49 protein-coding genes (1 of these 49 cut by a window edge) are annotated in these 57,671 nt (G+C 53.6%); 37 read left to right on the forward strand and 12 right to left on the reverse strand.

From position 1 onward, the window contains the following. The 5 genes from ACTH3S_RS03630 to ACTH3S_RS03650 form a co-directional block, all read left to right on the forward strand. On the forward strand, positions 1 to 386 hold a 386-nt coding region (locus ACTH3S_RS03630), incomplete at its 5' end, for an SPOR domain-containing protein (RefSeq protein ID WP_441807660.1). A gap of 220 nt (positions 387 to 606) precedes the next feature. After that, positions 607 to 5,055 carry a glutamate synthase large subunit gene (gene gltB / locus ACTH3S_RS03635; RefSeq protein ID WP_441807661.1) on the forward strand — a complete coding sequence of 1,483 codons (4,449 nt, stop codon included), beginning with the start codon at positions 607 to 609 and terminating at the stop codon, positions 5,053 to 5,055. 90 nt (positions 5,056 to 5,145) lie between these two features. Continuing rightward, a complete protein-coding gene (locus ACTH3S_RS03640) occupies positions 5,146 to 6,564 on the forward strand; it encodes an FAD-dependent oxidoreductase (protein WP_441807662.1) in 1,419 nt (472 codons plus the stop codon). Positions 6,565 to 6,692: 128 nt separating this feature from the next. Beyond that, positions 6,693 to 7,757, forward strand: coding sequence for a uroporphyrinogen decarboxylase (hemE, locus tag ACTH3S_RS03645; protein WP_441807663.1), 1,065 nt, complete (start codon positions 6,693 to 6,695; stop codon positions 7,755 to 7,757). Positions 7,758 to 7,911: 154 nt separating this feature from the next. Continuing rightward, positions 7,912 to 8,280, forward strand: a complete 369-nt coding sequence (locus tag ACTH3S_RS03650; protein WP_441807664.1) for a PilZ domain-containing protein — start codon at positions 7,912 to 7,914, stop codon at positions 8,278 to 8,280. Between the two features lie 52 nt (positions 8,281 to 8,332). Here ACTH3S_RS03650 and radA read toward each other — a convergent pair whose 3' ends face one another. Continuing rightward, complete coding sequence (gene radA / locus ACTH3S_RS03655; protein WP_441807665.1) at positions 8,333 to 9,709, reverse strand: DNA repair protein RadA; 1,377 nt, start codon at positions 9,707 to 9,709, stop codon at positions 8,333 to 8,335. Next, positions 9,709 to 11,370 (reverse strand): energy-dependent translational throttle protein EttA, encoded by a 1,662-nt coding sequence (gene ettA / locus ACTH3S_RS03660; protein WP_441807666.1) that lies wholly within the window; start codon positions 11,368 to 11,370, stop codon positions 9,709 to 9,711. The genes radA and ettA overlap by 1 nt, the downstream gene beginning before the upstream one ends. 296 nt (positions 11,371 to 11,666) lie before the next feature. Here ettA and glyA point away from each other — a divergent pair, with 296 nt between their 5' ends. From glyA to ACTH3S_RS03700, 8 genes are all read left to right on the forward strand, one after another. Next, positions 11,667 to 12,920, forward strand: a complete 1,254-nt coding sequence (glyA, locus tag ACTH3S_RS03665) for a serine hydroxymethyltransferase (protein WP_441807667.1) — start codon at positions 11,667 to 11,669, stop codon at positions 12,918 to 12,920. Between the two features lie 24 nt (positions 12,921 to 12,944). Continuing rightward, the gene (gene nrdR / locus ACTH3S_RS03670; protein ID WP_441807668.1) at positions 12,945 to 13,463 is read left to right on the forward strand and encodes a transcriptional regulator NrdR; all 519 of its coding nucleotides are present in this window, start codon (positions 12,945 to 12,947) and stop codon (positions 13,461 to 13,463) included. Next, the gene (gene ribD, locus ACTH3S_RS03675; protein WP_441807669.1) at positions 13,460 to 14,575 is read left to right on the forward strand and encodes a bifunctional diaminohydroxyphosphoribosylaminopyrimidine deaminase/5-amino-6-(5-phosphoribosylamino)uracil reductase RibD; all 1,116 of its coding nucleotides are present in this window, start codon (positions 13,460 to 13,462) and stop codon (positions 14,573 to 14,575) included. Before nrdR ends, ribD begins: the two co-directional genes overlap by 4 nt. A gap of 75 nt (positions 14,576 to 14,650) precedes the next feature. Beyond that, on the forward strand, positions 14,651 to 15,766 hold the full coding sequence (gene ribBA, locus ACTH3S_RS03680; protein WP_441807670.1) for a bifunctional 3,4-dihydroxy-2-butanone-4-phosphate synthase/GTP cyclohydrolase II: 1,116 nt from the start codon (positions 14,651 to 14,653) through the stop codon (positions 15,764 to 15,766). 47 nt (positions 15,767 to 15,813) lie between these two features. After that, positions 15,814 to 16,290, forward strand: coding sequence for a 6,7-dimethyl-8-ribityllumazine synthase (ribH, locus tag ACTH3S_RS03685; RefSeq protein WP_441807671.1), 477 nt, complete (start codon positions 15,814 to 15,816; stop codon positions 16,288 to 16,290). Beyond that, positions 16,290 to 16,766: a transcription antitermination factor NusB gene (nusB, locus tag ACTH3S_RS03690; RefSeq protein ID WP_441807672.1), complete on the forward strand. Its 477-nt coding sequence runs from the start codon at positions 16,290 to 16,292 to the stop codon at positions 16,764 to 16,766. The genes ribH and nusB overlap by 1 nt, the downstream gene beginning before the upstream one ends. A gap of 3 nt (positions 16,767 to 16,769) precedes the next feature. Next, on the forward strand, positions 16,770 to 17,720 hold the full coding sequence (gene thiL, locus ACTH3S_RS03695) for a thiamine-phosphate kinase (RefSeq protein WP_441807673.1): 951 nt from the start codon (positions 16,770 to 16,772) through the stop codon (positions 17,718 to 17,720). A 2-nt stretch (positions 17,721 to 17,722) separates the two neighbouring features. Continuing rightward, the gene (locus ACTH3S_RS03700; RefSeq protein WP_441807674.1) at positions 17,723 to 18,250 is read left to right on the forward strand and encodes a phosphatidylglycerophosphatase A family protein; all 528 of its coding nucleotides are present in this window, start codon (positions 17,723 to 17,725) and stop codon (positions 18,248 to 18,250) included. Positions 18,251 to 18,287: 37 nt separating this feature from the next. Here ACTH3S_RS03700 and ACTH3S_RS03705 read toward each other — a convergent pair whose 3' ends face one another. Beyond that, the gene (locus ACTH3S_RS03705) at positions 18,288 to 18,662 is read right to left on the reverse strand and encodes a DUF6316 family protein (protein WP_441807675.1); all 375 of its coding nucleotides are present in this window, start codon (positions 18,660 to 18,662) and stop codon (positions 18,288 to 18,290) included. Between the two features lie 78 nt (positions 18,663 to 18,740). On the opposite strand from ACTH3S_RS03705, the gene ACTH3S_RS03710 reads away from it, so the two are divergent. Further along, positions 18,741 to 19,454, forward strand: a complete 714-nt coding sequence (locus ACTH3S_RS03710) for a DUF2057 family protein (RefSeq protein ID WP_441807676.1) — start codon at positions 18,741 to 18,743, stop codon at positions 19,452 to 19,454. Positions 19,455 to 19,475: 21 nt separating this feature from the next. On the opposite strand, the gene ACTH3S_RS03715 is transcribed toward ACTH3S_RS03710, so the two are convergent. Then, positions 19,476 to 21,005: a WS/DGAT/MGAT family O-acyltransferase gene (locus ACTH3S_RS03715; RefSeq protein WP_441807677.1), complete on the reverse strand. Its 1,530-nt coding sequence runs from the start codon at positions 21,003 to 21,005 to the stop codon at positions 19,476 to 19,478. Between the two features lie 125 nt (positions 21,006 to 21,130). Next, positions 21,131 to 22,042 (reverse strand): LysR substrate-binding domain-containing protein, encoded by a 912-nt coding sequence (locus tag ACTH3S_RS03720; protein WP_441807678.1) that lies wholly within the window; start codon positions 22,040 to 22,042, stop codon positions 21,131 to 21,133. Between the two features lie 103 nt (positions 22,043 to 22,145). Between ACTH3S_RS03720 and ACTH3S_RS03725 the strand changes: the two genes are divergently transcribed. Then, the gene (locus tag ACTH3S_RS03725) at positions 22,146 to 23,132 is read left to right on the forward strand and encodes a glutathione S-transferase family protein (protein ID WP_441807679.1); all 987 of its coding nucleotides are present in this window, start codon (positions 22,146 to 22,148) and stop codon (positions 23,130 to 23,132) included. On the opposite strand, the gene ispB is transcribed toward ACTH3S_RS03725, so the two are convergent. Next, positions 23,125 to 24,093, reverse strand: a complete 969-nt coding sequence (gene ispB, locus ACTH3S_RS03730) for an octaprenyl diphosphate synthase (RefSeq protein WP_441807680.1) — start codon at positions 24,091 to 24,093, stop codon at positions 23,125 to 23,127. The two genes, ACTH3S_RS03725 and ispB, sit on opposite strands and share 8 nt — an antisense overlap. 249 nt (positions 24,094 to 24,342) lie before the next feature. On the opposite strand from ispB, the gene rplU reads away from it, so the two are divergent. From rplU to proB, 4 genes are all read left to right on the forward strand, one after another. Further along, positions 24,343 to 24,654, forward strand: a complete 312-nt coding sequence (gene rplU, locus ACTH3S_RS03735; protein WP_441807681.1) for a 50S ribosomal protein L21 — start codon at positions 24,343 to 24,345, stop codon at positions 24,652 to 24,654. Between the two features lie 48 nt (positions 24,655 to 24,702). Then, on the forward strand, positions 24,703 to 24,966 hold the full coding sequence (rpmA, locus tag ACTH3S_RS03740) for a 50S ribosomal protein L27 (RefSeq protein ID WP_441807682.1): 264 nt from the start codon (positions 24,703 to 24,705) through the stop codon (positions 24,964 to 24,966). A 147-nt stretch (positions 24,967 to 25,113) separates the two neighbouring features. Continuing rightward, positions 25,114 to 26,304 (forward strand): Obg family GTPase CgtA, encoded by a 1,191-nt coding sequence (gene cgtA, locus ACTH3S_RS03745; protein ID WP_441807683.1) that lies wholly within the window; start codon positions 25,114 to 25,116, stop codon positions 26,302 to 26,304. A 15-nt stretch (positions 26,305 to 26,319) separates the two neighbouring features. Further along, a complete protein-coding gene (gene proB / locus ACTH3S_RS03750; protein ID WP_441807684.1) occupies positions 26,320 to 27,444 on the forward strand; it encodes a glutamate 5-kinase in 1,125 nt (374 codons plus the stop codon). An 85-nt stretch (positions 27,445 to 27,529) separates the two neighbouring features. Here proB and rpsT read toward each other — a convergent pair whose 3' ends face one another. Next, positions 27,530 to 27,799, reverse strand: a complete 270-nt coding sequence (gene rpsT, locus ACTH3S_RS03755; protein ID WP_441807685.1) for a 30S ribosomal protein S20 — start codon at positions 27,797 to 27,799, stop codon at positions 27,530 to 27,532. A gap of 298 nt (positions 27,800 to 28,097) precedes the next feature. Between rpsT and murJ the strand changes: the two genes are divergently transcribed. From murJ to ACTH3S_RS03815, 12 genes are all read left to right on the forward strand, one after another. Further along, a complete protein-coding gene (murJ, locus tag ACTH3S_RS03760; protein WP_441807686.1) occupies positions 28,098 to 29,678 on the forward strand; it encodes a murein biosynthesis integral membrane protein MurJ in 1,581 nt (526 codons plus the stop codon). An 83-nt stretch (positions 29,679 to 29,761) separates the two neighbouring features. Beyond that, complete coding sequence (gene ribF, locus ACTH3S_RS03765) at positions 29,762 to 30,715, forward strand: bifunctional riboflavin kinase/FAD synthetase (RefSeq protein ID WP_441807687.1); 954 nt, start codon at positions 29,762 to 29,764, stop codon at positions 30,713 to 30,715. A gap of 60 nt (positions 30,716 to 30,775) precedes the next feature. Beyond that, positions 30,776 to 33,595, forward strand: coding sequence for an isoleucine--tRNA ligase (ileS, locus tag ACTH3S_RS03770; RefSeq protein WP_441807688.1), 2,820 nt, complete (start codon positions 30,776 to 30,778; stop codon positions 33,593 to 33,595). Then, entirely contained in the window at positions 33,595 to 34,122 is a 528-nt protein-coding gene (gene lspA, locus ACTH3S_RS03775; protein ID WP_441807689.1) for a signal peptidase II, read from the forward strand. Before ileS ends, lspA begins: the two co-directional genes overlap by 1 nt. Positions 34,123 to 34,126: 4 nt before the next feature. Next, on the forward strand, positions 34,127 to 34,579 hold the full coding sequence (fkpB, locus tag ACTH3S_RS03780) for an FKBP-type peptidyl-prolyl cis-trans isomerase (protein WP_441807690.1): 453 nt from the start codon (positions 34,127 to 34,129) through the stop codon (positions 34,577 to 34,579). Positions 34,580 to 34,581: 2 nt separating this feature from the next. Next, positions 34,582 to 35,535 (forward strand): 4-hydroxy-3-methylbut-2-enyl diphosphate reductase, encoded by a 954-nt coding sequence (gene ispH / locus ACTH3S_RS03785; protein ID WP_441807691.1) that lies wholly within the window; start codon positions 34,582 to 34,584, stop codon positions 35,533 to 35,535. A 168-nt stretch (positions 35,536 to 35,703) separates the two neighbouring features. Further along, positions 35,704 to 36,252 carry a GspH/FimT family pseudopilin gene (locus ACTH3S_RS03790; protein ID WP_441807692.1) on the forward strand — a complete coding sequence of 183 codons (549 nt, stop codon included), beginning with the start codon at positions 35,704 to 35,706 and terminating at the stop codon, positions 36,250 to 36,252. Beyond that, a complete protein-coding gene (pilV, locus tag ACTH3S_RS03795; protein WP_441807693.1) occupies positions 36,249 to 36,770 on the forward strand; it encodes a type IV pilus modification protein PilV in 522 nt (173 codons plus the stop codon). Before ACTH3S_RS03790 ends, pilV begins: the two co-directional genes overlap by 4 nt. Before the next feature lie 5 nt (positions 36,771 to 36,775). Beyond that, the gene (locus ACTH3S_RS03800; RefSeq protein WP_441807694.1) at positions 36,776 to 37,561 is read left to right on the forward strand and encodes a PilW family protein; all 786 of its coding nucleotides are present in this window, start codon (positions 36,776 to 36,778) and stop codon (positions 37,559 to 37,561) included. A 5-nt stretch (positions 37,562 to 37,566) separates the two neighbouring features. Continuing rightward, positions 37,567 to 38,136: a pilus assembly PilX family protein gene (locus ACTH3S_RS03805; RefSeq protein WP_441807695.1), complete on the forward strand. Its 570-nt coding sequence runs from the start codon at positions 37,567 to 37,569 to the stop codon at positions 38,134 to 38,136. 34 nt (positions 38,137 to 38,170) lie between these two features. Further along, positions 38,171 to 43,297, forward strand: a complete 5,127-nt coding sequence (locus ACTH3S_RS03810) for a pilus assembly protein (protein ID WP_441807696.1) — start codon at positions 38,171 to 38,173, stop codon at positions 43,295 to 43,297. Next, positions 43,297 to 43,749: a type IV pilin protein gene (locus tag ACTH3S_RS03815; RefSeq protein ID WP_441807697.1), complete on the forward strand. Its 453-nt coding sequence runs from the start codon at positions 43,297 to 43,299 to the stop codon at positions 43,747 to 43,749. Before ACTH3S_RS03810 ends, ACTH3S_RS03815 begins: the two co-directional genes overlap by 1 nt. A gap of 5 nt (positions 43,750 to 43,754) precedes the next feature. On the opposite strand, the gene ACTH3S_RS03820 is transcribed toward ACTH3S_RS03815, so the two are convergent. From ACTH3S_RS03820 to ACTH3S_RS03830, 3 genes are all read right to left on the reverse strand, one after another. Further along, positions 43,755 to 44,315, reverse strand: a complete 561-nt coding sequence (locus tag ACTH3S_RS03820; RefSeq protein ID WP_441807698.1) for a GspH/FimT family pseudopilin — start codon at positions 44,313 to 44,315, stop codon at positions 43,755 to 43,757. A 68-nt stretch (positions 44,316 to 44,383) separates the two neighbouring features. Then, on the reverse strand, positions 44,384 to 45,760 hold the full coding sequence (locus ACTH3S_RS03825; RefSeq protein WP_441807699.1) for a sigma-54-dependent transcriptional regulator: 1,377 nt from the start codon (positions 45,758 to 45,760) through the stop codon (positions 44,384 to 44,386). A 32-nt stretch (positions 45,761 to 45,792) separates the two neighbouring features. Further along, positions 45,793 to 47,433, reverse strand: a complete 1,641-nt coding sequence (locus tag ACTH3S_RS03830) for a sensor histidine kinase (protein ID WP_441807700.1) — start codon at positions 47,431 to 47,433, stop codon at positions 45,793 to 45,795. 93 nt (positions 47,434 to 47,526) lie between these two features. On the opposite strand from ACTH3S_RS03830, the gene ACTH3S_RS03835 reads away from it, so the two are divergent. Continuing rightward, positions 47,527 to 49,191 (forward strand): NAD+ synthase, encoded by a 1,665-nt coding sequence (locus ACTH3S_RS03835; RefSeq protein WP_441807701.1) that lies wholly within the window; start codon positions 47,527 to 47,529, stop codon positions 49,189 to 49,191. A gap of 11 nt (positions 49,192 to 49,202) precedes the next feature. On the opposite strand, the gene ACTH3S_RS03840 is transcribed toward ACTH3S_RS03835, so the two are convergent. Then, positions 49,203 to 50,036, reverse strand: a complete 834-nt coding sequence (locus ACTH3S_RS03840; protein ID WP_441807702.1) for an outer membrane protein assembly factor BamD — start codon at positions 50,034 to 50,036, stop codon at positions 49,203 to 49,205. Between the two features lie 69 nt (positions 50,037 to 50,105). Between ACTH3S_RS03840 and rluD the strand changes: the two genes are divergently transcribed. The 3 genes from rluD (at position 50,106) to clpB (ending at position 54,552) form a co-directional block, all read left to right on the forward strand. Continuing rightward, entirely contained in the window at positions 50,106 to 51,083 is a 978-nt protein-coding gene (gene rluD, locus ACTH3S_RS03845) for a 23S rRNA pseudouridine(1911/1915/1917) synthase RluD (protein ID WP_441807703.1), read from the forward strand. Beyond that, complete coding sequence (pgeF, locus tag ACTH3S_RS03850) at positions 51,073 to 51,840, forward strand: peptidoglycan editing factor PgeF (RefSeq protein ID WP_441807704.1); 768 nt, start codon at positions 51,073 to 51,075, stop codon at positions 51,838 to 51,840. Before rluD ends, pgeF begins: the two co-directional genes overlap by 11 nt. A gap of 135 nt (positions 51,841 to 51,975) precedes the next feature. Continuing rightward, positions 51,976 to 54,552 carry an ATP-dependent chaperone ClpB gene (gene clpB / locus ACTH3S_RS03855; RefSeq protein ID WP_441807705.1) on the forward strand — a complete coding sequence of 859 codons (2,577 nt, stop codon included), beginning with the start codon at positions 51,976 to 51,978 and terminating at the stop codon, positions 54,550 to 54,552. A gap of 62 nt (positions 54,553 to 54,614) precedes the next feature. On the opposite strand, the gene ACTH3S_RS03860 is transcribed toward clpB, so the two are convergent. Further along, complete coding sequence (locus tag ACTH3S_RS03860) at positions 54,615 to 55,076, reverse strand: DUF4124 domain-containing protein (RefSeq protein WP_441807706.1); 462 nt, start codon at positions 55,074 to 55,076, stop codon at positions 54,615 to 54,617. Positions 55,077 to 55,572: 496 nt separating this feature from the next. On the opposite strand from ACTH3S_RS03860, the gene ACTH3S_RS03865 reads away from it, so the two are divergent. Both ACTH3S_RS03865 and ilvN read left to right on the forward strand, forming a co-directional pair. Further along, on the forward strand, positions 55,573 to 57,291 hold the full coding sequence (locus ACTH3S_RS03865; protein WP_441807707.1) for an acetolactate synthase 3 large subunit: 1,719 nt from the start codon (positions 55,573 to 55,575) through the stop codon (positions 57,289 to 57,291). 2 nt (positions 57,292 to 57,293) lie between these two features. Further along, on the forward strand, positions 57,294 to 57,671 hold the 5' portion of the coding sequence (gene ilvN, locus ACTH3S_RS03870) for an acetolactate synthase small subunit (RefSeq protein ID WP_441807708.1). 114 nt of this gene lie beyond the right edge of the window; the window shows 378 of its 492 coding nt (coding positions 1-378); it begins with the start codon at positions 57,294 to 57,296; the stop codon falls past the right edge of the window.

Here is a 57,671-nt window from a genome sequence, read left to right on the forward strand (position 1 = left end):
CTGAGCCTGAGCCTGAGCCTGAGCCTGAGCCTGAGCCTGAGCCTGAGCCTGAGCCTGAGCCTGAGCCTGAGCCTGAGCCTGAGCCGAGCTTCATTCCAAAAAATGCCAGCAAGTACGTGGGCGTTGAGCAGTTACGCAGCCGCAGCCAAGGCTGGACGATTCAGTTGGTAGCCGGAAACCTGGAGCAGACAGCGCTGAACGTTATTTCCGGCTACCCGTCATTGGGTGAAATGGTTTACACCATGGGAACGCGTAAGGGCGAACCCTGGTTTATGGTGTTTTATGGGGACTATTCCTCTAAGGAAGAAGCCCAAAAAGCAGCGTCCCGCCTTCCTGATGCACTGGTTTCGCGCACGCCCTGGGTGCGTACAACAGAAGCCTTGTGATCAGATAGAAAAACAGTAAATGCGTGGTAACTCCCTGTTTCGTATCGAGCAGGGTTTTCTTCCGTGGAACCCTCCCCAAAAATTATTGTCAAATCTAATTGAGTGCGTATTTATACGTGTGTATAGTCATTCGCCCATTTTTTTAATGCCGGTTGGTTTTTCGCACTGTTTTGGTGCGTAGGCTGTTGGTAAAAATGCATTTATATGCAAGAGGGCGCTTATGAAATCAGGTCTGTATCATCCCGACGAATTCAAAGACAATTGCGGATTTGGATTAATCGCCCACATGAAGGGCGAGGTCAGCCACAAGTTGCTAAAGACTGCTATCGAGTCGCTCACCTGCATGACTCACCGTGGCGGCATTGCTGCAGATGGGAAAACCGGTGACGGTTGCGGTCTGCTGGTTCAAAGCCCTGACGCCTTCCTGAAAAAAGCGGCAAAAGCCGCGTTTGGCCAAGAGCCTGGTGAGTTGTTTGCTGTCGGCCAAGTGTTCCTCAACCCGGACCCAAGCAACGCTGCTCACGGGCGGGCCGCGCTTGAAAACCGACTGGCTGAGCAGGGCCTCGACGTTATGGGTTGGCGTGCAGTGCCGGTTGATGACAGCTGCCTAGGGCCTATAGCTTTAGACAGTGTGCCGCTTATAGAGCAGGTGTTCGTAACGCCCGCCACCAAGACCGAGCAAGAGTTTGCTATCAGCCTGTTTATTGGGCGCCGCCATGCCGAGCGGGATATGGCGGATGATCCTGAGTTTTATATTTGCAGCCTTTCCCATCGCACGCTCGCCTATAAAGGCTTGATGATGCCGGCGGATCTGGCAAACTTTTATAAGGATTTGGGCGACCCGAATTTCGCAACTGCCATCTGCGTATTCCATCAACGCTTCTCCACCAACACTATGCCACGCTGGCCGTTGGCTCAGCCGTTTCGTTATTTGGCTCATAACGGCGAAATAAACACCATTGACGGCAACCGTAACTGGGCCATAGCACGGGCGGCCAAATTCAGCTCCCCGAACCTGCCGGATCTGCAAACGTTGCAGCCGTTGGTTAACCTGGCGGGTTCCGACTCTTCCAGTATGGATAACATGCTGGAAATCCTGCTGGCAGGGGGTGTGGATTTGTTTCGCGCTGCGCGAATGATGATCCCACCGGCTTGGCAGAATGTCGACACCATGGACTCTGACCTCCGGGCATTCTACGAATATAACTCCATGCACATGGAGCCCTGGGATGGCCCTGCAGGATTGGTTATGTCAGATGGTCGTTACGCTGTTTGCATGCTGGACCGCAATGGCCTGAGACCCGCTCGCTGGGTGGTTACCAAAGATGATTTTATTACCCTGGCGTCGGAAATTGGCACATACAGTTATCAGTCAGCAGATGTGGTCGCGAAAGGCCGTGTTGGGCCCGGGCAGATGCTGGCTATTGATACCGAAACGGGTGAGGTGTTGCACACTCGGGATATCGATCAACGGCTTAAAACCTCAAAACCCTACAAGCGCTGGCTGCGTGAAAACGCGCTGCGAGTGGAAACAACCCTGAACCAGGAAACGCCCGATTTCCGGCTGATGGATGCAGATGAGCTTTTGGTGCACCAGAAGATGTTCCTGGTGTCCTACGAAGAGCGTGATCAGATTTTGCGCCCGCTGGCAGAAGATGGCCAAGAGGCTGTTGGCTCCATGGGGGACGACACGCCCATGGCGGTGTTGTCCAGCAAAGTGCGCCATGTTGCGGATTATTTTCGCCAGAAATTTGCCCAAGTAACCAACCCGGCAATTGATCCTCTGCGCGAAGCGATCGTGATGTCGCTGGAAACATGCTTGGGCGCAGAGCGCAACGTTTTTGAGGAAACTGCCGAGCACGCAGACAGGATTATCCTGACCACGCCGGTACTGTCGCCGGCCAAATTTCTCCGGATTGCTAACAACGAGCGCCCGGGTTTTTCGGTTGCCAGGGTTTCCATGGGTTACCTTCCGGAGGAGGGGCTTGAACAGGCCATTCGTCGTGTTTGCGATGAGGCTGAACAAGCGGTTCGCAGCGGCAAAGTATTGCTAGTCCTCTCAGATAAGGATTTAAAACAGGGCGAACTGCCCGTGAGTTCTTTGATGGCAACCGGAGCGGTTCACCATCACCTATCAGAAAAACGTTTGCGGTGTGATTCCAATATCATCGTCGAGACAGGCTGGGCCAGGGATCCCCATCATTTTGCGGTGCTGTTCGGCTTCGGGGCCACGGCGGTCTACCCGTATTTGGCCTATCAGGTGTTGAACGATTTAATTCGTACCGGCGAATTGTCGATGAATCCCATCGAGGCGAAGAATAATTACCGCAAAGGCATCAATAAGGGGCTGCTGAAGATTCTATCCAAGATGGGTATCTCCACCATCACTTCTTACCGCGGGGCCCAGCTATTCGAAGCGATTGGCCTTGCGGACGACGTTGCCAATCTGTGCTTCAAGGGCGTGCCCTGTCGCGTTCAGGGCGCCGGGTTTGTGGACTTTCAGCAGGATCAGGAACAGCTGGCGGCTGTTGCCTGGAAGCCGCGTAAACCCATTGCTCTGGGCGGTTTGCTGAAATATATGCACGGGCAGGAATACCACGCGTTTAATCCCGATGTGGTAGGCAAGTTGCAAGATGCGGTGACCTCAGGGGATTACGGTCATTACAAAGAGTACGCGGCTTTAGTGAACGAGCGCCCGGTAGCCACGCTGAGGGATTTGTTCGGCTTTCGCGACGGTATCAGCGCAATTGATGTTTCTGAGGTTGAGCCGGTGGAGCAGATTTTTCCTCGGTTCGACTCTGCTGCCATGTCGTTGGGGGCTCTATCACCGGAGGCTCACGAGGCACTTGCCGTTGCCATGAACACGCTGGGGGGGCGTTCCAACTCAGGTGAGGGCGGTGAAGACCCAGCCCGCCATGGCACCGTAAAGCGGTCCAAAATCAAGCAGGTAGCATCCGGTCGCTTTGGTGTCACGGCGGAATATCTGCGCAGTGCCGATGTGATGCAAATCAAGGTGGCTCAGGGTGCCAAGCCCGGCGAGGGCGGTCAGTTGCCAGGCAGCAAGGTGAATACCCTGATTGCACGCCTGCGTTACTCGGTGCCTGGCGTCACCCTGATTTCTCCGCCGCCGCACCACGATATCTACTCCATTGAAGATCTGGCCCAGCTGATTTTTGATCTCAAACAGGTCAACCCGAAAGCTCTGGTATCGGTAAAGCTGGTCTCTGAGCCCGGCGTCGGCACGATTGCGGCGGGTGTCGCAAAGGCGTATGCGGATTTGATTACCATCTCTGGCTACGATGGGGGCACGGCGGCAAGCCCGTTGGCATCTATTCGCTATGCGGGTTCGCCGTGGGAGCTCGGGCTAACCGAAACCCAACAGGCGTTACGTGCCAATGACTTACGTGGAAAGATACGCCTGCAAACCGATGGCGGCATCAAAACCGGATTGGATGTTGTGAAAGCCGCCATTTTGGGCGCGGAGAGCTTTGGTTTTGGTACCACACCGATGGTATCGCTGGGCTGCAAGTTCTTGCGTATCTGCCATCTGAACAACTGTGCGACGGGTGTGGCGACTCAAAACGAGCACCTCCGTGAAGAATACTTCACAGGCACGGCAGTAAAGGCCATGAATTTTTTCCGCTTTGTGGCGGAGGAAACCCGAGAGTGGATGGCCGTGTTGGGCGTTCGCACCCTGGAAGAGCTTGTCGGGCGTGTTGATCTTCTTGTGCGCCTGCCAGGCGATACAGAACGACAGAAAAAGCTGGATCTGACGCGGCTGCTATCCAACGATCATATTCCTGCGGACAAGCCTCAAACCTGCCAGGTTGAACGTAACCTGCCGTTCGACCAGGGCAGGCTGGCGGAAGACATGCTCACGGTGATCTCGCCTGCCATCGAGGGCAAGACTGGGGGCGCCTGGAATTACCGGGTGACTAATTGCGATCGCTCAATTGGTGCCCGCCTTTCTGGCGAAATTGCTGCGAAGCACGGAAACCAAGGCATGGCAGATGCACCTATCACATTGGATCTTGTGGGCACTGCCGGCCAGAGCTTTGGCGTGTGGAACGTTGGTGGGCTTAACCTGATTCTTGAGGGTGACGCCAACGATTATGTGGGTAAAGGCATGACCGGCGGCAAGCTCGTGGTTAAGCCGCCCCGTGGCAGTGCTTTTAACACCCAGGAAACGGCAATTGTTGGCAACACCTGTCTGTACGGCGCCACTGGCGGCAAACTATTTGCGGCGGGCACTGCGGGCGAACGCTTCGCTGTTCGCAACTCTGGCGCCCACTCTGTGGTTGAGGGCGCGGGCGATCACTGCTGTGAGTATATGACTGGCGGGCTGGTAACGGTGCTTGGGGCCACCGGAGCCAACTTTGGTGCCGGTATGACCGGTGGGTTTGCCTATGTGCTGGATATGGACAACACGTTTGTTGATAAATACAACCACGAATTGGTGGAGATTCAGCGTATTTCCCGAGAAGAAATGGAAGCGTACCGCAACCATCTGCGCAGTGTGATTCGAGAGCATATCTCGGAAACCAGCAGCGCCTGGGCTGAGCGTATCCTTGAAGATTTCGACGACTATATTGGTCGATTTTGGCTGGTAAAACCCAAAGCTGCGAGCTTGGGCAGTCTATTGGCAAGTACTCGTGCGCGCCCTGAATAAGCTCAGTGCGTTGAGTTTGATTACTTGCGAGGGTTCAGGGTTGCCGGTAGACGCAGCCCTTGTCGAAATTGAGATGATGAGAGCGTCAACATGAAAGAACGACTTAGTAACGATTTTCAGTTTGTGGAAGTAGGGCGGGTAGATCCGAAGAAGGTTCCCGCGAAGAAGCGTAAGAAAGAGTTTGGAGAAATCTATCACCCATATACCGCCGATAACGCCGCGTCCCAGTCCCACCGCTGTCTGGAGTGTGGCAACCCCTATTGTGAATGGAAATGCCCGGTACACAACTACATCCCCAACTGGCTGAAGCTGGTTGCTGAAGGCAACATAATGAAAGCCGTCGAGTTGTGCCACCAGACCAACTCGCTGCCTGAAGTGTGTGGCCGAGTTTGCCCGCAGGATCGTTTATGCGAGGGCGCCTGCACCCTAAACGATGGCTTCGGGGCGGTTACCATTGGCTCTGTGGAGAAGTACATCACTGATACGGCTTTCGCCTTGGGCTGGAAACCGGATGTGTCGCAGGTTAAATGGACAGATAAGAAAGTAGCGGTGATCGGCGCCGGCCCGGCGGGCCTTGGTTGCGCCGATGTGCTAGTGCGCAACGGCGTGAAGCCGGTGGTGTTTGATATTTATCCGGAAATTGGCGGCTTGCTTACCTTCGGCATTCCTGAATTCAAGCTGGAAAAGTCCGTGATGACCCGGCGGCGGGAAGTTTTCGAGGAAATGGGCGTCGAGTTTCGCCTGTCCACCGAAGTAGGTAAGGACGTTCAGCTACAGGACATGCTCGACGAATACGATGCCGTGTTCATGGGCATGGGCACTTACACCTATATGAAGGGCGGTTTTCCGGGTGAAGACCTGCCAGGTGTTCACGATGCCCTGCCGTTCCTGGTGTCTAACGTAAACCGCCGGCTTGGCTTTGAAAAAGACGCGTCTGATTTCATTGATCTGAAAGGTAAGCGTGTAGTGGTGCTGGGTGGCGGTGATACCGCTATGGACTGCAACCGTACTTCAATTCGCCAGCAGGCCCAGAGCGTGACCTGCGCTTATCGCCGCGACGAGGCCAATATGCCCGGCTCCCGCCGTGAGGTGTCGAACGCAAAGGAGGAGGGGGTGACATTCCTCTTCAATCGCCAGCCTATCGCGATTGTTGGTGAAAGCCAGGTTGAAGGGATAAAGGTGGTCTCGACCGAGCTTGGTGAGCCGGATGAGAACGGCCGTCGTCGCCCCGAGGTAATTCCAGGCAGCGAGGAAGTGATACCTGCAGATGCTGTGCTGGTTGCCTTCGGCTTTCGCCCGAGCCCGGCCGAGTGGTTTGAAGAACTTGCGATCACCACCGACGATTCTGGTCGAGTGACAGCCCCGGAGTCATCGGAATACGGTTTCCAGACCAGCAATCCCAAGATCTTTGCGGGCGGTGATATGGTGCGTGGCTCGGATCTTGTGGTAACCGCAATTTGGGAAGGTCGTCAGGCGGCCGAAGGTATCCTGGATTATCTAGATATCTGACAAACCTATTCATTCCGGGCAGCGGGCCGGTTTACTAGGGGTAAGCCGGCCTTTTTTATTGTGGCAAACGGGGTATCATTGCTCCCATTCATTGAAGACCATCTGAAAGAGACGAGACTGGAAGCCCTATGACCGAGCTGAAGAATGACCGCCTCCTGCGCGCCCTTATGCGCCAGCCTGTTGATCGTACCCCGGTATGGATGATGCGCCAGGCCGGCCGTTATCTGCCTGAGTATCGCGCTACCCGTGAAAAGGCCGGCGACTTTCTTAGCTTGTGTAAAAACACACCACTGGCGTGTGAGGTAACCCTTCAGCCCCTCGAGCGTTTTCCGCTGGATGCCGCAATTCTGTTCTCGGATATTTTAACTATTCCAGATGCGCTGGGTCTTGGGCTTTATTTTGAAACCGGTGAAGGCCCCAAGTTTAAGCACACCATTCGCTCCAAGGCGGATGTGGATGCACTGCCGAAGATTAAGGCAGAAGTTGATCTCGATTATGTGATGAACGCGGTTTCCACCATCCGTGGTGCACTCAACGGTAGCGTGCCCCTGATTGGTTTCTCTGGCAGCCCCTGGACGTTGGCAACCTATATGGTTGAAGGCAGCGGCTCCAAAGACTTCCGCGAAGCCAAAAAGTTGATGTACAGCGAGCCCGAGGTTATGCATCAGTTGTTGGACCACCTTGCGGATGCGATCATTGATTATCTCAACGGGCAAATTAAAGCAGGTGCCCAGGCGGTTCAGATTTTTGATACCTGGGGCGGAGTGCTGAGCAGTTGGGCGTATGAAGAGTTTTCACTGCGCTACATGCGCAAGATTGTAGATAACCTGATCCGTGAGAACGACGGGCGCCGTGTACCGGTGATTCTGTTCACCAAAAACGGCGGTCAGTGGCTGGAGTCTATCGCTGATACGGGTGCAGATGCCGTTGGTTTGGACTGGACCACAGACATTGGCGATGCCCGCGCTCGAGTAGGCGATCGTGTGGCTCTACAGGGTAATATGGACCCCACCATGCTATACGCGCCACCGGCCCGGATTCGCCAGGAAGTGGGTGATATTCTGCGTCGCTACGGCTCAGGCCCGGGTCATATCTTCAACCTCGGGCACGGTATTACTCCGGAAGTGAAGCCTGATAACGCCAAGGCGTTCATTGAGGCTGTTGTTGAATTGAGTCCGGAGTACCACCGTTAGGATTTGCTATCCTCGTTTCCTGGCCTATTAGCGCCGGGAAGCGGGGGTTGAGCCTTCTCGTAATCCCTCCCCTTTAGCAGAACTACTCTGGAACGGCACCTCCTCAGGGTCTATAGTCATGTTAGATGATGCCGACGATAAAAGGAGCCGCCCCTTGTCCACCAAAACCTCAGAAAAGCGACAGTTTCATCGCATAAGCTTCGACGCCCCATGCGAGTTGCACGCCCTTGAGCGTGTGTGGATAACTGAGGTGTTGGATATTTCTCTGAAAGGTGTTCTGGTCAAACGACCGAAGGGGTGGGATGTGCCTTTGAGCCAGCCTTGTGAGGTGATCATTCACCTTGATGAAGGGCAGGCCGGTATTGTTATGGCTGTTGAGTTAAAGCACATAGAAGCGCACAGGCTGGGCTTTAAATGCGAATATATCGATCTGGACAGCGCTACGCATCTGAAGCGTTTAGTGGAGTTAAACCTGGGGGATCAGGTGCTTCTTGAGCGGGAGTTCGCGCACCTAATTGGCTAGTCGGTTTGAGAGTGTCTTAGATGAGGGCAAATTGTGAACTCGCGGGCAGCGTTTAAAGCTCCTCCAAAGCCGTAATAGCCTCACTAAGCTTGGTTACCGGAACAACTTTCATCCCCGCAGTAGTCTTACGTGGTGCATTGGCTTTGGGAACCAGAGCGCGAGTAAATCCATGCTTTGCGGCCTCGTTAATCCGTTCCTGACCATTAGGCACAGGCCGAATCTCCCCCGATAGCCCGACTTCCCCGAAAATCACCAAATCCTGGGGCAGGGCACGATCACGAAACGACGACACAATGGCAGCCAGCAACGCCAAATCAGCGCTGGTCTCGTTAACCTTTACGCCACCCACCACATTCACAAACACATCCTGATCCGACACATGCAAACCGCCGTGCCGGTGCAACACCGCCAGAAGCATGGCTAAGCGGTTCTGATCAAGACCAACCGCCACGCGTCGAGGGTATCCGCCCTGGGCCATGTCCACCAGCGCCTGAATCTCCACCAGCATGGGGCGGGTGCCTTCCCAGACCACCATAACCACACTGCCCGGAGCCGCTTCTTCGCCACGGTTCAGGAAGATGGCACTGGGGTTTTTCACTTCTTTCAGGCCCTGTTCCAGCATGGCGAATACGCCCAGCTCATTCACTGCGCCAAAGCGGTTCTTGATGCCTCGCAGGGTGCGGTAACGGCTGTCGCTGGAGCCTTCGAGTAGAATAGAGCAGTCGATCATGTGCTCCAGCACCTTGGGGCCGGCGAGGCTGCCGTCCTTGGTGACATGGCCCACCAGAAACAAAATAGTGCCCGTTTGCTTGGCGAAGCGGGTCAGATACGCCGCGCTTTCGCGAACCTGGGAAACCGAGCCGGGAGCGGATTCTGTGTCCGCCACGTGCATCACCTGAATACTGTCCACCACCAAAATTCGTGGCTTTTCCGCTTCTGCGACCTGTATGAGCCGCTCAACACTGGTCTCGGAGAGCATTTTCAGGTCTTTGGTAGGTAATCCCAAGCGTTTGGCGCGCATGGCAACCTGCTGCAGGGATTCCTCACCGGTTACATACAGCGCGGGAACGCTGGCGGCCAAGTGGCAAACCGCTTGAAGTAGCAGAGTGCTCTTGCCAGCACCTGGGTGGCCCCCCATCAGTACGGCGGAACCTTCCACGAGACCGCCACCAAGAACCCGGTCAAACTCCTGCATGCCGGTGCTAATGCGTTCTTGCTCAGCAAGGCTTACGTCGTCCAGACTTTGCACCGCGGACAAACTGCCAGCAAAGCCTTCAAAACGCACGCCTCGGGCGCCTTTCGTATTGCTGCTAACGCCTCTTACTTCGCTGACGGTATTCCAGCTTTGGCAGGCGGTGCATTGCCCTTGCCATTTGGAATAGTCTGCACCGCACTCGGTGCAGACGTATGCAGTTTTGGCTTTTGCCATTACGCCAGCTTCTTGTACTTCATGCGCTTGGGTACCATGGCGGAATCCCCTTTGCGCTTCTTGTGGTCTTCGTCGTAGTCGCTGAAGTTGCCTTCGTAGTAGATCACCTCGCCATCATCCTCAAATGCCAGGATGTGAGTGGCTACACGGTCAAGGAACCAGCGGTCGTGGGAGATAACCATGGCGGAGCCGGGGAAGTTCAGTAGAGCTTCTTCCAGAGCGCGCAGTGTTTCTACGTCTAAGTCGTTGGTTGGTTCGTCCAGCAGCAACACGTTGCCGCCTTCTTTTAACAGTGCAGCCAAGTGCAAGCGGTTGCGTTCACCGCCAGACAAATCGCCTACACGTTTTTGCTGATCCGAACCTTTGAAGTTATAGCGACCTGCATAGGCTCTCGATGGAGTTTCGTAGTTGCCCACCTTAATGATGTCCTGGCCATCGCTGAGCAGTTCCCAAACGGTTTTGGACCCGTCCAGATCACGGCTCTGATCCACGTAAGCCAGTTTCACGGTCTCGCCAACGGTGATGGTGCCGGAGTTAGGCTGGTCTTGGCCGGCGATCATGCGGAACAGCGTGGATTTACCCGCGCCGTTACCACCAATGATGCCAACGATCGCACCCGGCGGTACGCTGAAGGAGACGTTTTCATAAAGCAATTGCTCGCCAAACGCTTTGCTGATGCCTTCCACTTCGATAACTTTATCGCCCAGGCGCGGGCCGGGTGGAATATACAGCTCGTTGGTTTCGTTGCGCTTCTGAAACTCCTGGGAACTCATTTCCTCGAAGCGGGCGAGGCGGGCCTTGCTCTTGGATTGGCGGCCTTTGGCGTTGCTGCGCACCCACTCCAGTTCCTGCTTGATGGTTTTCTGGTGTGAGGCTTCCTGTTTGGCTTCGGTGGCCAGGCGCTGCTCTTTGTTTTCCAGCCACTGGCTGTAGTTGCCCTCAAACGGGATGCCTTGGCCGCGGTCCAGTTCCAGAATCCAGCCTGCCACGTTGTCGAGGAAGTAACGGTCGTGGGTAATGGCAACCACGGTGCCGTTGTAATCGTGCAGGAAGCGCTCTAGCCAGGCCACGGATTCTGCGTCCAAATGGTTGGTAGGCTCGTCCAGCAGTAGCATGTCTGGGCCAGAAAGCAGCAGGCGGCAAAGGGCTACCCGGCGGCGCTCACCACCAGAAAGGTTCTTCACTGGCTGATCCCAGGCGGGTAGGCGCAGGGCGTCGGCTGCAACTTCCATTTTGCGCTCTATGTCGTGGCCATCAGTGGCCTGAATCAGCGCTTCGAGTTTGCCTTGTTTTTTGGCCAAGGCGTCAAAGTCTGCATCTGGTTCAGCGTAATCAGCGTAAACCTGATCCAGTTCAGCCAAGGCGTTGTGAACGTCGGCAACGGCCTCGTCCACCACTTCCTTCACAGTTTTGCTGTCGTCCAGCTCCGGCTCCTGGGGCAGGTAACCTACGTTGATGCCTGGCTGGGGCCGGGCTTCACCGATGTAATCCTGATCCACGCCAGCCATAATGCGTAAGAGTGTGGATTTACCCGAGCCGTTAAGGCCGAGCACGCCGATTTTAGCGCCTGGAAAGAAGCTCAAAGAAATATCCTTGAGGATTTCACGCTTGGGCGGAACCACCTTGCCTAGGCGGTCCATGCTGTATACGTACTGAGCCATAAAGATATTACCTTCTTTAAAAACGGAATGTGGTCGGGTTTCGGAGGCGGTTTTTGCTGTCGCCTCGTCGAACGCGATAATTGGGTTTGATAGTTGGGTTTGTAAGGTATCTAAACCCGGATGCTATAGCAATTTCAGGAAAACGGCTGATATCGGTATGACGGTATCTGCGAACCCCATAAAGGGTGATTTTCAACCCGTTAATGGGCTAGAATAGCGGCCCAAATTTTTAGAGATCCTGGGGGCTGATTTTCAAAGCTTTCTGGGCCAGCCAAGCACACAGGGGCAGCACACTGATGTTTAATCGTGATATGAAGATCGCCGGTTTTGACGACGAACTCTGGAACGCCATGCAGGCGGAAAGCAAGCGTCAGGAGGCTCATATTGAGCTGATTGCATCTGAGAACTACACCAGCCCACGGGTTATGGAAGCTCAGGGCACAGATCTAACCAACAAGTACGCTGAAGGCTACCCTGGCAAGCGTTATTACGGTGGTTGCGAGTATGTAGATATCGCCGAGCAACTGGCCATCGATCGCGCCAAAGAGTTGTTCGGTGCGGCTTATGCCAACGTACAGCCACACTCCGGCTCACAAGCTAACGCAGCCGTGTTCATGGCGCTGGTAAAACCGGGCGATACGGTACTGGGCATGAGCTTGGCACACGGTGGTCACTTAACCCACGGTGCGAGCGTAAGCTTTTCTGGAAAAATGTATAACGCGATTCAGTATGGCATCAACACCGACACCGGTTTGATTGATTACGATGAGCTGGAAGCCCTGGCGGTTGAACACAAGCCGAAGATGATCATTGCCGGTTTTTCTGCGTACTCGCAGGAGTTGGATTTCGCCCGCTTCCGTGCCATTGCTGACAAGGTTGGCGCCTATCTGTTTGTAGATATGGCCCACGTGGCCGGTCTGGTTGCTGCTGGCGTGTACCCTGATCCAGTACCCCACGCCCACGTAGTCACCACCACCACGCACAAAACACTGCGCGGTCCCCGTGGCGGCCTGATTTTGGCGTGCGACGACGAAGCGCTGCACAAGAAGCTGAACTCCGCCGTATTCCCTGGCAGCCAGGGCGGCCCGTTGATGCACGTGATTGCGGCTAAGGCAATCTGCTTCAAAGAAGCTATGAGCGATGAGTTTAAAACTTATCAGAAACAGGTGGTTAAGAATGCCTCAGCCATGGCTGATGTGTTTGTGACTCGTGGTTACGATGTGATTTCCGGCGGCACCAAGAATCACTTGTTCCTGGTTAGCCTGATCAAACAGGATATCACCGGTAAAGATGCCGATGCGGCTCTGGGCCGTGCGCACATTACCGTAAACAAGAACGCGGTGCCTAACGACCCGCGCTCGCCGTTTGTAACCTCCGGTTTGCGCCTTGGCACGCCTGCTGTTACCACCCGTGGTTTTGGAGAGGTTGAATGCCGTGAGCTGGCGGGATGGATCTGCGATATCCTTGATAACTTAAACGACGACGCCGTTAACGATCGTGTTCGCGGGCAGGTTGAAGCCCTGTGTGCGCGTTTTCCGGTATATAGCTAAGCGTCCTGTTCGGAGTTCCTGATTATGCATTGCCCTTTCTGTGGTGAAGCGGATACCAAAGTTATTGACTCGCGCCTGGTGGCCGAGGGCGATCAGGTGCGTCGCCGCAGAGAGTGCCTTTCTTGTCGTGAGCGTTTTACCACCTTTGAATCAGCCGAGCTGGTTATGCCTAGAGTGGTGAAACAAGACGGCGTTCGACAGCCTTTTGATGAAGAAAAGCTGCGCTCAGGAATTATGAAGGCTCTGGAAAAGCGGCCGGTGAGTATCGAGCAAATTGATGAGGCGCTAAATCGCATCAAGTATCGCTTGCGTGCAACTGGTGAGCGTGAGGTGAAATCCATGCAACTGGGTGAAGAGGTGATGACTGAGCTTCGTCAGCTCGACAAGGTTGCCTACGTGCGGTTTGCGTCTGTTTACCGCAGTTTTCAAGACATCAACGAATTCAAGGAAGAAATCGAGCGGCTCTCGGCAACGAATGGCGAGGTAGCGGTTGATGTCGCGAAGGTGCTGGCGGACAACCACTCGCTTAAAGGAAAAAAATGACCGAACTCCGGGAGCGATCCATGATGGCCCGGGCCATTCAGCTTGCATGGCGCGGTCGCTATTCAACGCATCCCAATCCCCGGGTTGGCTGTGTGATAGCCCGTGGCGACAAGATTTTGGGTGAGGGTTGGCATGAGCGGGCTGGAGAAGGTCATGCGGAAACCCGTGCGCTTAGCCAAGCCGGGCCGGCTGCCCGAGGTGCTACTGCCTATGTCACGCTTGAGCCGTGCAGCCATTTCGGCCGCACACCGCCCTGCGCGCGAGCATTAATTGATGCGGGAATATCCCGTGTGTTTGCTGCCACCAAAGATCCGAACCCATCAGTCTCCGGAAAGGGGCTGGATATGCTTCGTGAAGCAGGCATTCGGGTTAATGAAGGGCTCTTGGCAGAAGAAGCGGCACGATTGAATCCTGGGTTTATGAAACGCATGAACACCGGCCGCCCTTGGGTTCGGCTGAAGCTGGCTTCCAGCCTGGATGGCCGCACCGCTATGGCTTCCGGTGAAAGCCAATGGATTACCGGTGATGAAGCCCGCAGCGATGTCCAGCGACTCAGGGCTGTTAGTGATGCCATTCTTACCGGTGTAGGAACGGTGCTCGCCGACGACCCTTCATTAACCGTTCGTCGCGAAGAACTTGGGGATATCGGCGATGCCACCGAGCCCTCCCGGCAACCGTTGCGTGTGATCGCAGACAGGGATGCCAGAACACCTCCCTCCGCCACTATTGTTCGTGGCGGCAAGGTGCAGGTGTTTTGTGCGTCCTCCACGCTTGCAACGGCTCCTGCGCAGGATCTTGCGGCGCTGGGGATCCGCCTGAAGGGCGTGGCGTGGAAAGACAACGGCATTGATGTGGCAGAGCTTTTGGATTCCCTAGGCGAGCTGGGCATTAATGAGTTGTTGGTTGAAGCCGGGCCAACGTTGGCAGGAACATTTATCAGCGAGCAACTGGTAGACGAACTCTGGCTGTACCAAGCTCCAGTCTTCCTGGGGAGTACTGGCCGGCCGACAGCGCACCTTCCGCTGGAGACCATGGCCGACAAGATCGAATGGATCGTACAAGACCGGCGACAGGTAGGAGACGACCAGCGTTTGATCCTGGTTCGCCGCTAAACGTATAAATTCACAGTGTGTCCCGCAGCTGCTCTTTAAAGTGGCAATGGGTGCATTGAAAGGGTGCAAAACAGCATGGCACTGAACAGCGTTGAAGAAATCATAGAGGACATCCGCCAGGGTAAAATGGTTATCCTGATGGATGATGAAGATCGTGAAAATGAAGGCGATCTGGTGATGGCTGCCGAGCATTGCTCCGCCGAAGACATCAACTTCATGGCGCGCTTTGGACGTGGCCTCATTTGTATGCCCATGACCCGTAATCGGTGTGAGCAACTTGGCTTGCCGTTAATGGTTCAACAAAACGCTTCCGGTTTTGGTACCAAGTTTACGCTCTCTATTGAAGCCACTACCGGTGTGACCACCGGGATTTCAGCGGCGGATCGCGCCCGTACCGTACAGGCAGCCGTCGCCCGTAACGCCAAGGCGTCGGATTTGGTTCAGCCGGGGCATATTTTCCCCTTGATGTCTGATCCGGGCGGTGTGCTTAGCCGAGCTGGCCACACCGAAGCCTCTTGCGATCTCGCATCGCTGGCGGGTTGCGAGCCTGCGGGTGTGATCTGTGAAGTTATGAATGATGACGGCTCTATGGCGCGCCGGGAAGATCTTGAGCTTTTTGCCGTTGAACATAATCTCAAGATTGGCACCATTGCAGACCTGATTCACTACCGCACCATGAATGAGCGCACCATTGAGTGCGTGGAAGAGAACGAACTTGATACCGAATATGGCGTGTTCAAGCTGCGTACATACCGGGATGTTATCCAGGGCACAACCCACCTGGCCATGGTGTATGGCGACATTACCGCCGATGAGCCGGTGCATGTGCGTGTCCACATTACTGACACGCTGCGGGATTTGCTGGGCGCTCGCCGCAAAGACTCACGCAGTTGGCCATTGCACCACGCACTGGAAAAAGTGGCTGCGGAAGGCTGCGGTGTTGTGGTTCTGCTGAACAGTGCGGAAGACAGCTACGACCTTGAAGACCGTATCCAGGAGTTCTTTGACCAGGGCCAAAAGCCAGCTGGTAAGGGCAGTTCCGGCGTGTATTTCACCGTGGGCACTGGGTCCCAGATTCTGCGGGACATCGGCGTAAGCAAAATGCGCCTGTTGAGCCCGCCTGTGAAATTTTCGGCCATTTCCGGGTTCGAGCTGGAAGTGGTTGAGTACATTCCCTATACCCCCGAATGATAAACCTGGCTGCAGCACTGTTGCTGTAGCCCGTGAAGGAGCCACCGATGGCGGATATCAAAGTAATTGAAGGTGATTTTACCCAGTGCACCGGGCGCTACGCGCTGGTGGTTGGTCGTTTTAACGGTTTTGTTGTGGAAAGCTTGGTAGAGGGTGCCATCGATACCCTGCGTCGCCACGGCATTGCCGACGGTGATATCACCATTGTGCGCGTACCCGGGGCCTATGAAATGCCTCTGGCCGTCAAGCGCGTAGCAGAAACCGGTGGCTACGACGCCATCATTGCTCTGGGTGCTGTTATTCGTGGCGGAACGCCGCACTTTGAGTATGTGGCGGGTGAAGCCTCCAGCGGCATTGGTGCGGTAAGTCTGGAAACAGACGTGCCGGTGACCTTTGGTGTACTGACCGTGGATTCTATCGAACAGGCCATTGAGCGCTCCGGCACCAAAGCCGGTAATAAGGGTGCCGAGGCGGCTATTACAGCGCTGGAAATGGTTAGCCTGTTCAACAAGCTGGGTGAGTAATGAGCGACACTGAAGATACAGCATCCCGCCCGGCGCCGTCAGGTCAGCCAAAAGCTGGCGATCGACGCCGTGCCCGGGTTCTGGCAATGCAGGGGCTTTACCAGCGCCACTTTACCAAGAGCCCGATTTCGGATATTGAAGCTGAGTTCATGGTCGACAACGACATGGCCAAGGTGGATACGCTTTATTTCCGTGATGTTCTGCGCGGCGTCCATCGCGAGCAGACAGAGCTGGACAAGCTGATCGAACCGTATCTTGATCGCCCGCTGCATGAGGTAGACCCCGTGGAGTTGGCTATTGTTCGCGTGGGAGCCTATGAACTGCGCCACCGTTTGGATGTGCCCTACAAAGTGGTGATCAACGAAGGTATTGAGCTGGCGAAGCGGTTTGGTGGCACAGAAGGGCACAAGTTCGTTAACAGCGTGCTGGACAAGTTGGGCCGTCGTTTGCGTCTTGCCGAGACTCGTTCACGCTAACCGATGGGTGAGTTTGAGCTGATTCGGCAGTATTTTATGCCGTTAGCCCGTTTGCACGGTTCCCACTGCGTTGTTGTGGGGCCGGGCGACGACTGTGCGGTTCAAAGAGTGCCTTCTGGTTCTGATCTGGTTTTTTCTATTGATACGCTTGTTGAGGGAGTGCACTTCCCTCTCAACTATCGTCCTGACTATCTTGCCTGGCGAGCGCTCGCAGTTGCCGCTAGCGATTTGGCCGCCATGGGTGCTGACCCCTCCTGTTTTACACTTGCACTGACACTGCCCGAGGTCAATGAGTCCTGGTTACGTGATTTTGCCCGTGGGCTTGGCAACGCGGCTGAGTCGTTCGGTTTGGGGCTTGCCGGTGGAGACACCACTCGTGGCCCTTTAACATTGAGCGTGCAAGTTCACGGTTTGGTGGAGCAGGGCAGTGCCATCTGTCGTTCTGGTGCCATGCCTGGCGACCTGATTGTGGTGTCAGGCGCCTTGGGTGATGCAGGCGCAGCCCTAGAGTACCTGGACGCCCAGCCCCCCACAGCAGATGAGCAGTTTGTGTTGGAGCAATATCATCAACCACAGCCAAGGCTTAAGCTGGGTGTGGCCCTACGGCACCTCGCGACGGCTGCTATTGATGTATCCGACGGTTTGCTAGCAGATCTCAATCACATTCTTGAAGCTTCCTCTGTAGGCGCAAGCATTGAGCGCACCCGCATCCCCATATCGCCTGCGCTCACTCGCTTGAAAGGCAGTGCAGCCACAGAGTACGCGCTACATGCCGGGGATGATTACGAACTATGCGCGACCATTCCTGAAGCAAGCTGGGAAAACGCACCGCAGTTATTGAAGCAGCAATTCACCGTTATCGGAGTGATTGAGCCAACTCCCGGGTTGCGCCTGGACGGCACTGCTGTAATGTCAGAGTCAGCGGCTGTGGGTTTTGACCATTTTAGGAGATAAACATGAGCCAGGAAGATCAGTGGCCAGAACCAGATTTGCCTCAGGCCATTCTGCCGCCAGGGTTTTTGAAAAACCCCGTGCATCTTTTGGCGTTTGGTTTTGGCAGTGGCGCAGCGCCACGGGCTCCCGGGACCTGGGGCAGCCTGGCGGCTATTCCTCTGTGGTATGGATTCTCCTGGTTGCCACCCGTTGCCTATTGGCTTGTTGTAGCATTGGCGTTTGTGGTGGGTATTTGGCTGTGCGGAAAAACCGCTACGGACCTTAAAGTACACGACCATGGCGGGATTGTGTGGGACGAGTTTGTGGGGATGTGGATTGCGCTGGGGCTCTTTCCGGATCAAATCTACGGTGTGTTGCTCGCCTTCTTGCTTTTCCGGTTTTTCGATGTGATCAAACCATGGCCTATCAGTTGGTTAGATGAGCGTATGCCCGGCGGCTTGGGAATAATGGTGGACGATGTGGTGGCAGGCGCAATGGCGCTTGTGTGCCTGTTCGCGATTGATATCTGGCTTATGCCTTACATTGTGTAGAAGGCACTCTCTGAGCGCTTAGGTGTCCACCGGTGTGCTAGTGCACTCGGTGCCCTTCAGGGAGCATTCTTACCACGTGCAGGAAGCGCTTTAGGCCGATCTCAGCCCTCTCCCGGGAAGCGAAGGGGCCGCTGTCAAAACCCTCCCGAGTTGTGAAGTACCAGTCACATCCAACACAGAAAAACCGACTGCCGCGAAAGGGAACGTGCCCCTCTTCTCCTGATCTGACCTGGGTATTCATGGCCGGCTCCGATGCCCGTATTCTGTTTGCGTATTTCGGGCGCTGGGTTATTGGTAGGGTTTGTTTAAAATTAATACAATTCCGGACGAATTCAACATTATTTAACAAATATGTGATGGCGCATACAACCTGGCGCCACAGCGCGCACTTTGCGTATCCAGTTGCCCTCATCGGCCGTGGTGTTCAGAATGCATCATAACTGGCCGTTCCCTTCCGTCCAGACCTTCCCATTACCGCAAAGGAGATAACATGAGTATTGTTCACGTTTTAGGTGCAAGCAGGTTTGAGATTTGCCATTCCCGTCGGTGGCAGCGAGCAGCCCAAGCCATGTTCTCAGCGGCGCTAATGCTGGTTCTTGCCGGTTGCTCATCAGCGGTCACTAAGCTTGATACCTGGGAAGGGAGTCCAACTTCTGCCGTGAATGCTGCGACACTGAAAACGCCGGGTACTATTCACGTTAGCCAGGTTAATGGGCGTTCAATGACCAACTATTTGATGGATGACTTGGCATTGGATTATGCGCTGCTGCCGGGTGAGAATCAGGTGGTATTTACTTACAAGACGATCTGGGCCAAAACCGGTGTGGTGCGAAATGGTGAGTCAAAAGTTCACGTGATTGAAAGTGAGCCTCAGGTCGTGCGTTTTGACGCAGCCCCTAATGAAACATACCGTTTGGAGTTTGATAAGCCAGGATCCCGCCAGCAGGCAGAGGAAATGATTCCGGCGTTTTCCGCGGCGGTTGTGGGGGAGAGTGGCCAGACTTTGGCCCAGTCGTCGAGCTGGTCGCCTGACGACAGCGCGCCGGTAGCACGGACGCCTGTGTCTGATGAATCCGGTGCTCAACCTGTTGATGGGGGAACGTTATCCGGCAATGGCGGGAGTTCGCTGAACCAACTGAAGGAAGTCTGGAAAACCGCTACTGACGAAGAGAAAAAAGCATTTTTACGCTGGGCCTTTGAGTAAGCGGCAAGCACTTCATAACCCTTAGCGCTTGAAGCGGCCCATAAGCTTCTTCAGCGCGCCTTCCATTACGCTCATGGCATGGTCTGCCAGCGTCTGACTTTGGGTCTCCATGAGTGGCGTGTGCATTTCATCGGGGTCTAATGTGCTGGTGGCTTCCTCAATGGCATTAAGGCTGTCGCAGACATGATTTCGGAATGAGTCGCCTTGGGCGACCACGTCGGGGCAGATGGTAAAGTTGAGTGTAACGCTGCCCTGGTAGCTTACAGCTACAATAACCAGCCCCATGCTGTCGAACAGCGGAGCGGCGTTGTATTGCTGCACCAGTTTCGCACCCTGTAGGTACAAAGGTACCTGGGGGCCAGGCACGTTGGTAATGGGCAGATTGAATACTGGCTGATACCGCTGGGCAATCTGCAATTCTGAGTACAACCTCGCAGACAAAGCCAGCATGGTGGAGGGTAAAAGCTCTGTCAGTCGGTCTGCTGCAATGGCCTCTCGGTACGGCTCTGAAGCCACCGCATTCCAATGAATTCTACGAACGCGCCGAGCTGGATTTTGCTCTTTGGTGGCAAGATCCAAAAGCATGGCAGACATCTGGTTGCCGGTGCTTCTGCGTAGCGTGTTGGATCGCACTGAAATGGGTGTCATGGCAATCAACGACTCATCTGTGTCTGCCCCTTGCTCGCTAAGGTATCGCTGCAACGTTTCTGCGCAAAGCCCCAGCACCACGTCATTGAGGGTCACATCTCCAAGAGACGCTTTAATGGCCTTCAGGCGGGATAATTCAACCTTGGCCGACACGATTTGGCGGTTTGCGGTAATTTGACGATTAAACGGGCTTTTTGGAGCCGAAAACAGCGGAAATGGCAGGGGTATTTTCCGTAACTGCTTCTGGATTAGTCCCTTGGCCGTTGCCTCCATGGCACTGGCTGTCCGTGAGGTAACTTTCCAGGGTGTGCGCAGTATATTCGCGCCTGCCTGAATCATTACTCTTTCTTCTGATGGCTCTGGGCGCGGTTGCCAGGGGCGTGGCCCGTTGATGGGTTGCGGTTTGGGTGTGTATTCCAGCAGCTTGCCAATAATTTCCTCACCGCTGAAGGCGTCAATGGCGGCGTGGTGTAGTTTTACGATAAGTGCGAAGCCAGCTTTGCCGTTTTTCTCGCCATCTAATCGAAAGCCGTCCACGAAGGTTATGTGCCAAAGTGGGCGATTCCGTTTCAGAGGCTCTTCCAGAATTTTTGAAGCGAGCGTCATCAAGTCCGCTTCCCGACTATTTTCGCCGAGACTTACATAAGCCAGGTGTCGTTCAATGCTGAAGTTTGGGTCGTCAATCCAGTATGGTCGCCCTAGGCGCAGCGGAATCTCCTTGAGGCGTTGGCGGAAAACTGGGACAACATGAAGGCGGCTCTGCAGATAAGCAATAAAGGTGCTGAACGCCAGAGGCGCTTCCCGTTCGCTGGCGTCAAAAAGGTAGATACTACCGATATGCATCGGCGCATTTTCAGATTCCAGGTACAGAAAAGAGGCGTCCAATTCCGATAGTTGCCGCATCAATGGGCTCCGCTCGTTATTAAGGTTCGTAGCAGTATAAAGGAATTGGCTGTTGATCCCGTTGACTCATTTGCCTGTGAGGATTCTGCTGCGAAGTCATTCTACCCCTTGCCTGTTCGCAAGCTTTAGTTCTCAAGCCAGTCTGTTATTGCCGAATCGCCGATCAATCTTTGCCAGAACCACATCAGAGCCTTGCCTTTATCATCGGCGTGTCTCGCGGCTTGGAGCGCAACAGGCTGTCTTGGTTCACGAACCTGTTTTTCAATGAGCTGGCCCGAAGCAAGTAGTTCTTTTACCCGGGATCTTGGTAGCCAGCCCACGCCGAGACCTGACTTTTGCATGGCAATTTTGTGGTCGATATTGGCACTGGTCAGTGTGCGTTGTCTGTGAAAGATGCCCGCGTGACCGGCAGGAAGTGAGCGGGAAGTGTCTGCGGCAACCGCGGCCGGAAAGCGGCAAATATCATCTTCGCTCAGAGGCTCTTCGGCACTTGCCAGTGGGTGGTCGGGTGAGACGGCAAAAACAAAAGCCATTTTGCCAAGGATCTGGCTGGTGAAGTTTCCTGCTGGTTTGCTTATGTCATCGGCACCGATAATAAGGTCGACCCTGCGGCTCTGGAGAGCATCCCAGGTGCCGGCAAAAACTTCTTCGGTAATCTGGACGTCTACCGGAACGCCCAAGGCGCAGAAGTCTTTGATGGCCGGAAACAGGCATTCCGCGGGCAACAGTGAGTTGAATCCGATGCGCAGCCTTGTCTCCCAGCCCTGTGCGACTTGTCGGGTTGAGTGTGCGAGGTTTTCTGCGGCATCAAGCAGAGTTCGCCCTTCTTCTAGGAGGTATCGGCCAGCGGGGGTTAGTACAGCTCGGTGACCGCTTCGGTCGAACAGAATTACGGTAAGATCTTCTTCGAGCTTTTGCACGGTGTAGCTGATGGCTGAAGGCACCCGGAAAAGTTCGCCGGCGGCGCCGGCAAAGCTGCCCTTACGGTCGATGGCGTCGAGGACTTTTAGGGCATCTATGGTGATGGCTGTGTGCATGTTCGAATTATCTGAGGTTGTTGGCCAGAATTGCTTGTTTGGAAGGGTAGCAGGGTCGCCGTTATTCTTCTCTTTAAAGTCAGTATATTCATTGGAGTCAGGTATGGGTCTTCTCGTCGACGGCAAATGGCATGATCAGTGGTATGACACTGGTAAGACCGGTGGCAAGTTTGAGCGCGAAGCTGCGCGGTTTCGGAACTGGGTGACCGCTGATGGCTCGCCGGGGCCGGCAGGTGAGGGTGGTTTCAAGGCGGAGTCGGGGCGTTATCATTTGTATGTTTCCCTGGCCTGTCCTTGGGCTCATCGAACGTTGGTTTTCCGGAAGCTGAAGGGGCTAGAAGCTCATGTTTCAGTGTCGGTTGTGCATCCGGATATGCTGGAGAATGGTTGGGAGTTCCGGCTCGATGACGAGGCGCACAGGGATGAATTGCATGGTTTTCGGTTTATGCATCAGGTCTATACTAAGGCGGCTCCAGGGTATTCGGGGCGGGTGACGGTTCCGGTGCTGTGGGATAAGCACAAACAAACCATCGCCAGTAATGAGTCTGCAGATATTATTCGAATGTTTAATTCTGCGTTCGATGACTTAGAGGGCGTGTGCAGCGATGTGGATTTCTATCCGGAAGCACTTCGGACAGAGATTGATGCTGTGAACGAGCAGGTGTACCACACGGTTAACAACGGGGTATACAAAGCAGGTTTTGCGACAGCTCAGGTGCAGTATGAGCAGGCGTATTCTGAGCTCTTCGATTCTCTCGACTGGTTGGATGCGCGGCTGACTCAGCAGCGCTACTTGGTGGGGGGTGAGTTAACGGAAGCGGACTGGCGGTTGTTTACAACGCTGATTCGTTTTGATGCTGTGTATTATGGACACTTCAAGTGCAATCGTCAGCGAATCAGTGATTTTCCAGCGCTCTCAGGTTATTTGAGGGAGTTGTACCAAGTGCCTGGAGTGGCCAGTACAGTAAATGTTGACCAGATCAAACGCCACTATTTCGTGAGCCAGCGCACGGTTAACCCAACGCAGATTGTGCCAGTGGGGCCGTCATTGGATTTCACGGCACCCCACGGGCGGGAAGGTCTTAGCTGACTCGCGCGACGGCGACTTGGGCCAGCAGTTCTAATGCTTCTTTGTGAGGGGAGGCGGCAAGGGCATTCAGGGTGTCTGAGGCTTTTTTCGCTTCGGCCTTGGCCCGATCCATGGTGTATTCCAGGGCGCCGGATGCTTCAACAAGTTTGAGAACCTGTGGCAGATCATCCAGCCCGCCTTTGCGAATGGCTTGGCGAATAAGCTGGCGATCTTCTTCGTTGCTATTTGCCATGGCGTAGATCAGGGGGAGGGTGGTTTTGCCTTCTGCCAGATCATCGCCAACGTTTTTACCCATGGTTTCTGCGTCGCCGCAATAATCAAGCACGTCGTCCACCAGTTGGAAGGCCAGTCCCAAATGTTTGCCGTAATTTTTCAGTGCCTCCTCCTGAGCATCGTTGGCGTTGGCGAGCAATGCACCGGTGTGGGAGGCCGCCTCGAACAGCATGGCCGTTTTATTATGGATAACGGTCATGTACTGATCTTCGGTGAGATCCGGGTTCTTTACGTTCATTAGCTGCATCACTTCGCCTTGGGCGATCACCGCTGTGGCGTGAGACAGTATGCTCATCACAGGCAGGCTTTTTAGCTCTACCATCATCTCGAATGCGCGGGCGTAGAGGAAATCACCTACCAGAACACTGGGGGCGTTTCCCCAGTTGGCATTTGCGGTGCTCCGGCCCCGGCGCATATCTGATGTATCCACAACATCGTCGTGGAGCAAGGTGGCGGTGTGCAGGAATTCGATCACCACGGCCAGCTTCAGGTGCTCATCTTCGCTATAGCCGGCGGCTCGGCTAGAGAGCAGAGCCAGCAAGGGTCTCAGGCGTTTACCACCACTTTCAATAATGTGCTGAGCTATTTTCTCTACCAGGGGAACGTCTGAAGAAAGCCGCTGGATAATCAGGTCATTAACGCGGCTGAAGTCTTCGGCCACGGTGTCGTAAATGCGCTGGGCTGTCATGCGGCTTGTGGATCCCTTGCTGATGTCGTAGTGATGTAGCTGTCTTGTGTGCTGATAATACAGGCAGGACGCGGCAATGCTAGGTTTTGCACTCGTTAGTGTCAACCTGGCTTGTATTGCTGGCCACCTTTTCGTACAATCACGCGCCCAACTCATCCCAACCTGCGCTCCCTGTTATAGGGTTGCCAAAGCGCTTCCCTTAGAATCAGGCGGATAAGAGCAGGGATGGGTCAATCGCGGAGAAAGTTAATGTACGCAGTTATTGTAAGCGGTGGTAAGCAGCACCGTGTTAAGGAAGGCGAAACGCTGAAGCTGGAAAAGCTGGAAGTGGAAACCGGTGGCAACATCGATTTCGATCGCGTCTTGCTGATCGCCGATGGCGACAACTTTAAAGTTGGTGCGCCGGTTGTTGAAGGTGCCAAAGTGACTGCGGAAGTGGTTAGCCACGGTCGTCACGACAAGATCAACATCATCAAGTTCCGTCGTCGTAAGCATTCGATGAAGCGTCAGGGCCACCGCCAGTGGTTTACTGAAGTCAAGATCACGGGTATTCAGGGCTAGTCTCGGTAGAAAAGGTCCCGTAAAAACCCCTTAATCAGGAGGCTAATCATGGCTCACAAAAAAGCAGCAGGTAGTACCCGTAACGGTCGCGATTCCGAGTCGAAACGGCTTGGTGTGAAGCGCTACGGCGGCGAAACAGTATCTGCAGGCAGCATTATTGTTCGTCAGCGCGGAACTCGTTTCCACGCAGGTACAAATGTTGGCCTGGGCAAAGACCACACGTTGTTTGCGAAAGCAGGCGGCCAGGTTAAGTTCGAAGTAAAAGGTCCGCAGAACCGTAAGTTCGTAAGTATCGTTCCAGCGGCTGCGTAAGCAGCGGCGAGCCGGTTCTGTCGAACCTTGGGTAGTCCTGATATTCTGCTGATATAGCCAGAAATCAGAGCCGCCCGGAGCCCCGCAAAGCTTCCTTGAGGCTGCGGGGCTTTTTAGTTTATGCGCCATGCGCAAAGGGTTTATTTCATGAAATTCGTAGACGAAGCCACCATCATTGTAGAGGCCGGTAAAGGCGGGCACGGTTGCCTGAGTTTTCGGCGTGAAAAGTATGTTCCCAGGGGTGGCCCCGATGGTGGCGACGGCGGAGATGGTGGCTCCGTGTATCTTGAGGCGGACGATTCCCTCAATACGCTGATCGATTACCGTTTTCAGCGTAAGCACAAGGCCGAGGGTGGCGAGCAGGGTTCAGGTCGCAACTGCACCGGCACCAAGGGTGAGGATTGTGTGCTGCCGGTGCCCGTGGGTACCACGGTGGTTGATATGGATACCCATGAGGTGCTTGGCGATCTTACCCGTATTGGTCAGCGCTTGAAGGTGGCTCAGGGTGGGTTCCATGGTCTTGGTAATACTCGTTTCAAATCGTCCATAAACCGTGCACCCCGCCAAACTTCCAAAGGCTCTGAGGGTGAGCTTCGGAATCTGCGATTGGAGTTGAAGGTACTGGCAGATGTTGGCCTTCTTGGGTTGCCTAACGCTGGCAAGTCCACATTCATACGTTCTGTGTCGGCAGCTACGCCTAAAGTTGCGGATTATCCGTTTACCACTTTGGTTCCCAATCTGGGTGTGGTGAGTGTGCAAGCGCATCAGAGTTTTGTGATTGCGGATATCCCCGGCCTGATTGAAGGTGCTGCAGAAGGCGCGGGTTTGGGTATCCGTTTTTTGAAACACCTGGTGCGCACTCGTTTGTTGCTGCATTTGGTGGATGTGGCGCCCTACGACGGCTCCTCGCCAGCCCATGCGGTCAATACGATTGTTCATGAGCTGGAAAAATTCAGTGAAACGCTGGCTAATCGGGATCGCTGGCTGGTGCTGAACAAGGTCGACATGGTCCCGGAGGATGAGCGTGAGGCTCATTGTCAGGCAATCATTGATGAGCTTGAGTGGGAAGGCCCGGTTTTTCGTATTTCGGCATTAAGTGGGGAGGGCACGAAGCCGCTGAGTCAAGCGGTTATGCGCTGGATTGAAGAGCGCACCGAAGAGGAGGCTGAAAACCCTGAGATTGCTGAACTGGAAGCTGTAAGGCGTCAGCAAATGGACGAAGAGGCTCGGGCGGGTATTGAGGAAGAGAAGCTGGCTCGCAGGGCGGCTCGTGAAGAAGGTGATGATTTTGACGACGACGATGATTACGACGTTGAGGTGGTCTATGCACCGGACTAAATTTCGGCATTTACCATGACTGAGCGTGCCCAACTGCGGCAGGCTCGCCGCCTGGTGGTGAAAATTGGAAGTGCCTTGCTAACCAACGATGGCCGTGGCCTGGATGTGGAGGCGCTGGCGCTCTGGGTTGATCAGATGGCTGCGCTGGTGAAGCAGGGCGTCGAGTTGGTGGTGGTTTCCTCAGGATCAGTGGCAGAGGGTATGAGTCGGCTGGGTTGGAAAAAACGCCCGGAGCAGTTGCATGAGCTGCAGGCTGCTGCTGCTGTAGGTCAGATGGGGTTGGTTCAAACTTGGGAGGCGCAATTTAAGCGTCACGGTATTTATACCGCCCAAATTTTACTGACCCATGATGATCTTTCTGATCGCAAGCGCTACCTGAATGGTCGTAGCACGCTTAGGGCGCTGCTGGATTTCGGCGTTGTGCCTATTGTTAATGAGAACGATACGGTAGTAACCGATGAGATTCGCTTTGGCGATAACGACACGTTAGGCGCTCTGGTTGCCAACGTGGTTGAGGCCGATGGCCTGATTATTCTTACTGATCAGCTGGGCCTGTTTGATAAAGACCCGCGCAAGCATCCGGACGCCAACTTGATTGCCGAGCGGTTTGCTGGCGATCGTGCGTTGGATTCCATGGCGGGGAGCAGTGCCGGCGCGCTAGGTCGCGGGGGCATGCAAACCAAGCTTCGCGCTGCGCGCTTAGCGGCAAGGTCCGGAGCGTTCACGGTAATTGTGGGTGGTCGTATTGAGGGTATTTTCACCCGGCTACGCCAGGGTGATGTTGTGGGCACCTTGCTGCTTCCTGAGCAGGGTCGTATTGCGGCGCGCAAGCAGTGGCTGGCGAGTCATTTGCAAACCCGGGGCAAGCTAACGTTGGATGAGGGCGCAGTAAAGGTGCTTCGCCAGGGTGGTCGCAGTCTTCTTCCGGTTGGGGTTAAGGGCGTGGTTGGCCAGTTTCGACGCGGAGAGATGGTGTCTTGTGTGGGGCTCGACGGTAACGAGGTTGCGCGCGGGCTTGTAAATTATGATGCGGATGAGGCGAGGGCTATAACTGGTCGTTCGAGCAGCAGTATTGTCGAGGTTCTGGGTTATATTTCAGACGAGGAAATGATTCATCGAGATAACATGGTGATCATCTAAGAAAAAATGACAGTCTAGATCAAAAAAAACCGGCTGAAGGCCGGTTTTTTTATTCGCAGTAAGAGCTTTCTAGCGCTGGACGCTATCAGGCGCTCTTCAGCGCTTTGATCTTAGTGACCATGCGGCTCTTTTGGCGGGCAACCTTGTTCTTGGTGAAAATGCCCTTGTTAACCATGCTGTCCATGATTGGCTGGGCAGTTTTGAAGGCAGCCTGAGCTTCTTCATAGTTGCCGGACTCGATCTTAGCCTGAACCTTTTTCATGTAGGTGCGGGTCATGGAACGCAGGCTGGCGTTGTGCTTGCGGCTGTTCTCGTTCTGACGTGCGCGCTTTTTGGCTTGCGGGGTATTTGCCACCGTAAAACTCCTGAAGTACTGAAAGTTCGTTACTGAATGATTCGTACGGAAAACTCTGGGCAAAACACCAACCAGAGGCTTCCTGAAATCGCGGGCGCGCCAAAACCAGCGCGTCGAAATAAATGACGCGGAACTATGCCGCTCAAAGCGGTAAATGTCAATACCAAACACCATATGGCCCCACGGCGTAAAAGGCCTGTGGTAAACTCGCGGCTCGCCGGATACGGGTGCAGCAGGGAAGCAGGTAATTCCCGAGATACCCGGCCGAAAGTGTGCGCAACCCCGGATAAAAGCCCGCATGTCATCGCAACCCGAAACTTCACCCGAAAAACAGCCACCCGCTAGGGCGCCAGGCCTGCTTCGTTCTTCTGGCTTGGTGGGTATTATGACCATGCTTTCCAGGGTGCTCGGCCTGGTGCGAGATATGGTGATCGCACGTTATTTTGGGGCGGGGGCAGGGGCGGATGCTTTTTTTGTTGCGTTCAAAATTCCAAATTTTCTACGCCGGCTGTTTGCAGAGGGTGCTTTTTCTCAAGCCTTTGTGCCCGTGTTGTCGTCTTATCGTGAAAAACAAGATGTTTCCGACGTAAAGCGATTGGTAGACGCGGTTGCGGGTTCTTTGGGTTTGGTTCTGCTGGGTATCACCCTGGTGGCCATGCTGGGTGCGCCGCTGCTTACTGCCGTTTTTGCCCCCGGCTTTCTGGATGATGATGTTAAGTTCGCGCTGACCAGCGACATGCTGCGCATTACGTTTCCTTATTTGTTGATGATTTCCCTGACGGCATTTGCCGGCGGCATCCTCAATAGTTACGACCGCTTTGCGGTGCCTGCTTTCACCCCAGTGTTGCTCAACCTCGCAATGATCGGTGCGGCTGTTTATCTGGCGCCTGTAATGAGCGAGCCGATTATGGCTTTGGCTTGGGGGGTGTTCATTGCCGGCGCATTGCAGCTGTTCTTTCAGTTGCCATTCCTGATGCGGCTAGGGCTTATGCCCCGGCCCCGGGTTGATTACCGCCACGAGGGGGTCAATCGCATACTCAAGCTGATGGTGCCTGCTCTTTTTGGCGTGTCTGTTAGCCAGATAAACCTCCTGTTGGATACGGTGCTGGCGTCGTTCCTGCAAACCGGCAGTGTGTCCTGGTTGTATTATTCCGACAGGTTGTCCGAGTTGCCTCTGGGGGTTTTCGGGATCGCTATCGCGACGGTTATTCTTCCAAGCTTGTCTCGCAAGCATGCAGCCGCCTCGAATGACCAGTTTGCGGCAACGCTGGATTGGGCTGTGCGTGCCGTGTTGATCATAGGGGTTCCAGCGGCACTCGCGTTGGCACTGCTAGCTGAACCCCTGATCGCAACGCTTTTTCATTATGGTGAGGTTACCGACAGAGATGTCGCCATGTCGGCCCAGAGCTTGCGGGCCTATTCTGCAGGGCTGCTGGCTTTCATGGTGATCAAGGTATTGGCGCCGGGTTTTTTCGCCCGCCAAGATACTCGCACGCCTGTTAAAATCGGAATCATTGCCATGGTTGCCAATATGGTGTTCAACCTGGCTCTCATCATACCTTTGGCCCATGCAGGTTTGGCGCTGGCAACCTCGCTATCAGCCTGGCTCAACGCCGTGCTGCTTTGGCGAGGGCTCAAACGGCAGGGTGCCTGGAAAAGCCAGCCAGGCTGGGGCAAATACCTCATGCAGCTTGGCCTGGCTAATGCCGCTATGGTGGCCGTTATTCTCTGGCTGAATTATCCAGCTATGCGCTGGTTGTCGGCGGATGGCATTGAGCGTTCTCTGTATATGGGCGTGATGATTGTGGCAAGTGCAGGCGCCTACTTCATCGTTCTGGCGCTGACTGGGGTGCGGGTAAGACATTTCCGCCAGAGGTGAGGTATAATCGCGCGTTTTCTCACCAGCGCTTTGCACACTGATCAAGCGCTGAAAGCCAACTGGCAAATGAAGGTTCGCATTGCATGCGTCTGATCCGGGGCCTGACCAACCTGAAAATGCTTTCCAGGCAGGTGAACTCACCGCTGGCAGAAGGCTGTGTGGCCACTATTGGCAACTTCGACGGCGTTCACTTGGGCCATCAAACCATTATCGATCAGGTAAAGAGCAAGGCCACGGCTTTGAATTTGCCCTCGGTTGTCATCGTTTTTGAGCCTCTGCCAAGGGAGTTCTTTCAAGGGCAGGAAGCGCCTCCGAGGCTTATGGGGTTTCGCCAGAAGCTTGAAGCCCTGCAGACAGCAGACATTGACATCGTACTTTGCCTAAAATTCGATGACACTTTTCGCAGCTATTCTGCTATGGGCTTTATTGATGAAGTGTTGATTGAAGGGCTTGCGGTGAGCCACCTGGTTGTTGGCGACGATTTCCGGTTTGGCTGCGATCGTGCGGGTGACTTTGTATTGCTGGAGAAGGTCGGCAAAATCGCAGGTTTCTCAGTTGAAAATACCCGCACGGTCACCGTTGCCGGTGAACGCGCAAGCAGTACATTAATCCGCAACCTGTTGTTGGAGAGCCGGCTAGAGCAGGCCGAGTCTCTGCTGGGACGCCCATACCGCATTCAGGGCCGGGTCGTTTATGGCAGGCAGCTAGGCCGCCAAATCGGATCACCCACCGCCAACATTCTGCTGCGCCAGATGCCGGCTTTGCGGGGTGTTTACGTGGTTGGCGTGACCCTTGACGACGGAACCACGCACGACGGCGTTGCCAACATCGGCCTACGCCCCACCGTTGATGGTAAGCAGCCAGCGCTGGAAGTGCACCTGTTCGATTTTGCTGGCACACTTTACGGCCAGCATATTGACGTGGTTTTCCGCCACGGCCTGCGGCATGAAGAGAAATTTGACTCTGTTGATGCGCTGAAAGCGCAAATTGCCAGAGATTTCGACGCCGCAAGAGCGTGGCTGGCTGAACACCCGTAAAAGAACATTACTGAGCTAGTTTGACAAACCATACTGACCAAAAGAGTACGCACACAAACCATGAGCGACTATAAGCACACTCTGAATCTGCCGGCAACCGCGTTTCCCATGCGCGGTAACCTAGCCAACCGTGAGCCTGAAATGCTCAAGCGGTGGCAGGATCTGAACGTATACGCCAACTTGCGCCAACAGCGCGAAGGGCGCGAAAAGTTCATCCTGCATGATGGTCCTCCATACGCCAACGGCAGCATTCATATTGGTCATGCGGTTAACAAAATCCTGAAGGATATGATTGTTAAGTCCCGCGGTTTCATGGGCTTTGATGCGCCCTACGTGCCCGGTTGGGATTGCCACGGTTTGCCGATTGAGCATAAGGTTGAGCAGAAGATTGGTAAGGCCGGTGTGAAGGTAGATTACAAAACCTTCCGCCAAGCATGCCGGGACTACGCCACCAAACAGATTGCTGGCCAGAAAGCCGATTTTATCCGCCTGGGCATCATGGGTGAGTGGGATAAGCCCTACCTGACTATGGATCCGAAAGTAGAAGCGGGCATTGTGCGGGCGCTGGGTAAGATCGTCGCTAAAGGCCATTTGGTTCGTGGTTTCAAGCCGGTTTACTGGAGTGTGGTGGGTCAGTCCGCGCTTGCAGAAGCCGAGGTGGAGTATCAGGACAAAACCTCTACGCAGATTGATGTGCGCTTCACCGCTGTGGATCAGGCTAAAGCTTTAGCGTTGTTTGGCACAGACCAAGGCGAAGGTGGCGTGTCGGTAGTTATCTGGACCACCACGCCTTGGACCATTCCTGCCAACCAGGCGGTATCGCTCAATGCCGATCTGGATTATGCGTTGGTACAGGTTGACGCAGGCAATGGCCCCGAGCGGATGATCATGGCTGCGGCCATGGTCGAAGGCGTTATGGCACGTTGGGAAATTGAAGACTTTGAAGTGCTGGGTACCAGCCTGGGCGCTGATCTTGAGCACCTTGCGTTGCACCACCCGATTTATGACAAGCAGGTACCGGCAATTCTGGGTGACCACGTGTCTATCGAAGCGGGTACCGGCGCCGTTCACACCGCGCCTGATCACGGTATGGAAGATTTTGTGGTTGGCAAAACCTACGGCATTGGCACACTGAGCATGGTTCAGGCCGATGGCACTTACACCGGTGCGACGGGTGAGTTTGCGGGTGTTCATGTCTACAAGGCCGATGACCCCGTATGCGACGCCTTGGCGCGTGAAGGCAAGCTGGTTCGCAGAGAAACGTTCCGTCACAGTTTTCCCCATTGCTGGCGCACCAAAACGCCGCTGATTTACCGAGCCACGCCGCAATGGTTTATTAGCATGGAGAAAGAAAATCTCCGCGCAGACGCACTCGAAGCCATCAAAGGCGTTCGCTGGGTTCCTGCCTGGGGCCAGAACCGTATTGAGGCTATGTTCCAGCAGTCTCCAGACTGGTGTATCTCACGTCAGCGTACCTGGGGCGTGCCGATAACCCTGTTTATTCACAAAGAAACTCAGGAACTGCACCCGGACACACAAAGCTTGATTGAAAAAGTGGCTCAGGCCATCGAAATTGGTGGCATCGATGCCTGGTACGAGATCGATACTCAAGAGCTTCTGGGTGACGATGCTGATCAGTATGAAAAAGTTTTGGATACGCTCGATGTGTGGTTTGATTCTGGTGTAACCCACGAATCTGTACTGCGTGTGCGGCCAGAACTAAATCAGTTCCCTGCTGATCTATATCTGGAAGGCTCCGACCAGCACCGTGGCTGGTTCCAGTCGTCCCTCAAAACCTCGATCGCAATGAACGGCTTGGCGCCATACCGGCAGGTGCTTACCCACGGATTTACCGTGGATGGCAAAGGCCTAAAGATGTCCAAATCCTTGGGCAACGTTATCGCACCTCAAGAAGTGATGAACGAGCTGGGTGCAGACATCCTTCGTTTGTGGGTGTCGGCAACCGATTACAGCGGCGAGATGACGGTTTCCAAAGACATCCTGCGGCAAACGGCCGACGGGTATCGTCGTATTCGTAACACCTCGCGCTTTCTACTGAGCAACCTAACCGGCTTTGATCCGAAGCTGCATGCGGTTGCGCCAGAAGACATGATTGTGCTGGACCGCTGGATGCTAGACCGCGCCCTGCAATTGCAAAACGAACTGCATGAGGATTATGAGAACTACGACTTCCTGCGGATCTATCAGAAGGTATACAGCTTCTGTGAAGCCACGCTGGGCGGCTTCTATCTTGATATCATTAAAGATCGCCAGTACACCACTCAGGCAGATAGCTTGGCGCGCCGTTCCTGCCAATCTGCGCTTTACCATGTAGCCGAAGCTCTAGTGCGTTGGATTGCACCGATTCTGAGCTTCACCGCCGATGAAATTTGGCAGCACCTGCCGGGTGAGCACGGCGACACTGTGTTCTACGAAACCTGGTACGAAGGCCTAACGGCCCTTCCTGAAGGCGCCGAGCTGGGTCGCGATTACTGGCGCCGGATGTACGGAGTGAAGGAAGCCGTGAACAAGTGCCTGGAAGAATCCCGAGCACGTGGTGAGATCAAGGGTTCTTTGAGCGCTGAAGTCACGCTTTATTGCGAAGGCGATTTGGCTGCTGATCTAGAGAAGCTAGGAGAAGAGCTACGCTTTGTGCTGATTACCTCCGAAGCAACCGTGAGACCGGTATCTGAAGCGGGCAGTGCCGAGATGACCAGCTGCGAAGGTTTGCGGGTAAAGGTAACCCCGGCTACCCACGCCAAATGCGAGCGCTGCTGGCACCACCGGGAGGATGTGGGCACCCAAGCCGGGCATGAAGATTTGTGTGGCCGCTGTGTGACCAATGTGGAAGGGGCGGGTGAAACCCGATCGTTTGCCTAATGGATGCGGCAATAATGAATGAGAGAACAACCGGAACCCAGCTGAAATGGCTTTGGCTGGCGGCGCTGGTGCTGGCAATTGATTTAGGTACCAAGGCCATAGCGACAGCCATGCTGACCTACGGCGACCCGGTGCCAGTTATCCCCATGTTTAACCTGACATTGCTGCACAATACCGGCGCAGCGTTCAGTTTTCTCGCGGGTGCGGCCGGCTGGCAGCGTTGGTTTTTCGTAACACTGGCGCTGGTGGTAAGCGTGGTGCTGGTTGGCTGGTTAAGAAACCTGCAGCGCCACGAAACCTGGTCTGCCATTGCCATCGTGCTGATTTTGGGTGGTGCCCTTGGTAACGTATACGACCGGGTTGTGCACGGCTATGTTGTCGACTTCTTGCATTTTTACTGGCAGGACTGGCACTTTCCCGCATTTAATCTGGCCGACACCGCCATTACCATAGGTGCTGTCATGATGATTTTTGATATGTTCCGTAAGCCTGCTGATTCCGGCACGCCTGCGAACGGGAGCGAATAAACCCATGAACGAACTGCCTATAGATAAAGACACCCGCGTAACTCTGCACTTTGCCCTGAAGTTTGAAAGCGGCGAAGTGATTGATAGCACTTTTGACAAAGACGCGGCGATTCTGGAAATCGGTGATGAAAGCCTGCCTGAGAATTTTGAAGCCTACTTGGTGGGCATGAAAGCCGGCGACAAAGCCAGCTATCAGGTGTCGCCTGAGAAAGCCTTTGGCCAGCGCAATCCTAACAATTTACAGACCTTCAAGCGCCATGAGTTCAGTGCCGATATGGTGCTGGAACCGGGTGTGGTGATTTCTTTTGCTGATGCGCGCCAGCAGGAGTTGCCAGGCGTGGTGAGCCGAGTGGAAGGGGATGAGGTAGAAGTAGACTTCAATCACCCGCTATCCGGGCGTACACTCACCTTTGACGTAGAAATTATTGACGTAGAACCGGCAGGGCAGACGCACTGACTATGCAAATCAGATTGGCAAACCCCCGTGGATTCTGTGCAGGCGTGGATCGCGCCATTGAGATTGTAAACCGCGCGCTGGATGTATTCGGTGCGCCGATATACGTGCGCCACGAAGTTGTGCATAACAAGTTTGTTGTGGACAATCTTCGCAATCGCGGCGCTGTTTTTGTGGACGAACTGGATGAAGTGCCAGACGACAAGCTGGTTATCTTCAGCGCCCACGGTGTTTCCCAGGCGGTACAGGACGAAGCAGCCCGCCGTGGCCTCAAAGTGTTCGACGCCACCTGCCCGCTGGTCACCAAAGTACATCTGGAAGTTATGCGTTACAGCCGCGATGGTCGCGAATGCGTGCTTATCGGCCACCAGGGCCACCCAGAAGTGGAAGGCACCATGGGGCAGTACGATCACAGCACTGGCGGCAATATTTACCTGGTTGAAAATGAAGAAGACGTTTCACGGTTGGACGTAAACGACCCGGCCCATGTCTCCTACGTTACCCAAACCACGCTCTCCATGGACGATACCGCCCGCGTGATCGACGCACTGCGTGAGCGATTCCCCGAAATAGAAGGCCCACGCAAAGACGACATTTGCTACGCGACCCAGAACCGCCAAGATGCCGTAAAACAACTGGCCGGCGACTGCGATCTAATGCTGGTAGTGGGTTCTCCAAACAGCTCTAACTCGAACCGGCTGCGCGAGCTGGCTGAGCGCATGGGTACGCCCGCTTACCTGATCGACGAAGCCTCTCAGATAGATCCGCAATGGCTTGATGGTAAAGAATCGGTTGGCGTAACTGCCGGTGCTTCCGCCCCGGAAGTTTTGGTTAATGACGTGATTGCCCGCCTGCGGGATCTTGGAGGTAGCGTGCCGGAGGAGATTGCCGGGCGTGAGGAGAATATTGTGTTCTCTATGCCTAAGGAATTGCGGATTGATGTGGTAAATGTCCCTTAGCTTTGATGCCATCCATAACATATCCAGAACGCGTGCAAGTGTGAGTTAGGTCACGATCACCCCTCTGCTATAACCGCTCGTCAGCTGTGTTGCTCCGCTGGTCAGTTTCTTCTGGCAGCGGTTTTCTTTGTATCATAATCTGTCAACATGACTAGATGGGATGGGCCTATGTTCAAAACGCACGAAAACTCCGGTTTCACTTTGATAGAATTGATGGTTACGGTCGCGATACTGGCAATAACGGTCATGATCGCAGTACCTTCATTTCAAGGTGTTATCGCCAGTAATCAGCTACAGGAAGCTAGGGACTCTCTTCGGACAGCTATTCAGTACGCGAAGGGCGAAGCTGTGGCCCGCAACCGTGTCGTGTCTCTCTGTCCCTCGGCTGATGGCAGCACTTGCGGCGATGATAGCAACTGGGTTGATGGTTGGATTGTCGTTTCTGATAACAACCAGACTGGAGCTGTGTCCGTTAATACGCTATTGCGTGCCATCGATGGTCCGGAAACTAGCGCGGTTACTCTCACTGGTGGTGGTTCCCTGGACTATTTTCGCTTCCTGCCCGATGGTCTTGCTGATGTTCCCGCCGGAGCTCCCGCGACAAGTGCTTTTGGTATTTGTGACCCGGATGGCGATGTTTCGCCATATTCTTTGCTTCTGACCACGAGGACAGGGTCTATTTCCACTGGCACCGAAGCACAGGCGAACTGTCCATGAGAACGATAACATTTCCCCCGGGCCGGCAGGCTGGCATTACCATGATTGAAGTGTTGGTTGCTGTGTTGATCCTGGCAGTGGGGCTACTCGGTGTTGCGGGCTTACAATCCATGAGCCTTAAAAATACCTCTGATGTTTTTTTTGAACAGCAGGCCATGAGTTACAGCCAAGATTTGATTAACCGGATTATGGCTAACCGCAATGCGGCTGATGATGGAGACTATGCCGCTACACCCCCAACAGCGGAACCGGCGAATGACTGTTCCGCCTCAGACTGTACGTCTGCACAAATGGCAGCTTGGGATCTCTGGCAATGGAATGAGGCACTGACCAGTGGGTTTGCATCCCCTCCGTCCGCCGCGACAACAGTTGGCTGGGACGATACTTTAGGGGAGTACACAGTCTCAATAACCTGGGATGCGACCGGCTCCGGTTCGGGTTATGCAGCGCCCACGTGCACCTCGGCAGACAACAACTCAGCGGGATGCTTTTTTGCGGCTTACCGGGTGATGAGGTAGTGATTATGTGGAATCAAAAAGGCTTGTCGCTAGTTGAGTTAATGATCGCCATGGCTTTGGGGCTTATTCTCATCCTTGGAGTAACCCAAATTTTTCTTGGTAGCAAGCAAACATACACGGTTGTAAACGCACAGTCACAGACTCAGGAAAATGCCAGAGTTGTGAAGCACTTTCTCGGTCGCGGGTTGCGGCATGCCGGTTATTGGGACGATGCAACAACCCCCAGGCTTTTTCCGGCGACAGGAGCGTTTGCTGAAAATCAGATTGTTCTGGCTGCCAATAATGATAGTGCTGATGCAGCCGTTCTGGATGGCACCGATACAATCACAGTTCGGTTTAATGGGACGTTGGATGGCCAACTTCGTGGCTGCACAGGAACTGTTCCGACGGAAAATCAGATCGTGGTTGATCGCTACTATGTTGCTCCGGCTGCGGCTACTGATTTGGTGCCGAGGCTGATGTGCGAAAGTCAGTTACAGACTATGACCGGTGCAGCTGTTTCCACATCTACGCAGCCCCTAATTGTAGGAATAGAAAATCTTCAGATTGAGTTTGGGCTGGCGGGTTCCGGGGGCATTATTCGTTACGTTACCGCAGATGCCGTTACCAATTGGTCGACAGTACGTTCGGTGCGTTACGCTCTGTTGGCAACATCGAACCAGAATATGGCCGGCGAGGAAAATACAAGAACTTACGACCTGATTGGAGGGGAAACAGCGACAGCCTCTGGCGATAGTCGACTGCGTCAAGTTCAAAGGGACACTGTTTTCCTGCGTAATTATAGAGGGTAAAAGGTATGAAAATGACCTACAAGGTGGCGAAACTTTCAGGCCTTCAGCGGCAGTCTGGAGCAGTTTTGATTATCAGCCTCGTGATGTTGTTACTACTAACCATCATAGGTATGAGCGCTGTAGATATTACAACACTCGGCACGCGAATCAGCGCTAATACAAAGGATCGGGCGCTAGCTTTTGATGCTGCCGAGACAGCGCTAAACATAGCAGGGCGTCGGTTGTCGCCGAGTGAAGCGTTGCCAACGTCGTCTACGCCAGGTTTTCTTGCCGGAGGCATGAGTGATAACTGGTGGCATTCTGAGACAGAAACCTGGTGGACCAATAATGCCGAATTTATTACGGATTATGCCGGAGTTTATAACGGTAGTAACGGGATCGGGTATGTGATCGAGCAACCAGTAGAAGAGCGGACAAACGGGGCAGGTCAACTTGTGGCCGATGTGGCGCTGGGCGAGCCCCGCCCAGTAACACGCTTTTATCGCACCACTGCACGAGGAGAGGGGCCAGGTGGAACCGAAGTATTTGTCCAGTCGGTATTTGCACGCAAGTCTTACCTGAACACGGTCGAATAATTATCAGTGCTGGTTTCAGCACAAAGGAAAATTTATGGTTTTCAATCGACGGATGACGTTTTTTGCATCGATGCTGATAACGCTCTGCAGTTCGGGGTACAGTTCTGCTGCTCCGCTCAATATTGCTAACAAGCCTCTATTTCTCGGATCCACCGCACCTCCTATGGTAATGCTTACAGTTGGTAAAGATCACAAACTTTACTATGAAGCTTACAACGATGCCTCAGATCTCAATAACGATGGTGTTATAGATGTCCGCTATTCTCCAGACATAGATTATTACGGTTATTTCAATAGTTATGCGTGTTATGACTACGACTCAGCCCAAAAAAGGTTTGTGCCCAAGAGTGTCAAGTCTGCTGGTGAAAAGGCCGAAGGAGTAAAGACGTGTAATGCAGCAGGGGCGGGCTCAAGTGGCGATTACAGCGGAAGCTGGAGTGGCGATTTTCTAAACTACGCCACCACAGCGCGGCTTGATGCTTTGCGGAAAGTGTTTTTTGGCGGGAAACGATCGGTAGACGAAGCAGGGCAAACGGTTCTTGAACGTGCCCACATCCCGCAGGATGCCCACACATGGGCAAAGGAATACCGCAGTTATGACATTGATGGGTATTACATTAGCGAAGTGACTCCATTCCCTCAACCGCCGATAGGTCGAGGGCATCTGTTTGGTAATGTTTCGTTCTCTGTAGATGGCGACCCCTTGATGAGGGTTCTTCCGAATACGGTTTTCCGTGCGTGGGAATGGGCCTCAAAAGAACAGCCAGTACTTGGAAATAAATGTATAGCTGGAATAGGCGGCCCATCTATAAATTGTGAGGTTGATTCGAGCGGGCAAAAATGGGTTATCGCTGAGAGCTTGTTCTTCCAGAATCTTGAGGTGGGTTACTATAACGTGCCTGCCGGGACGGAGTCGCCGAATAGTGCGTCTGAGTTTGACGCTTTACTGACGAACTATGAGAAGCCAGGCGAACTGATCGGTGGCAAGCAAAGCTTGTCCACTATTCAAGGAGGGGCGGGGCGGGATAACTACCTCTCAGTAGTGCGTGGCCAGATGATAATCCCCAAAACTGGACAATACGAGCTCGCCGTTAATGGCGATGATGCGGTAGATTTTACTATTACCTCTCCGGGAGGAATTGATTCTGAGCCTTTGGGCTGGTACGGGGGGCATGGCGCATGTAGCGCGGATGATTGTAAAGGTAACTATTCTAAAAATTATACACTGACGGCCGGTACCTATCAGGTCATGTTTCGCCATCATGAGATGGCTGGTGGCGATAGTTTTGTATTATACCGAAATGCCGAAATCTCGGCTTCTAAGTTTTCAGAATACTCTGTAAAAGTGGAAGTGTGTAAGTCCGCGTCGCTACTTGAAGATAATTGTAAGACTTATAGTGATGGGGACGATAACACGAGCTATAAGCCGACAGGGTTGATTCACGATTATGGAGAAAACAATAGTATTCTTTTTGGGCTGCTGACAGGTTCTTATGAAAACAACCTTGATGGGGGGGTGTTGAGAAAGGTGGTGAGTTCCTTCCAGGATGAGGTGAACAGTGCCAATGGAACCTTTGTGAATAGCACTAATGGTATCGTGGCAACACTGAGCAGATTGAGAACAGTTGATTTCAATAGTTCAAGCCGAAGGTACGACTGCGGGTGGATAACTACGAGAGCAATAAGCAATGGCGAATGTCAAATGTGGGGCAACCCCATAGCTGAAATGATGTACGAGGTGGTGCGCTACTTCAATGGTAAAAGCGAGCCGACAGATGCTTTTGATATTGCGAGTTCCGGGAACAATGACGCAGCTTTGAAGCTCCCAAAACCGAGTTGGGACAACCCGTACGATGAAAGTTCAGGGCAGCCATATTGTTCGGCACCCTATCAGGTGGTGGTGTCTGATGTTAACGTCAGCTACGATTCAGATAGCGTACCAGGTTCTGCGTTTTCCAGTTTTTCTGGAGATATCACTGGGCTGGATGTTAGTGCGCTTTCCAAAAGTATTTCCTCTAATGAGCCAGAAGTTCCTGGACTCCACTATATAGGTGAGTCTGGAGATGCGGTAGACAGTGCGCCGACTGCAAAGAGCGTGACCAGTTTAGCTAATATTCGCGGTTTGGCACCTGAAGAACCTACAAAGCAAGGAAGTTATTACTCGGCGGCAGTTGCATACTACGGCTGGCTTACGGATCTATTTCCAGATAAGGGTTCTGAAAGCAGTTCGACTAACATCAATACTTTTGCGGTCGCATTGGCCTCACCTCTTCCAAGAATCACTATACCCCTGTCGACAGGTGAAGTGATTTCTTTGGTGCCATTCGGCAAATCTCCATCTGGTACTCCAGAGTGGGGTATCGATCCAACAGAGGGTGCGTTTCAGCCAACTAACACCATCGTAGACTTCTACGTAGAGAGTATTACCCCGACTGAAGGCAGTTTCCTGATTAATTTCGAAGATGTTGAGCAAGGGGCCGACCATGACATGGATGCTATTGCTCGTTACCAGTACAAATTGAACAGTGATGACTCGGTAACCATAACGGTAGATTCCTTGTATGCTGCGGGCTCAATTGATCAGCACATGGGGTATATCATTTCAGGTACTGACAAGGATGGTGTCTACCTGGTTGTAAGAGATCGTGATAATAGTAACCCGGTACCCTACTATCTTGACACCCCGGAAGGGGTGTGGCCCACGGGTGACCGTGGCGACAACAAGTTGGGGTTCAGTAGCTCCCGGACTTTTAGCGCCAGTGGCGATGCTGCGGCGACGTTGCTGAAGGATCCTTTGTACTATGCGGCCAAGTGGGGAGGGTTTGTTGACAAAAATGGCAATAACATCCCCGATCTTGAAGAAGAATGGGATGCAAAAAACAATATTACTCAAGAAAGCGGTCCAGATGGTGTTCCAGATAACTATTTTCAAGTTACAAACGCATTGGGTCTGAAGGATCAGCTCAGTTCTGCGTTTAACACGATTCTGGAGCGGGAGGCATCGTCTTCAACTGTAACTGTAAACTCGGGTGCCTTGAATACGGACACGATCTTGTTCCAGGCCGTTTTCAATGCCGAAGATTGGTCAGGCAACGTCTTTGCTTATCCTGTTGATTCCGATGGCATTGGTACGCCGGTCTGGAATTTCCAATCCAAGCTTGGCGCTAAAGTGGCTTCAGCGTCTGGTTATAGTGCAAATCGTGAGATCATCACCTATAACGCCGAGTCTGCAGAAGGGGTTCCATTCCGTTGGCCCGCGGATGCAAATAGTCCGGAAACCGACGAACTGAGTGCCGTGCAGGTTGCGGCCTTGCGCGGAAGTGTCGCGGACGACCCTGATAGTTACGGTGAAGCATTGTTGAATTTCGTCCGTGGTGACCAGAGCAATGAAAGCTTAGGTTCGACCTACAAATTTCGCGAGCGCAAGACGGTTCTAGGAGATATCGTAAACTCGGACCCACTGTTTGTGCCGCAACCAGGCTTCTTCTACCCGGATACTTGGGAAGGCTCCGCTGGAGAGAATGCTGTCCCCTACTCGGAGTTTCGCGCTGCATTCAAGGACCGGGACCCTGTCCTGTACTTTGGAGCCAACGATGGAATGCTCCACGCAGTCAACGCTTACTCAGATAACCTGGATGCGGCTGTAGGTGAAATCAGGACCGGCGGCGGTGATGAAATACTCGCCTATGTCCCCTCTATGCTTTACGGCAGGCTGAATGAGCTAGCTACTTTGAATTACACCCATGAGTATTATGTGGACGGTCCTTCCACGTATGGCGATGTTTTCTTTGATAGCAAGTGGCATACGGCTCTGGTTGGTACGCTGCGCTCAGGCGGGCAGGGTGTGTTTGCCTTGGATATAACTGACCCCAAGGGCATCAAGCCTGCGTTAGGCTACCCCTCATTTGATGAAAACGACGCCTCTGATCTTGCGTTGTGGGAGTTCTCTGACGCTGACGATGCTGATTTGGGTTACACCTTTGGCAAGCCGGTCATTGTCAGAATGAATAACGGCAAATGGGCTGCGGTTTTTGGTAACGGCTATAACAATACAGCGAGTGATGGTTCGGTAAGCACTACCGGAAATGCAGTACTATTTATTGTTGATATTGAAACAGGCAATGTGATTCGGAAACTGGATACTGGTGCCGGCCTGGACGACGACCCTTTGACATCTTCCCGTCCTAACGGCCTTAGCTCTCCGGCCGTTGTCGATATCGACGGCGACTACATTGCCGATGCTATATACGCTGGCGACCTGTTTGGCAACATGTGGAAGTTTGACGTATCAGGGACAGATTCAGACACTTGGGGAATTGCATTTGGTTCAGGCTCCGATCCGGAGCCACTATACGTTGCCCAGGATTCTGCCGGTAATCGCTTACCGATTACCTCTCGCCCAGCCGTTGGGTCTCATCCGGACCGGGAGGTTGCACCTTCAGATGTTTTGGTTTATTTCGGAACGGGGAAATATTTTGAAGCAAATGATAATGATCCTTCCGGTCAAGATACCCAAGCCTTCTTCGCAATTTGGGATGATGGATCCAATGGCGCTGTTCGTGATGACTTGCTTCAGCAAAGCATCCTTGCGGAAGCTTCGAGCGGTGGTTATGACTTCCGAATGGTCAGTGAAAACGCCATTCGCTGGAAGAAAGATGAGGATGACTCGAGTCTCAAGAGACATCGTGGCTGGTTCATCGATTTGGTGAACACTCAAGACAGTAATACTGACAATAAGGGCGAACGGGTCATATATGAGCCGATTATCCGGAATGACAGGATTATTTTCACCACATTGATACCGAGCCTTGATGTGTGTGCCGCCGGTGGATCTGGCTGGCTCATGGAATTGAGCGCAATCAGCGGTGCCAGACTGCCCGAGTCTCCATTTGATACTAACGGAGACGGTTTCTTCAACGATGACGATCTTGTTGATTTCGGTGGTGATGAGGAATTCCCGGCCAGCGGCCTCCGGCCCGGCGGAGGAGGTGATGACTCTGGTATCCCGACACCTCCTGCAATACTTGATGACCCCGAGTGTCCTGACGGTGTCTGTAGTGAGAAGAAATATACAGGCACTTCGAAAGCGACCATCGAGTCCATCACAGAGTCCTCAGGACCTGCTGTTCAGGGAAGACAGAATTGGCGAGAGGTGAATTAATGAATGCTATAGAGCGTATGCACGCAGGGAAAAGCTATCAGCGTGGTTTCACGCTGATCGAGTTGATGATTGTTGTTGCAATCATCGGTATTCTTTCAGCGATTGCGTTCCCGTCTTACCAGGCCTACGTGCAGAAAACGCATAGAGTGGACGCTCAGGCGTCGCTAGTAACGATGGCGCAGGACATGGAAAAGTCCTATGCGCGAAACTATACCTATCTTGGACTAGCTGCTGGCGCCGCAAACACTGGTGCCCTCGGTGCGTCTATAGGGGGCGGGGCCTCCAGTGATTTCTATAGTTTTACAATCAGCGCTGCCACAGCCAATACCTACACGTTAACAGCCACACCATCGGGTGTGCAGACGGAGGATCGGTGTGGGACGCTCAACGTAAACGCTGCGGGGACAAAGACAGCGAAGAAGTCTGGTTCGACTGTGGCCGATTGCTGGTGATATATTCAACAACCTACGGCTGCCCCGGGGTTTCGCTCTGGGACACCGTCACCATCAAAGTCATGAGATACTCTTATTCGCCCTGAGAATGAAATAATCACTGCAAATCTGCTCACCTCACTGCTTGGATGACAAAATTCGATCGAGCCAGCAGTTCCGTTGGAAACCCCAAGTGAATTCCATTGGAAGAAGCGACGGTTCGAAGGCCGGTATTTATGCAGCCAGTTGGCAGGTTTGAATAAGTGGTTTCTTAGAAGAACGTCGTTAATGTCTTTCGTGCCGTTGCCATTGGCGTCGGTAAAAACGCTAAGTGATGTACCCCAAGGAAGTTGACACACACCGTTTGTGTCCAGAGAGCAGGCCGTAACTGGCATCCGATGCTCAATGGCAGAAGATCTTGCAAACGCTAACAGGCTGGCCGTGTCCTGTTTTGCGACTTGGGTGCGGTTTTTCTGAACAAGGCCCGCCATATCGGGTAACACGATACTGACAGATATGGCTATTATGGCTAAAGTTAAGGCCAGCTCAATCAGTGTAAATCCGCGTTTTGATGTAAAACTTTCCATTTTCAACTCCTTTTGAAAAATATCAATCCGTCCTGGATTAGACTCCATTCTAGCAATAATCTAAGAGTTTACTCCATCCCCAACTTCTTCAACCTATACCGCAGCGCCCGAAAACTAATCCCCAGTTTCTTCGCCGCCGCCGTCTTGTTCCAACGGGTCGCCTCCAGGGCCTTCTCAATAGCTTGGCGCTCGATAGATTCCAGGTAACCCTCAAGGTCAATATCGCCGTCCGGCACCAAAGATGGGCAGGCATCTGAAATGGCGTTACCGCTGGCACTCCCCGGCCCGTCTAAGCCATTGCCTAAGTGCAAGTCGGTAGCGCTAATCTGTTCTGCATCACACAGGGTGAAAGCACGTTCAAGAATGTTTTCCAGTTCCCGTACGTTACCCGGGAAGTCGTGCTCTTTTAGCCGATCAACGGCATCCCGGGTGAGTGTTGCGGGGTCGCATTCATACTCTCGGGCAATTCGCTCCAGTATGTGGTTTGCCAGTAGAGCGATATCATCAGTGCGATCCCGTAACGGCGGTACGGTCAACTCAATCACGTTAATCCGATAAAACAGATCCTGTCGGAAGCTGCCGTCTTGAACCAACTCCGCCAAGTTTCTGTGGGTAGCGCTTAGCAGTCTTATGTCGACCGGCAACTCTTTGGTGTCGCCCACAGGCCTTACCGCTTTTTCCTGAATGGCTCGCAGCAGTTTTACCTGCATGGCAAGGGGCAGGTCGGCGACCTCATCCAGAAACAGAGTGCCGCCGTTGGCTGAACGGAAAAGACCATCCTTGTTTTCAACCGCGCCTGTGAAGCTGCCTTTCTTGTGCCCAAAAAATTCGCTCTCCATCAATTCAGACGGAATGGCACCACAGTTAACCGCGATAAAAGGCCCGTCACTGCGAGGACCCTGCAGATGAATCATCCGTGCTACCAACTCTTTGCCGCTACCGGATTCACCGCTGATAAATACCGGTGCTTGGCTTCTGGCGAGTTTGCGAGTTTGGTTGCGTAGTTTTTTGATTTGCACTGAGTTGCCGAGCAGGAGGCCGGGCTCGTCAGTTACATCATCTGTGTCGGGGGCAGGTTCCGAGAGCTTCAGTGCACTGTTTACCAGTTCTCTAAGCCTGGTGAGCTCCACCGGTTTGGAAACAAAATCAAACGCGCCAGCTTTCAGTGATTCAATCGCCGTATCCATGCTGCCATACGCGGTTATAACAGCAATCGGGGTAGATGGACGGTGTTTTTGCATCCATTGCACCAGCTCAATGCCGCTGCCATCTGGCAGGTTCATGTCGGTTAGGCAGAGCTGTGGTGTATGGGTTTCGAGCAGCTTGAATGCGCTGGTAAGGTCTGGGGCTGTGAGCGTTTCAATACCCATGCGTGTAAGGGTAATTTCAAGAAGATCCCGGATATCCGGTTCATCATCAACAATCAGCGCTGTGGGAGTGGTCATCTTGTTGTGTCGGTTCCATTTCGGGTCAATCGTCAGATCATTCGCCCTGGGTGGGCAAAGGTAATGCGAAAGCAGCAGCCAGGTTGGTCGTCTTCCACCAGGGATAGGTGAGCTTGATTAGCCTCGCACAGTTCCCTTGCTAGATAAAGCCCGAGGCCGGTGCCGCCCTTGTCGGTGGTGTAAAACGGCTCAAAAATTGAGTGGCTAGAGTCGGTGTCGACTCCTGGGCCGAAGTCCCTTACATCCACATAGGCGCGCTCGCCATCGGCGGTGGCACCTGCACGCAGTTCGATTTTGCGTTCGCCTGATTGCTGCTGGCTATAGCGCAAGCCATTGTCGCACAGGTTTACCAGCACTTGTTCAATTTGGCTTTTATCGAATCGCGCCTCTGGCACTTCAGATTCAATCTCTAAAGTCACCTTCGTGGGGGGGCTGGTACTTTCCTGAGTTTGCAGGAAGTCACCCCGGAACTCTTTTAGCCAGCATGCCAAATCGACCAAGTCAGCGTTAGCCTGCCTGCGCCGAGAAAGGGTGAGCACGTTCTCTACAATACCGTTCACGCGCCGGGAATGGCGCCGGATAATGTCCAGCATCTGCAGATCACTGGCATCAATATGAGGAGATTCTTCCATCAGCTGGGCCGCATGGCTTATGGCTCCAAGCGGGTTGCGTATTTCGTGGGCGATGCCGGCAGTCAGTCGCCCCAGAGAGGCCAGCTTCATTTGCTGGGCTTGCTGGGTTACTTTGCTCATGTCCTCGATAAACACGAGAATTTGGTCGCCGCGTTCTTGGTCAAGCTGGGTAAAGTTAGCCTGCAGCAGTGGCGAGGTGGATGCTGGTTGAAACGGCTCTGTGCGCCTTTCAGGATTCTTCAGCCAGGCTTCCAGCCCCAGCTTTAAGGGTTGAGGGAGGGTGCGAGATCGGGTTGCGGGTATGCTTGTGTCTGTTGACGTGCCAAACAGCAGTTCCTCCGCAGCGGCGTTTGCCAAACGTACCTGGCCATATCGATCAAGCACAAGAATGCCAGTGCGCATGCGCTGGATAATCTGCTGGTTGATTTGCTCAAGCTCTGCAAGGCTCTGCGCACGGCTGGTTGCGAGGGCGTCGCTGCGCATCATCCGCCGGGAAATATTCTGTAGGATAAAGGCTGCTGCAAAATACAGAATGCCGAGCGAGCCGGCGCGCACAATGTCATCACCCGGGGCGTTAAGGGTTAGCACGGCCCAGCCGGAGATACTGAGTGAGCAGATGGCGGCGAGTGCCGCATAGAAAGTACCCATGCGGCTCGGGTTAAGGATGTTACCCGCCGCAACGGAAATAATAACCAGGTTGGCCAACCCGTTGGTGATGCCGGTGCTGGTGAACAGCAGCCCATGCATAACGAGAATGTCTAAGAGTATGGAGAGGGTGATATGTCGCGGCTTCAGTTTAAAGCCTGCGAGCATAGTGAGCGCAACAAAGCTGTTCAGTGCCAGGTAACCCACTACGCCAAACTGGTAGTAGTCCAAGAGCCGGAAGCTGGTGTCAAAATTTACCGGGTCAACAAACAACAGGCCCACCAGCATCAGGCTGATAACAAGCCGGTAGTGGTTGTAAATGCGGAACAGTTTGGCCTGCTGTAAGCCAGTTGTTTTTTTGCCGGTACTGACTGCTGATACCGTATCTGTCGCCATGGTTTTCGAAAATCCGTTGTTGAGCGGAAGAAATCAGGGTCTGTGCGGGGTTATAATAGCCTTTTCGTGGCAATGAGTTACAGGAGCCTAGTTATGTCCGTTCCCGGGAGCACTCCGCTTTCCAGTCCATCACCTCGCACGTTAAGGGTTGTGATGGCGCAGTTGGATTTTCTTGTGGGGGATATTCCCGGCAATACTGATCGAGTGATTGAAACTGCGAAGCGTGCCTACTCCGAGCACAACGCAGATATCGTTGTGTTCCCAGAGCTTTGCATTACCGGGTATCCGCCGGAAGACTTGTTGCTGCGCCCCAGTATGGATATCAGAGTAAATGAGGCATTGGAGCAACTGCAAGCGGCCCATCTTGATGCGGCGATCGTTATAGGCGCGCCTGTTCGAAGCGATGGCTCTCTCCACAATGCTGCCTTAGTAATTGAAAGCGGAAAAATCACCGGCCGTTACTTCAAGCGGTTTCCACCTAATTACCAAGTGTTTGATGAAAAGCGTTATTTCGCCGACGGAGCGGATGCGGCAGTGGTCGACATTTGTGGCGTGCCGGTAGGCTTAATGGTTTGTGAAGATATCTGGGCAGATGGCCCCGTTGAAGATTCTGTGGTCGCAGGTGCGCGGCTGATCATCAACTTGAACGCGTCGCCCTATGATATCCATAAACAAACGCGAAGAAAGACGCTACTTGAGCGCAAATCTCGCGAGAATCAGGTGAGCATTGTCTACGCCAATCTGGTTGGGGCCCAGGACGAGCTGGTATTCGACGGAGGCTCTATGGTCTACGACTCTACAGGCACCCTCGCTGTCGAAGCGCCGCAGTTCACCAGTGGCCTGTTCCCGGTAGAGTTTCTCTGTGACCGACACTGTCAGCCAACTTCTCAGCCATTGCCGGCGGAACCGTCGTTGGAGGCGAGCATTTACAGTGCGCTCGTTGCCGGCGTTCGTGATTATGTAAATAAAAATGGTTTCAAATCTGTAGTGCTTGGGCTTTCTGGAGGTATTGATTCTGCCGTAGCCTTGGCTGTGGCGGCGGATGCGCTGGGCCCCGAGCGGGTTCGTGCTGTAATGATGCCGTTCAGGTATACCCTAGGTATCAGTTTGGAAGACGCTGAGGCCCAAGCTGCTGCCATGAAGGTTCAGTACGATGTGTACTCAATAGAGCCGATGTACGAGTCGTTCATGGCGACCCTCGCCGCACCGTTTGAGGGCATGACCCTCGATACCACCGAACAGAATCTGCAAGCTCGTATTCGTGGCGTTTTGCTTATGTCGCTTTCTAACAAGTTTGGTTCGCTGGTGCTTACAACGGGCAATAAAAGCGAAGTGGCCGTGGGGTACTCGACCTTGTATGGAGATATGGCTGGTGGCTTTGATGTGTTGAAGGATGTGTCAAAAACCATGGTGTTCCGGCTGGCTTGGTACCGCAATTCATTGTCCCCAGTGATTCCCGAGCGAGTGATAACGCGGCCGCCATCTGCAGAGCTGGCCCCAGATCAGAAAGATGAAGACAGCCTTCCAGGTTACGATGTGTTGGATCAAATTCTTAGCTTGTACGTAGAGCAAGACGTTAGCGCGGATGCGATTGTTGCGAAGGGGTTCGATGAGGCAGACGTTAAACGTGTGATTCGCCTAGTGGATATCAACGAATACAAGCGTCGGCAAGCGCCTATAGGTGTACGCATTACCGAACGTGGCTTTGGTAAAGATCGCCGCTATCCCATTACCAGTGGCTGGAAGAGCGGCAAGTAGCAGAGTTTGGGTTACTCGTCGCTCATCAGTCCGAAGGTAATCACGCTGGAGAGTGAGCGGTTCTCGCGCTTCAGCAGGTTTGCCTCAAACTCGCCATCGCTGTTGAACGCATCACTCTTTGGGAAGTTCTGACGCAACAGAGCCACCGCATCCTGGGAACCTTTGTTGAATTCCAAAAAATCAAAGGTTTCCGCCAAAATAATTAGTGCTTCTTCAACCGCAGGTGACGTGGGGTAGTTTTCCGCAATGTAGCGCGCTCGGTTGTTGGCGGCCACATAGGCTTCGCGTTTAATGTAATAGCGTGCAGCATGAAGCTCCAGTTCCGCCATACGGTTGCGCACGGCGATCATGCGCTGGCGGGCATCGGCTGCATATTCACTTTCTGGGTATCGATTCAGCAGTTCGCTGAAATCACGGAATGCCTGCTGTTGCTCCCCGGCATCCCGGGCGGCGACATCAATCGGGAAATAGCGCGCAGCCAAACCGATGTCTAGGTTATAGGAAGCGAGCCCGCGCATGTATAGTGCGTAATCAGCGTGATCGCTTTGGGGGTTCAGGCGCAGGAAGCGGTCGGCTGCTCCTCTGGAACCCTCAAGATCCAGGTTTTGGTAGCGGGCATAAATAAGATCAAGCTGCGCTTGCTCGGCGTAGCGGCCGAACGGATAGTAGGTTTCCAAGGAATCGAGGTTCTGTTCGGCTTCATTAAAGTTGCCGGAATTCATCGCCTGTCGCGCATTGTCGTAATAGGTTTTTTCCGGAAGCACTTCCTCCTGCTTGTTGGAAGCGCAGGCACTGATCAAAACAACCAGTGTAGAAAGCAGCAGTAAACGAAAACCTGATCTCATGCCAAAATCCCGTATAATGTCGATAAATTCGAGAGCGAAATAATATCACACACAGGCCCCGGGGGCTTAATGTCATCTGAGAACCGAATAACTGCCAGTTTTGATGTGCCGCCAAGCTTGAGTGACCGGCGGTTGGATCAAGCGGCGTCTGAGCTCATGCCAGAGCACTCGCGTTCGCGTCTGCAATCCTGGATTCGCAGCGGCGCGTTAACTGTGAACGGAGAAGCTCGTCGACCAAAAGACAAGGTAATGCTGAGCGATCGGCTTGAGCTTGATGCCGAGCCAGAAGCCCAAGTAACTTGGCAGGCAGAAGCCATAAGCTTAGACGTAGTTTATGAGGATGAACATTTACTTGTGATCAATAAGCCCGCAGGCTTGGTTGTTCACCCGGCGGCTGGCCATGCGGATGGAACCTTAGTAAATGCCCTACTGAACTACGCGCCGGAGGTGGAGAACCTGCCCCGCGCGGGTATCGTTCATCGTCTCGATAAAGATACCTCCGGTGTTATGGTGGTTGCCCGCAGCCTGATTGCTCACACATCTCTGGTGGATCAGCTGCAAACTCGCAGCATGGGCCGGGAGTACGAGGCGGTTGTGGTTGGCACGCTCACCGGAGGCGCCACCGTAGACGCACCTATCGGTCGTCACCCCCATGAACGCAAAAAAATGGGTGTGGTTAAAAGTGGCAAGCCAGCCGTCACTCATTATCGTTTGATTGAGCGTTTCGCAGCCCACACCCATGTGCGCTGCATATTGGAAAGCGGCCGTACCCACCAGATTCGTGTGCACATGGCGCACGTAAAGCATCCGTTGGTTGGCGACCCTCTTTATGGCGGTAGGCTACGTTTGCCCAAAGGCACAACGGAAGCGCTGCGTGAAGTGCTGGCAGCCTTTAATCGACAGGCGTTGCATGCGCGTAAGCTCACCCTAGAGCACCCGGAAACCGGCGAAGTTTTGAGCTGGGAAGTGCCACTGCCAGAGGATTTCATGGGTTTGCTTGCAGCCTTGCGCAAGCATGTTCAGGACCTAGAGAGCAATGAGCTCTGATACCGTATCGGAGCTGTCGCTTATCCGCCCGGATTGGCCAGCTCCAGCAAACATCCGTGCCGTGTGCACAACTCGGCTGGGTGGCGTTAGCCAGCCTCCTTGGGCGAGCTTGAATCTGGGTGATCATGTCGGGGATGCTCCAGGCCATGTGCGAGACAATCGCATAAAATTGGCCGATGCCTGTGGTCTTTCGGTGGATGCTTTTGGCTGGCTTAATCAGGTTCACGGTACGGATATCGTCAGCTTGGCCGCAGACCCTGCGGGCGATATTCCGGAAGCGGACGCAAGCTTTAGTCGCTTCACCGGTAAGGCCTGTACGATTCTTACGGCGGATTGTTTGCCCGTCATTCTTTGTGATCACAATGGAACAACCGTAGCCGCTGCTCATGCTGGCTGGCGCAGCCTTTGTGGCGGGGTTCTGGAAAACTTGCTGGCCAGCATGGGGTTGCCAGGGAATGCACTGATGGCGTGGCTTGGGCCGGCAATAGGCCCGCAGGCCTTTGAGGTTGGGCCAGAAGTAAGAGCGGCATTTTTGGCGCAAGATCCACAAGCTGAGGTTGCCTTCAGTTCAGTGGGCGCTCGTAAGGGGCATTACATGGCGGATATATACCTGCTTGCCCGGCAGCGCTTGGAAAATCTGGGCGTCAAAAATACATACGGTGGTGACTTCTGCACGGTTACCGGCAGTGCGAAATTCTACTCCTATCGCCGCGATGGCCAGACAGGTCGCATGGCAACCGTCATCTGGAAAAACTGAGCCCCGTCAATTTTCTGACGTTTACCCTTCGTGTCGACCTTGAACTTCCCTCGTTTGCCCCTACATTAGTTGTCAAAGCAAGCCGAATGCGTGCCAGCTGACCGTATTCACCGAACAAATTGGGGAAACGAATCCATGAGAATCGATAAGCTCACCAGCCTTCTACAAACCGCACTGTCCGATGCGCAGTCACTGGCGGTTGGCAAGGATCATAATTTTATTGAGCCTCTGCACCTGATGCAGGCCATGCTTGATCAGCAGGGCGGCTCCATCAACCCGCTCCTCAAACAGGCCGGCGCTGAGCCGGGTCGCGTGCGCCAAGCTGTTGCCCAGGAAATTGAAAACCTGCCAGAGGTAAGTGGCAGCGCGGGTGATGTGGCCATGTCTAACGATATGGGGCGCCTGTTCAATATCGCCGACAAATTGGCACAGAAGCGAAAAGACCAATTTATATCCAGCGAGTTAATGCTGCTGGCAGCTCTTGAAGATCGTGGCACACTCGGCCGTGTGTTGCGCGAGCAGGGCGTGGATAAGGCAGCGTTAGAAAAGGCAATTGATTCTGTGCGAGGAGGCGAAACCGTGGATGATGCAGGTGCTGAGGAAAACCGACAGGCTCTTTCGAAATACACCATCGATCTAACAGAGCTGGCTGAGGCAGGCAAGCTAGACCCGGTGATTGGCCGTGATGACGAGATCCGTCGCACCATTCAGGTTTTGCAGCGTCGCCGCAAAAACAACCCAGTACTGATTGGCGAGCCTGGGGTGGGTAAAACCGCCATAGTGGAAGGTTTGGCTCAGCGGATCGTGAACGGCGAGGTGCCCGAAGGATTGAAAAACAAGCGGGTTTTGTCGCTGGATATGGGCTCTTTGATTGCCGGTGCTAAGTTTCGCGGTGAATTTGAAGAGCGCCTGAAAGCGGTACTGAATGAGCTTTCAAAACAGGAAGGCCAGATCATTCTGTTTATTGATGAGATCCACACCATGGTCGGCGCGGGCAAAGCCGAAGGCTCTATGGATGCAGGCAATATGCTCAAGCCGGCGTTGGCCCGGGGCGAGCTGCATTGCGTAGGTGCCACCACGCTGGATGAATACCGCGAAAATATTGAAAAAGATGCGGCTCTGGAGCGCCGTTTCCAGAAAGTACTGGTGACCGAACCGAGCGTAGAAGACACCATCGCAATTCTGCGTGGCTTGAAAGAACGTTATGAGGTTCACCACGGCGTAGAGATAACGGATGGCGCCATTATCGCGGCCGCCAAGCTCTCCCATCGTTATATTGCGGATCGCCAGCTGCCGGATAAGGCTATTGACCTAGTGGATGAGGCAGGGAGCCAAATCCGCATGGAAATGGATTCCAAACCGGAGCCCCTGGATCGTTTGGAGCGCCGCCTGATTCAGCTCAAAATTGAACGCGAGGCGTTAAAGAAGGAAACGGATGTTGCGTCGAAGAAGCGCCTAGAAGAGTTGTCTGACGTGATACAGGGCGTTGAGCGTGAGTATGCAGATCTTGAAGAAGTCTGGAATGCTGAGAAAGCCGCCCTGCATGGTTCTCAGAATATAAAAAGTCAGCTCGAGCAGGCCCGTATTGATTTGGAAAGTGCCCGCCGGGCAGGCGATCTGGGTAAAATGTCCGAGCTGCAGTATGGCCGTATTCCAGAGCTGGAGCGCCAGCTAGATATGGCGGGCCAAGCTGAAATGATGGAAATGACTCTTCTGCGTAATCGGGTTACAGATGAAGAGATCGCTGAGGTTGTTTCCAAGTGGACAGGCATTCCGGTATCCAAGATGCTGGAAGGCGAGCGCGGCAAGCTGATGCGTATGGAAGACGAGCTACACACTCGCGTTATTGGCCAGAACGAGGCTGTAGAGGCAGTATCGAACGCCGTTCGTCGTTCTCGATCGGGCTTGGCAGACCCACACCGGCCTAACGGTTCGTTCTTGTTCCTCGGGCCCACGGGTGTTGGTAAAACAGAGCTGTGTAAGGCCCTGGCCGCATTCCTTTTCGATACCGAAGAGGCCATGGTGCGCATTGATATGTCTGAGTTTATGGAAAAGCACTCCGTTGCCCGTTTGATAGGTGCACCCCCTGGGTATGTGGGCTACGAAGAGGGCGGGTATCTGACTGAAGCAATTCGCCGTCGCCCTTATTCCGTGCTGTTGCTAGATGAAGTCGAAAAAGCGCACCCGGATGTGTTCAATATATTGCTTCAGGTGCTAGATGATGGCCGCCTTACAGATGGCCAGGGACGCACCGTCGATTTCCGTAATACGGTTATCGTGATGACCTCGAATTTAGGCTCAGGAATTATTCAGCAGAAGGCTGGGGAAGAGAATTACGAGGCTATGAAAAGTGCCGTGATGGAGGAGGTAGGAACGCACTTTCGCCCTGAGTTTATTAACCGTGTGGATGAAGTGGTTGTGTTCCATCCGCTGGCGGGCAGCCAGATTCACGGTATCGCAAAGATTCAGATAGAGATTCTCAACAAACGTCTGCAGGAGCAGGATCTGGAGCTTGAACTGGATGAAGCTGCGATGGATTTGCTGGCGGAGGTCGGGTACGACCCAGTATACGGCGCGCGGCCGCTCAAGCGGGCGATTCAGAGAATGATCGAAAACCCGCTGGCACAGAGGCTATTGCAGGGTGATTTCATGCCTGACGATATAATTCGGGCAACTGTAGATGGAAGCCAATTGGTCTTTGAGAAGGCCTAGCCGAAGCGGAAAAAAGGGGTGAAACTTTTGGTTTTCACCCCTTTTTTAACGAGACTTAGAGCTTATTGTTGGGCATCAGGTTCGCAGTTTTCAGCGGCGACTTCTTCCAGCTTGCTGCGCTTTTCAGCGATCTCGTCTGGGGTTAGGTATCGCAGTTCGCCGTTTTCCTCAATCTGGATGCGGGCGTTGTCTTGTATGATTTTTAGGTTAGAACGAGCAGTCTCACAGTTAGCTTCACGTTGCTTTCTGCGGGCGGTCTCTACCGTTGTTTCCTGCTCTTTTTTAGCGTCGGCCTGTTGCCGCTCTTGAAGCTCACCCAAGCGCTGCTGAGCGCTAGGCCGGTCGCTTCCTCTGGTAGAGGTGCCTGAGCGAACGTTGACAGTTTCAGAGTTGGCTCCCACGGGTTGGCGATCGCCAAAATGGGTTATGCCGTTTTCGTCCGTCCATTTATATACGGAGGCGCTCGTTGCCATACCGGGTGCTACGGCGATCAGTAGGGTCAGCATCAGGGTCGTTTTGTTCATGGCTCTACTCGTGGTGTGTTCTGTTTTACGTGTGTTTATCATGCCATTTATGCGAAGTGTTTTCTTCCGCCTGGTTCAAAACTCCGCACCCTTATTATGAATAGTTGTGAATAATAGTTGCAGGTAATTATGCCAGACCTTGCTCCAGTATGAACACAGAAAGCAACAGAGGCTATTGACAGGGAGTTTAGCGCTGTCAGAATTACAAATTGCCTGAAGACTGGGGTTAATGCGGCCGGCAATCCCGTGCAAGTATTCCCCCGTTATTACCACACTAAGCGTGCCGCGTATCTGTCGCGGAATGGTTGTTGCTTATTTGCAACCCGTTGATTGGCCGTTCTCCGCAACCCTCAGGAGGGCGGCTGGCCAGGAGACAACCTCTTAACAAAGTGTGGAGCAGCAGCCGGTTCCGCTTTCACAAGAAGCAGGGAAACCGTGAATCCAGGCAGTCGGGCGTGTGCCCGGCTCAATCACTCGTAGAAGAGGGTAGAAAATCGTGGAGTTATTGTCTGGCGCCGATATGCTGATCCGTTCCCTGCAAAATGAGGGAATCGAGTACATATACGGCTATCCGGGTGGCGCAGCCCTTCATATTTATGATGCGTTGTTTAGGCAGGACAAGGTTAAGCATATTCTGGTAAGGCACGAGCAGGCAGCCGTGCACATGGCCGACGGCTATGCGCGCGCTACCGGGCTACCAGGAACTGTGCTTGTGACCTCTGGTCCTGGAGCCACCAACACCATTACTGGTATCGCTACCGCTTTTATGGATTCCATCCCCATGGTGGTTCTGTGTGGGCAGGTTGCATCTACGCTGATTGGTGAAGATGCTTTCCAGGAAACCGACATGATTGGTGTATCCCGCCCTGTGGTTAAGCACAACCTCAGTGTGCGTCATCCTTCAGAGATTCCGGGAGCTATCCGCAAGGCGTATTACATTGCCTCGACCGGTCGCCCTGGGCCTGTTGTTGTGGATATTCCCAAGGACATGACTGCGCCGAACGAACGTTTTGAGTACGCTTATCCGAAAAAGGTAAATCTGCGTTCCTATAACCCGGCGATACGCGGCCATGCTGGCCAGATTAAAAAAGCGGTAGATATGATGCTGGCGGCACGCCGGCCCATTATCTATGCCGGTGGCGGTGTCATTCTGGGTAAGGCCTCTGAGCAGCTGACAGAATTGGTGCGCAATCTGGGTTGCCCGATCACCAATACCCTCATGGGTATTGGTTGTTACCCAGCGAGCGATAAACAGCATCTTGGCTGGCTTGGCATGCATGGCACCTATGAAGCCAACATGGCGATGCACCACTCAGATCTTATTTTGGCGGTTGGTGCACGGTTTGATGACCGGGTAACCAACGCAACTGAAAAGTTCTGTCCGGGTGCTCGCATTGTTCATATCGATATTGACCCTGCATCCATTTCCAAAACGATTGACGCCGATGTGCCTATCGTCGGGCCGGTTGATGCAGTTCTCAAGGAAATGCTTGCTCTGGTTAAAGAGAGCAAGGAGAAACCGGATGCAGAGGCGCTTGCGTCTTGGTGGAAGCAGATCGACGAATGGCGTGCGTTCCACGGTATGCGTTACGAAACCAGCCCAGATGTGATCAAGCCGCAGGAAGTGGTCGAAATGTTATGTCGCCTGACCAACGGCGATGCGTTTGTGACCACTGATGTGGGGCAGCATCAGATGTTCGCCGCTCAGTACTACAAGTTTGATAGGCCTAACCGCTGGATCAACTCCGGTGGTCTGGGGACCATGGGCTTTGGTTTGCCAGCGGCTATGGGCGTTAAACTGACGCACCCGGATGACGAAGTGCTTTGTATTACGGGTGAGGGCAGTATCCAGATGAACATTCAGGAGCTGTCTACCTGCAATCAGTACGATTTGCCGGTAAAAATCATCAATCTGAACAACGGATCCTTGGGGATGGTGAGGCAGTGGCAGGACATGAACTATGAGTCCCGTCACTCTCAGTCGTATATGGAATCTTTGCCGGACTTTATCAAGCTGGCAGAAGCCTATGGCCATGTAGGCATTCGGATTGATAAGAAAGAAGATCTGGAGCCGAAACTCAAAGAAGCTCTGGCGATGAAAGACCGGTTGGTTTTCGTAGATATCCAGGTTGATCGGTTTGAGCACGTGTATCCGATGCAAGTGGCTCGTGGCTGCATGAAAGACATGTGGCTCAGCAAGACGGAGAGGGTGTGATCATGCGTCGAATCATTTCTGTGTTGCTTGAAAACGAACCGGGGGCACTGTCTCGCGTAGTTGGGTTGTTTTCCCAGCGGAACTACAACATTGAAACCCTGACTGTTGCGCCCACCGAAGACGAAACGTTATCTCGGCTCACGGTTACAACATCTGGCTCGGATCGGGTTATTGAGCAGATTACTAAGCAGCTCAACAAGCTTGTTGAAGTAGTGAAGCTGGTGGATCTGACCGAGGGGCCCCATATCGAGCGGGAGTTGATGCTGGTTAAGTTGAAGGCAACCGGCTCCCAGCGCTCTGAAATCAAGCGCACTGTTGATATTTTCCGGGGCCAGATTGTGGATGTCACCAGTTCGGTTTACACCGTCCAGTTGGCGGGC

Origin of the sequence: Marinobacter sp., from assembly GCF_052094685.1 — a bacterium.
Lineage (GTDB): Bacteria > Pseudomonadota > Gammaproteobacteria > Pseudomonadales > Oleiphilaceae > Marinobacter.

Bases quoted from the DNA above. Each gene is read 5' to 3' on its own strand.
- rluD (WP_441807703.1), top strand. From the start codon at position 50,106: ATGTCATCTGAGAACCGAATAACTGCCAGTTTTGATGTGCCGCCAAGC.
- ribH (WP_441807671.1), top strand. From the start codon at position 15,814: ATGGCGGATATCAAAGTAATTGAAGGTGATTTTACCCAGTGCACCGGG.
- ribF (WP_441807687.1), top strand. From the start codon at position 29,762: ATGCGTCTGATCCGGGGCCTGACCAACCTGAAAATGCTTTCCAGGCAG.
- ACTH3S_RS03815 (WP_441807697.1), top strand. From the start codon at position 43,297: ATGAATGCTATAGAGCGTATGCACGCAGGGAAAAGCTATCAGCGTGGT.
- ACTH3S_RS03705 (WP_441807675.1), bottom strand. From the start codon at position 18,662: ATGAGGGCAACTGGATACGCAAAGTGCGCGCTGTGGCGCCAGGTTGTA.
- ribD (WP_441807669.1), top strand. From the start codon at position 13,460: ATGACCGAACTCCGGGAGCGATCCATGATGGCCCGGGCCATTCAGCTT.
- cgtA (WP_441807683.1), top strand. From the start codon at position 25,114: ATGAAATTCGTAGACGAAGCCACCATCATTGTAGAGGCCGGTAAAGGC.
- ribBA (WP_441807670.1), top strand. From the start codon at position 14,651: ATGGCACTGAACAGCGTTGAAGAAATCATAGAGGACATCCGCCAGGGT.
- lspA (WP_441807689.1), top strand. From the start codon at position 33,595: ATGGATGCGGCAATAATGAATGAGAGAACAACCGGAACCCAGCTGAAA.
- ACTH3S_RS03805 (WP_441807695.1), top strand. From the start codon at position 37,567: ATGAAAATGACCTACAAGGTGGCGAAACTTTCAGGCCTTCAGCGGCAG.
- ACTH3S_RS03710 (WP_441807676.1), top strand. From the start codon at position 18,741: ATGAGTATTGTTCACGTTTTAGGTGCAAGCAGGTTTGAGATTTGCCAT.
- ACTH3S_RS03790 (WP_441807692.1), top strand. From the start codon at position 35,704: ATGTTCAAAACGCACGAAAACTCCGGTTTCACTTTGATAGAATTGATG.
- ispB (WP_441807680.1), bottom strand. From the start codon at position 24,093: ATGACAGCCCAGCGCATTTACGACACCGTGGCCGAAGACTTCAGCCGC.
- fkpB (WP_441807690.1), top strand. From the start codon at position 34,127: ATGAACGAACTGCCTATAGATAAAGACACCCGCGTAACTCTGCACTTT.
- ettA (WP_441807666.1), bottom strand. From the start codon at position 11,370: ATGGCTCAGTACGTATACAGCATGGACCGCCTAGGCAAGGTGGTTCCG.
- pgeF (WP_441807704.1), top strand. From the start codon at position 51,073: ATGAGCTCTGATACCGTATCGGAGCTGTCGCTTATCCGCCCGGATTGG.
- ACTH3S_RS03830 (WP_441807700.1), bottom strand. From the start codon at position 47,433: ATGGCGACAGATACGGTATCAGCAGTCAGTACCGGCAAAAAAACAACT.
- ACTH3S_RS03810 (WP_441807696.1), top strand. From the start codon at position 38,171: ATGGTTTTCAATCGACGGATGACGTTTTTTGCATCGATGCTGATAACG.
- proB (WP_441807684.1), top strand. From the start codon at position 26,320: ATGACTGAGCGTGCCCAACTGCGGCAGGCTCGCCGCCTGGTGGTGAAA.
- ACTH3S_RS03720 (WP_441807678.1), bottom strand. From the start codon at position 22,042: ATGCACACAGCCATCACCATAGATGCCCTAAAAGTCCTCGACGCCATC.
- murJ (WP_441807686.1), top strand. From the start codon at position 28,098: ATGTCATCGCAACCCGAAACTTCACCCGAAAAACAGCCACCCGCTAGG.
- hemE (WP_441807663.1), top strand. From the start codon at position 6,693: ATGACCGAGCTGAAGAATGACCGCCTCCTGCGCGCCCTTATGCGCCAG.
- ACTH3S_RS03700 (WP_441807674.1), top strand. From the start codon at position 17,723: ATGAGCCAGGAAGATCAGTGGCCAGAACCAGATTTGCCTCAGGCCATT.
- ACTH3S_RS03840 (WP_441807702.1), bottom strand. From the start codon at position 50,036: ATGAGATCAGGTTTTCGTTTACTGCTGCTTTCTACACTGGTTGTTTTG.
- clpB (WP_441807705.1), top strand. From the start codon at position 51,976: ATGAGAATCGATAAGCTCACCAGCCTTCTACAAACCGCACTGTCCGAT.
- ACTH3S_RS03820 (WP_441807698.1), bottom strand. From the start codon at position 44,315: ATGGAAAGTTTTACATCAAAACGCGGATTTACACTGATTGAGCTGGCC.
- ispH (WP_441807691.1), top strand. From the start codon at position 34,582: ATGCAAATCAGATTGGCAAACCCCCGTGGATTCTGTGCAGGCGTGGAT.
- radA (WP_441807665.1), bottom strand. From the start codon at position 9,709: ATGGCAAAAGCCAAAACTGCATACGTCTGCACCGAGTGCGGTGCAGAC.
- ACTH3S_RS03725 (WP_441807679.1), top strand. From the start codon at position 22,146: ATGGGTCTTCTCGTCGACGGCAAATGGCATGATCAGTGGTATGACACT.
- rplU (WP_441807681.1), top strand. From the start codon at position 24,343: ATGTACGCAGTTATTGTAAGCGGTGGTAAGCAGCACCGTGTTAAGGAA.
- gltB (WP_441807661.1), top strand. From the start codon at position 607: ATGAAATCAGGTCTGTATCATCCCGACGAATTCAAAGACAATTGCGGA.
- rpmA (WP_441807682.1), top strand. From the start codon at position 24,703: ATGGCTCACAAAAAAGCAGCAGGTAGTACCCGTAACGGTCGCGATTCC.
- pilV (WP_441807693.1), top strand. From the start codon at position 36,249: ATGAGAACGATAACATTTCCCCCGGGCCGGCAGGCTGGCATTACCATG.
- ACTH3S_RS03715 (WP_441807677.1), bottom strand. From the start codon at position 21,005: ATGCGGCAACTATCGGAATTGGACGCCTCTTTTCTGTACCTGGAATCT.
- ileS (WP_441807688.1), top strand. From the start codon at position 30,776: ATGAGCGACTATAAGCACACTCTGAATCTGCCGGCAACCGCGTTTCCC.
- ACTH3S_RS03800 (WP_441807694.1), top strand. From the start codon at position 36,776: ATGTGGAATCAAAAAGGCTTGTCGCTAGTTGAGTTAATGATCGCCATG.
- ACTH3S_RS03640 (WP_441807662.1), top strand. From the start codon at position 5,146: ATGAAAGAACGACTTAGTAACGATTTTCAGTTTGTGGAAGTAGGGCGG.
- glyA (WP_441807667.1), top strand. From the start codon at position 11,667: ATGTTTAATCGTGATATGAAGATCGCCGGTTTTGACGACGAACTCTGG.
- nrdR (WP_441807668.1), top strand. From the start codon at position 12,945: ATGCATTGCCCTTTCTGTGGTGAAGCGGATACCAAAGTTATTGACTCG.
- nusB (WP_441807672.1), top strand. From the start codon at position 16,290: ATGAGCGACACTGAAGATACAGCATCCCGCCCGGCGCCGTCAGGTCAG.
- thiL (WP_441807673.1), top strand. From the start codon at position 16,770: ATGGGTGAGTTTGAGCTGATTCGGCAGTATTTTATGCCGTTAGCCCGT.
- ACTH3S_RS03860 (WP_441807706.1), bottom strand. From the start codon at position 55,076: ATGAACAAAACGACCCTGATGCTGACCCTACTGATCGCCGTAGCACCC.
- ACTH3S_RS03825 (WP_441807699.1), bottom strand. From the start codon at position 45,760: ATGACCACTCCCACAGCGCTGATTGTTGATGATGAACCGGATATCCGG.
- ACTH3S_RS03835 (WP_441807701.1), top strand. From the start codon at position 47,527: ATGTCCGTTCCCGGGAGCACTCCGCTTTCCAGTCCATCACCTCGCACG.